General features: G+C 39.1%; 34 protein-coding genes, 1 pseudogene and 1 riboswitch. Of the genes and pseudogenes, 21 read left to right on the top strand and 14 right to left on the bottom strand.

Annotated features, from left to right (window positions below):
• Window positions 1-385: pseudogene (locus H4J57_RS17925) on the bottom strand (transposase); the annotation flags it as partial.
• A gap of 148 nt (window positions 386-533) precedes the next feature.
• Here H4J57_RS17925 and H4J57_RS17920 point away from each other — a divergent pair.
• The 14 genes from H4J57_RS17920 (at window position 534) to H4J57_RS17855 (ending at window position 15,901) form a co-directional block, all read left to right on the top strand.
• The gene (locus H4J57_RS17920) at window positions 534-767 is read left to right on the top strand and encodes a hypothetical protein (RefSeq protein ID WP_182243800.1); all 234 of its coding nucleotides are present in this window, start codon (window positions 534-536) and stop codon (window positions 765-767) included.
• Between the two features lie 313 nt (window positions 768-1,080).
• On the top strand, window positions 1,081-2,313 hold the full coding sequence (locus tag H4J57_RS17915) for a serine hydrolase (protein ID WP_182243799.1): 1,233 nt from the start codon (window positions 1,081-1,083) through the stop codon (window positions 2,311-2,313).
• A gap of 493 nt (window positions 2,314-2,806) precedes the next feature.
• Window positions 2,807-3,460, top strand: coding sequence for a helix-turn-helix domain-containing protein (locus H4J57_RS17910; protein WP_182217420.1), 654 nt, complete (start codon window positions 2,807-2,809; stop codon window positions 3,458-3,460).
• Between the two features lie 475 nt (window positions 3,461-3,935).
• The gene (locus tag H4J57_RS17905) at window positions 3,936-4,727 is read left to right on the top strand and encodes a DUF3450 domain-containing protein (RefSeq protein ID WP_182243798.1); all 792 of its coding nucleotides are present in this window, start codon (window positions 3,936-3,938) and stop codon (window positions 4,725-4,727) included.
• A 10-nt stretch (window positions 4,728-4,737) separates the two neighbouring features.
• Window positions 4,738-6,132, top strand: a complete 1,395-nt coding sequence (locus tag H4J57_RS17900; RefSeq protein WP_182243797.1) for a MotA/TolQ/ExbB proton channel family protein — start codon at window positions 4,738-4,740, stop codon at window positions 6,130-6,132.
• Between the two features lie 3 nt (window positions 6,133-6,135).
• The gene (locus H4J57_RS17895; RefSeq protein WP_182222807.1) at window positions 6,136-6,666 is read left to right on the top strand and encodes a MotA/TolQ/ExbB proton channel family protein; all 531 of its coding nucleotides are present in this window, start codon (window positions 6,136-6,138) and stop codon (window positions 6,664-6,666) included.
• 27 nt (window positions 6,667-6,693) lie between these two features.
• Window positions 6,694-7,107 (top strand): biopolymer transporter ExbD, encoded by a 414-nt coding sequence (locus tag H4J57_RS17890; protein WP_070376341.1) that lies wholly within the window; start codon window positions 6,694-6,696, stop codon window positions 7,105-7,107.
• 15 nt (window positions 7,108-7,122) lie between these two features.
• The gene (locus H4J57_RS17885) at window positions 7,123-7,740 is read left to right on the top strand and encodes an energy transducer TonB (RefSeq protein ID WP_182243796.1); all 618 of its coding nucleotides are present in this window, start codon (window positions 7,123-7,125) and stop codon (window positions 7,738-7,740) included.
• Between the two features lie 10 nt (window positions 7,741-7,750).
• Window positions 7,751-9,088 carry a lipopolysaccharide assembly protein LapB gene (locus tag H4J57_RS17880; protein WP_182243795.1) on the top strand — a complete coding sequence of 446 codons (1,338 nt, stop codon included), beginning with the start codon at window positions 7,751-7,753 and terminating at the stop codon, window positions 9,086-9,088.
• A 233-nt stretch (window positions 9,089-9,321) separates the two neighbouring features.
• Window positions 9,322-10,857, top strand: coding sequence for a Re/Si-specific NAD(P)(+) transhydrogenase subunit alpha (locus H4J57_RS17875; RefSeq protein ID WP_182222805.1), 1,536 nt, complete (start codon window positions 9,322-9,324; stop codon window positions 10,855-10,857).
• 11 nt (window positions 10,858-10,868) lie between these two features.
• Window positions 10,869-12,272: a Re/Si-specific NAD(P)(+) transhydrogenase subunit beta gene (pntB, locus tag H4J57_RS17870; protein WP_182243794.1), complete on the top strand. Its 1,404-nt coding sequence runs from the start codon at window positions 10,869-10,871 to the stop codon at window positions 12,270-12,272.
• Window positions 12,273-12,425: 153 nt separating this feature from the next.
• Window positions 12,426-13,829 (top strand): sodium:alanine symporter family protein, encoded by a 1,404-nt coding sequence (locus H4J57_RS17865; protein ID WP_220465352.1) that lies wholly within the window; start codon window positions 12,426-12,428, stop codon window positions 13,827-13,829.
• Between the two features lie 78 nt (window positions 13,830-13,907).
• Window positions 13,908-15,227: a DEAD/DEAH box helicase gene (locus H4J57_RS17860; RefSeq protein WP_182217431.1), complete on the top strand. Its 1,320-nt coding sequence runs from the start codon at window positions 13,908-13,910 to the stop codon at window positions 15,225-15,227.
• Between the two features lie 20 nt (window positions 15,228-15,247).
• Window positions 15,248-15,901, top strand: coding sequence for a hypothetical protein (locus H4J57_RS17855; RefSeq protein WP_070376346.1), 654 nt, complete (start codon window positions 15,248-15,250; stop codon window positions 15,899-15,901).
• 15 nt (window positions 15,902-15,916) lie between these two features.
• Here the strand turns inward: H4J57_RS17855 and H4J57_RS17850 are convergent, their stop codons facing one another.
• Window positions 15,917-16,807: a GGDEF domain-containing protein gene (locus tag H4J57_RS17850; protein WP_182243793.1), complete on the bottom strand. Its 891-nt coding sequence runs from the start codon at window positions 16,805-16,807 to the stop codon at window positions 15,917-15,919.
• A 250-nt stretch (window positions 16,808-17,057) separates the two neighbouring features.
• On the opposite strand from H4J57_RS17850, the gene H4J57_RS17845 reads away from it, so the two are divergent.
• Window positions 17,058-19,025: a monovalent cation:proton antiporter family protein gene (locus H4J57_RS17845; protein ID WP_182243792.1), complete on the top strand. Its 1,968-nt coding sequence runs from the start codon at window positions 17,058-17,060 to the stop codon at window positions 19,023-19,025.
• Between the two features lie 244 nt (window positions 19,026-19,269).
• Here H4J57_RS17845 and H4J57_RS17840 read toward each other — a convergent pair whose 3' ends face one another.
• The 10 genes from H4J57_RS17840 to H4J57_RS17795 form a co-directional block, all read right to left on the bottom strand.
• Entirely contained in the window at window positions 19,270-20,424 is a 1,155-nt protein-coding gene (locus H4J57_RS17840) for a patatin-like phospholipase family protein (RefSeq protein ID WP_182243791.1), read from the bottom strand.
• Window positions 20,425-20,622: 198 nt separating this feature from the next.
• Complete coding sequence (locus H4J57_RS17835; protein WP_070376350.1) at window positions 20,623-20,982, bottom strand: DUF3718 domain-containing protein; 360 nt, start codon at window positions 20,980-20,982, stop codon at window positions 20,623-20,625.
• A gap of 63 nt (window positions 20,983-21,045) precedes the next feature.
• A riboswitch (cyclic di-GMP riboswitch) is annotated at window positions 21,046-21,145 on the bottom strand.
• 249 nt (window positions 21,146-21,394) lie between these two features.
• On the bottom strand, window positions 21,395-22,051 hold the full coding sequence (locus H4J57_RS17830; protein WP_182217441.1) for a 3-oxoacid CoA-transferase subunit B: 657 nt from the start codon (window positions 22,049-22,051) through the stop codon (window positions 21,395-21,397).
• Between the two features lie 20 nt (window positions 22,052-22,071).
• On the bottom strand, window positions 22,072-22,779 hold the full coding sequence (locus H4J57_RS17825) for a CoA transferase subunit A (protein ID WP_182217443.1): 708 nt from the start codon (window positions 22,777-22,779) through the stop codon (window positions 22,072-22,074).
• Between the two features lie 68 nt (window positions 22,780-22,847).
• Window positions 22,848-23,765, bottom strand: a complete 918-nt coding sequence (locus H4J57_RS17820) for a hydroxymethylglutaryl-CoA lyase (RefSeq protein WP_182243790.1) — start codon at window positions 23,763-23,765, stop codon at window positions 22,848-22,850.
• Complete coding sequence (locus tag H4J57_RS17815; RefSeq protein WP_182243801.1) at window positions 23,765-25,789, bottom strand: acetyl/propionyl/methylcrotonyl-CoA carboxylase subunit alpha; 2,025 nt, start codon at window positions 25,787-25,789, stop codon at window positions 23,765-23,767. The genes H4J57_RS17820 and H4J57_RS17815 overlap by 1 nt, the downstream gene beginning before the upstream one ends.
• A 34-nt stretch (window positions 25,790-25,823) precedes the next feature.
• The gene (locus H4J57_RS17810; RefSeq protein WP_182171562.1) at window positions 25,824-26,648 is read right to left on the bottom strand and encodes an enoyl-CoA hydratase/isomerase family protein; all 825 of its coding nucleotides are present in this window, start codon (window positions 26,646-26,648) and stop codon (window positions 25,824-25,826) included.
• An 11-nt stretch (window positions 26,649-26,659) separates the two neighbouring features.
• Window positions 26,660-28,267: a carboxyl transferase domain-containing protein gene (locus H4J57_RS17805; RefSeq protein WP_182171559.1), complete on the bottom strand. Its 1,608-nt coding sequence runs from the start codon at window positions 28,265-28,267 to the stop codon at window positions 26,660-26,662.
• A 123-nt stretch (window positions 28,268-28,390) separates the two neighbouring features.
• Window positions 28,391-29,560 carry an isovaleryl-CoA dehydrogenase gene (locus H4J57_RS17800; RefSeq protein WP_182204007.1) on the bottom strand — a complete coding sequence of 390 codons (1,170 nt, stop codon included), beginning with the start codon at window positions 29,558-29,560 and terminating at the stop codon, window positions 28,391-28,393.
• 39 nt (window positions 29,561-29,599) lie between these two features.
• Window positions 29,600-30,001 carry a MerR family DNA-binding transcriptional regulator gene (locus tag H4J57_RS17795; RefSeq protein WP_070376356.1) on the bottom strand — a complete coding sequence of 134 codons (402 nt, stop codon included), beginning with the start codon at window positions 29,999-30,001 and terminating at the stop codon, window positions 29,600-29,602.
• A gap of 251 nt (window positions 30,002-30,252) precedes the next feature.
• On the opposite strand from H4J57_RS17795, the gene H4J57_RS17790 reads away from it, so the two are divergent.
• Window positions 30,253-31,437, top strand: a complete 1,185-nt coding sequence (locus H4J57_RS17790; RefSeq protein ID WP_182217453.1) for an acetyl-CoA C-acyltransferase — start codon at window positions 30,253-30,255, stop codon at window positions 31,435-31,437.
• Between the two features lie 139 nt (window positions 31,438-31,576).
• On the opposite strand, the gene recQ is transcribed toward H4J57_RS17790, so the two are convergent.
• Together recQ and H4J57_RS17780 are read right to left on the bottom strand one after the other, a co-directional pair.
• Window positions 31,577-33,373, bottom strand: coding sequence for a DNA helicase RecQ (recQ, locus tag H4J57_RS17785; RefSeq protein ID WP_182243789.1), 1,797 nt, complete (start codon window positions 33,371-33,373; stop codon window positions 31,577-31,579).
• A 305-nt stretch (window positions 33,374-33,678) separates the two neighbouring features.
• Window positions 33,679-34,602, bottom strand: a complete 924-nt coding sequence (locus H4J57_RS17780) for an AraC family transcriptional regulator (protein WP_182217457.1) — start codon at window positions 34,600-34,602, stop codon at window positions 33,679-33,681.
• A gap of 191 nt (window positions 34,603-34,793) precedes the next feature.
• Here H4J57_RS17780 and H4J57_RS17775 point away from each other — a divergent pair, with 191 nt between their 5' ends.
• The 5 genes from H4J57_RS17775 (at window position 34,794) to gmhB (ending at window position 41,974) form a co-directional block, all read left to right on the top strand.
• A complete protein-coding gene (locus H4J57_RS17775) occupies window positions 34,794-38,174 on the top strand; it encodes a methylmalonyl-CoA mutase family protein (RefSeq protein WP_182217459.1) in 3,381 nt (1,126 codons plus the stop codon).
• A 113-nt stretch (window positions 38,175-38,287) separates the two neighbouring features.
• On the top strand, window positions 38,288-39,331 hold the full coding sequence (locus H4J57_RS17770; RefSeq protein WP_182217460.1) for an oxidoreductase: 1,044 nt from the start codon (window positions 38,288-38,290) through the stop codon (window positions 39,329-39,331).
• Window positions 39,332-39,380: 49 nt separating this feature from the next.
• The gene (locus H4J57_RS17765) at window positions 39,381-40,487 is read left to right on the top strand and encodes an enoyl-CoA hydratase/isomerase family protein (RefSeq protein WP_182243788.1); all 1,107 of its coding nucleotides are present in this window, start codon (window positions 39,381-39,383) and stop codon (window positions 40,485-40,487) included.
• Between the two features lie 19 nt (window positions 40,488-40,506).
• Window positions 40,507-41,268, top strand: a complete 762-nt coding sequence (locus tag H4J57_RS17760) for an SDR family oxidoreductase (protein WP_182217464.1) — start codon at window positions 40,507-40,509, stop codon at window positions 41,266-41,268.
• A gap of 169 nt (window positions 41,269-41,437) precedes the next feature.
• Complete coding sequence (gene gmhB / locus H4J57_RS17755) at window positions 41,438-41,974, top strand: D-glycero-beta-D-manno-heptose 1,7-bisphosphate 7-phosphatase (protein ID WP_182217466.1); 537 nt, start codon at window positions 41,438-41,440, stop codon at window positions 41,972-41,974.
• The last annotated feature ends 195 nt before the right edge of the window (window positions 41,975-42,169 follow it).

The raw sequence follows: 42,169 nt of genomic DNA, 5'->3' as shown, positions 1-42,169 counted from the left end.
CTGTTTCTTCAACCATTTCCATTTCGAATGGAGTTAATGTAGCTAATGATTGCTCCTGTTGATATTGACGGGTCAACAGGGTGCCTTTAAACAACTTATGCCAACAGGACAGTACCTCTAGCGTCGTCCAGTTGTTAGCTTTTTCACTATCAACATGAAGGACTAAATGTAAGTGATTATTCATGACAGCGTGAGCACAAATATCAATAGCAAACACCTGAGATAATTTAAACATACGTTGTTCAATCCAATGGCGCCTGTGCTCATAACTGACACCGGTTTCTTTATCAACACCACATAAAAAGGCTTTGCGAACGGTTTGACTGCAAATATGATAATACGGCGTATCAGATAAACTAATTTGTTGTGAACGAGGCTTGGGCATGACAATCACCACACTTATAAGAGGGTAAATTAAGTGTAGTTTATTGTTGAAAAAATAAACAAGTTATTATGGGTGGCTTGATTGCAGTATTAAAACATATTTTAGATTACATGGTCATAAACGTGTAATTACTATTAATGTTAAATCTATGATTTTTAATGAGTTGGGTGATTCTTTAAAAGTCATCGAGCTTAAATTTTCAGAGATTACCGAAGTGTACTTTGCCGAAGGTAGGCAAGGGATACCTAACAATTTGATTATCAAGTATGGTTACGATGGTCACGCCTACATTGCTAAAGATTATTTAAAACATCAATATTTTGAAGCTATTTTTTCAGCTTTTAAAAAAGTCCTAAAAATAAATGAGATAAGTGTAAAATAAAATATAGCCAGCTGCTTAAACGGAAACAAGCAGGTGGCTATGCTCGTACTTCGGTATTATAGACAGCCATTTTTAGCCGCTTAGCAAAATGTTATATGCAGGTTTAAGCCTAAGTAATATGACGAAGTCTATGTTTATTACCTGATGATTATCGTATTGATAATTAATTTTTTATTGTTTTACTTGGTTGTTCTCGGCTTGAGGCTCGCGGGGAAACTAGTCGGATGAATGAGTTGAAAAAAACCTTCATTCAGAGTAGCTAAAATGGAATTGTTTTTCCAATACATAATATTATTTAATAAAGGAACTATCATTGAAATATAAAACTAAAACCACCGACTTTCTCTTTTCTTCGCTTGTTTCACTCACTGTATTAATATTTACAAGTGCAGTTTATGCGAGCAGCGAAGCCATTGAGGTCATTGAGAATAATTTAAAAAGTAATATAAAGACTAATAGCGAAACCGAATCGAGTGATTCAATCGTAAATCTTATGAAGCAGTTAAATGTACCTGGTCTTAGTATTGCGGTAATTCATAAAGGAAAAATTGATTGGTCAAAAGGTTACGGTATTGCTACTGGTACAAGAAAAGTAGACTCTACTACGTTATTTCAAGCGGGGTCAATTAGTAAACCAGTTGCAGCCATTGCTGCGCTAAAATTGGTTGAAAAAGGAGAGTTAGATCTTGATGTTGATGTTAATCAATATCTAAAAGGTTGGCAAGTTAAGGGGGACTTATTAACTAAAGAGAATCCCGTTACCTTACGTCACCTCCTTACCCACACTGGCGGTATTAGTGTTCACGGCTTTCCCGGATATGCAACAGGTAGTGAAATACCAAGTACAACTGATGTGCTAAGTGGTAAAGGAAATTCCGATAAAGTTGAAGTTAATGAAGCGCCGGGAAGTAAATGGCGGTATTCAGGTGGTGGCTATACTATAATGCAAAAAATAGTAGAAGATGTCACAGGAATGCCATTTTCCGAATATGCTGACAATCAAATTCTTAAACCTATGGGCATGTTCAATAGTACCTTTCAACATGTGTTACCCAAAAAATTAAAACAACATACCAGTGCAGCTTATGACTCTAATGGTGAAATGTATCCAGCAATATACAATGACTACCCAGAGAAGGCCGCAGCGGGATTATGGACTACCCCGTCAGATCTAGCGATTTATGCTATTCATATGCAAGCAATAATGGCAGGAAAGAATGACGGAATAGTAAATAAATCGACAGTAACAGCTATGTTCAGTAAGCATCAAGGAAATTGGGGGCTAGGGCCGGCGATGAGTGAAGTTAACAATCAACTTGTTTTTTCTCATTCTGGAAAAAACCTTGGTTTTACTAATGAATTTAAAGCCTTCGTGAATAGAGGCGAAGGGATGGTAGTAATGAGTAATGGTGATAATGCGCGGCAAATTAATCAAAAAATTATGAGCGCTATCTCCAAATATTATAAAATGGGCTTTCACTCACGAAAGAGCATAGAACCGTTAACTTTATTTATGAACAATCTCAAGGGCTTTATAGGAGAGTAAAACTGATAACTGATGGCTTCATTGTGGAGGTCAAGATTATTGATGGGCTGCTTAAAGTTAAAGCAAAACATGAAGCGCTGTTTTCACACTTAATACCTTCCAATAAGATTACATTTATTAATGTTGAATCTGAAATGAACTCGTTTGTATTCCATCGGGATCAAGCTGATAATGTCAGTAGTTTATTGGTAGCAGGAAGGTTTAGACTTCATAAAATTAAATAACGAGCTTTCCTCTATCGTGTTTAATACCGAGATGGCTGCATATAATGTTGCTTAAAAGAAAATAACAGTTGGCCATCGCTTGGCAATTATAGCCAAGCCTTTTTATCGGCTAAACAGAGCGTTATGTCAGATGCACCCCGTAATATTTCGATTATTACTAATTATCAGTTAGATAGTGAAGTAGGCGGGGTATTGGCGGTGAAGTGGCGTAACAGAAATTGATAATATTAGGGTAGTTTCATTCCTCTATTTAACTGAGGTTATGAATTATGGATATGAAAGTAAAATCATCACTTATTAGAAAATACAGAACGGAAAGACTCTGGTCGCAAGAGCATTTATCAAAAGTAAGTGGGCTTGGCTTAAGGACTATTCAAAGGTTGGAGTCTCGCGGAAGTTGTTCATCCGAAACAATCATGTCACTAGCATCTGTTTTTGAAGTAGATGCCGCTACTCTTGTCTGGCGTGATGGGTGTTACCAAGCATATAAGCACAAGCAATGGGGAATTGTTACATTCACCGCTATATTTATTTTAGCGGCTGCAATACTAGGAATAAATGATGGGTATAAATTTTTACCATCGGAAGCTCTAGGGATTATTTTCGGTGTGCTAACTATAGTTGCTATTATATTTAGCTCTATGACAATTGAAGTTAATGAAAGTGAAGTCAGTTGGTATTTTGGTCCGGGAGTATTTAAAAAACAAATAGCACTGGAAGAGATTGCGAACTGCAATAATGTGAAAAATCCAATATGGATGGGATTCGGTATACACTCATTTGGAACTGGTTGGATTTATAATGTTTCGGGGCTTTTAGGTATAGAAATTGAACTAAAAGGAGGTTCATTTATTAGGTTAGGAACGAATCAGCCAAACTATCTTATTCAAGCTATTGTCGATGCTAAAGATAATGTAGAGTAATTTTTAAAGTAACAATTACTTAGTATCAAGGTTGAAGTACGACAAAATTGCGATGCAAAACCTGAATCGAATCAACATTAAAACTACAAGAGTTAATGGCCCCAGTTGAGGTAATAATAACCGTACGCTTGCCTACTTAACCGTCTTTTGCTTACGCAAGGTTGTCGTTTAAATGACAAGTACCAACGCCAGCTATTATCTTGAAGTAGTCATTAAATTAAGCATCGTGTGCAATGATAAAATTCTGATTTATTGACACGATTTTAATTTTAATGAATCCTCCACAATCCCCCAGATAAATTATTAATATCAATCTTAATTTCCACAGTAAGAAAAATGTCACAACCTTGTCATTTAATAAATCGGCAATATTCCTGAAACTTAATTGTCATATTTAGCCATTAATATTATCGACATTAATTTTAGGGGTAATCAAATAAGATCTGATTAGCTCAAACAAAGGCAAAAGGTTTTTATGACTCTTTCGAAAATTGCACAAGCTTGTTTATTAATGAGCTTAAGCACAACTAGCTTAATTAGCGATGCAACACCCACACTAGCGGATAATGATAAGCAGCTCAGCCAAGTCGTTGATGCTGGTAAAGAAATCAACCAATCGGCCAGTCAGTCTCAACAGCGCGTTAATACTATTAACGAGCAAATACAAACGAAGTCACAACAGTTTAAAACCATTAACAAGGAGATTGATGGCTTAACTGTTTATAACCAGCAAATGAAAACCCAAGTGGCGAACCAATTGAAAGAGCTTGACCAAATAGCCGTGTCAATGGAACAAGTGAGTATTATAGAACGACAAGTTTCACCGTTAATGGCGCGTATGATTGAAACCTTAGCAAACTTTATTACCTTGGATGTGCAATTTTTAACAACCGAGCGTAATAAACGTATTGCTGATTTACACAGTATGATGGAACGCGCTGATGTTGCTATTTCTGAAAAGTTTCGCCGAGTACTCGCCGCTTATCAAATTGAAGTTGATTATGGGCGAACAATAGAGGCGTATTCTGGCTTAATTGATATTGACGGTAGTGAGCAAAATGTTGATTTCCTCAGAATTGGCCGCGTAAGTCTAGTGTATCAAACACGTGATGGTCAAAAGTTAGGTTTGTGGGATAACGCTTCTAAATCATGGCAGCCTCTTTCAGCGCAATATCGTTTAGATATTAATAAAGGTTTACGCATTGCTCGTAAACAACTTGCCCCCGATTTAATTATTGTCCCCGTAACGCAAAACTCGGCCGAATAAGGAATAACCCATGAAAAAATTACTTCTATTAATATCGGCAATAACTTTGTCAGCTGTTTCAGTATTCAGTGGCAATGCCATCGCGCAACAAGCAACGAGTTTAGATGACTTACTGTCACAATTAGCGCAAGGAAAAATTGCACAAAGTAAGCAAAATCAAGATAGAGAAGCAGAGTTCAATGCGAAAAAAAGCCAACAAACCCAATTATTAAACCAAGCAAGACAGCAGCGAGATCAAGCGATTAACTTAAGTACACAACTTGAAAAAAACTTTCAAGATAACGATGTAACCTTAGGTAATAATACCGATGCGCTCAATAAGCGTATGGGTGAATTAAAAGAATTGTTTGGTGTATTACAACAAGTCGCTGGTGATACGCGCAGTAAATTTCAAACTTCTGTTATTTCGGCACAAATTCCTGGTCGAGGTCAGTTTCTTGATGAGTTTGCGCAAAGTATGGGCTCCTCATCAAAATTAGCCTCGATTGAAGAAATTGAACGTTTGTGGTTTGAATTACAACGTGAAATGACACAAAGTGGAAAAGTACATAAATTTAGCCGAGAAATTGTGTTAGCAAACGGTGAGAAAAGCCAAGCAGATGTGGTGCGTGTTGGTGGTTTTAATCTAGTTTCACAAGGAAAGTATCTTGAATATATTGATGAAACAGCTTCTGTTGCACAATTAATGAGACAACCATCGAGTCGTTATTTATCAAGTGCTAATGCACTCACTTCAAGCACTAATCAAGTCGTTCCTTTTGCTTTAGACCCAACAGGTGGTTCAATCCTAGGATTATTAGTACAAGCACCTGACTTACAAGAACGCGTTGAACAAGGTGGTGCGGTTGGTTATGTAATTTTAGCGATTGGTCTCATTGGTTTACTGATTGCGATTGAACGTTTTATCACACTCTTTTTCATTGGCAGTAAAGTCAATCGTCAATTAAAGAGCGATCAAGCATCAAATGACAATCCACTGGGTCGGGTTATGTTAGTCCAAGATAAAAATCCCCTTGATAACGTTGAAACCTTAGAGTTAAAGCTCTCTGAAAGTATTTTAAAAGAAGTCCCTGTATTAACAACTCGGCTCACTTTCATCAAAATCATTTCAGTAGTTGCGCCTTTAATTGGTTTGTTAGGCACAGTTACAGGGATGATCAATACCTTTCAAGCGATTACCTTATTTGGCACAGGTGACCCTAAACTAATGGCAGGTGGTATTTCTCAAGCATTAGTAACAACGGTACTGGGCTTAGTTGTTGCTATTCCCATGGTCTTTATTTCTACACTGCTCAACACCCGAAGTCGCGGTATTATTAATATTTTACAACAACAAAGTGCAGGGATTTTAGCCGAACGCTCAGAAAACTCTGAAAAACCGCTGACATCAAAGCAAGGAGCATAAACTATGATCCTCTTCATCGAAATGATGAATCGTATCCAAGAATTTTTGGATACGGGGGGGCTAGTGTTAAGCGTTATCGCCGCGGTTATTTGTTTAATGTGGTTACTTATTTTTGAACGATTGTTTTTTTACTTGCACAGTTATAAAACGGTGAAAGAAAACATTATTAAAAGTTGGTTTAAACGCCCAGAACGCAATTCGTGGAATGCCCAGCATATAAGAATTGCTCATATATCAAGAGCCACTGAAATGCTTAAAACTAACGTTACCTTAATTCAATGTTTAGTTGTCTTGTGTCCACTGCTTGGTTTGATGGGCACGGTAACCGGTATGATTGAAGTGTTTGACGTTATGGCAATTTCGGGCAGTGGTAATGCACGGTCAATGGCTTCAGGCGTTTCGCGCGCGACTATTCCAACAATGGCTGGCATGGTCGGCTCTTTGTCTGGTGTATTTATGGTGACATGGTTACAGCGTAAAACGAAACGTAGAACTGAGCAAATGGAAGACAGTCTTCCGATGGCTCACCAATAATTAGCAGTTTAATTAAGGAGTAACGCTATGCGTTCTCAACTATCAAATATTTTACAAGAACAAGAAGAAGCCGAAGAAATTAACATGACGCCTATGTTAGACGTGGTCTTCATTTTATTGATATTTTTTATTGTTACCGCCTCGTTTGTTAAAGAAGCGGGTATTGAAGTGAATCGACCAGAAGCGGCTACTGCCGTTAAAAAGGAACGAGCCAATATCTTAGTTGCAATTAGTGATAAAGGCGATATTTGGATCAATAAGCGTCGTATTGATATTCGAGCTGTACAAGCCAATATTGAGCGCTTAAAGGCAGAAAACCCTCAGGGTACTGTTGTTATTCAAGCCGATAAAGCATCGACAACTGATACGTTAATTAAAGTGATGGATGCTGCTCGTTCAGCGGGTGTTTTTGATGTTTCAATTGCTGCTCAAGAGGGCTAAGTCATGGCAACAGTGATGAACACTCCTGCCCGTTACAGCATAGGTTTATTACTTGCTGTGATGATGACTTTCTTTCTTTTATGGGGGATGCAAGCGCTTATTTCTGGTGGTAATAATGCCTTAACTGAAGCGCCTCGCGGTAATGTTCTCGATTTTATTAGATTGAAAAAAGAGCAGCAACTTACAAAAAAAGAACGTAAACCGCAAAAACCACCAGCACCTAAAGCACCTCCACCGCAAATGCAGCAACCACAAATGCAGCAAGCTAATCCCAATGCATTAAGCACTGCTAGCGGGTTTGGTGCTGATATTCAAACCGATTTAAGTTTAGCTGGGGGATTAAGTTTAAGTGGCGGTGATGGCGATTATTTGCCGATAGTGAAAGTCTCACCTATTTACCCACGTCGTGCTCAATCTCGGGGCATTGAAGGGTATGTTATTGTTGAATTTATTGTCACTAAAAATGGTTCAGTGCGAGACGCTATAGTTGTTGAAGCTAAACCTGAAGGGATTTTTGATCAAGCGGCAATGGCGGCAGCATTAAAATTTAAGTACAAACCACGGGTAGTTGATGGTGTCGCTATGGAAGTTGCTGGCGTGCAGAATAAAATTTCTTTCCAAATAGAAGGTTAAGGAGTCGGGGATGACTAAAATGACAACATTAAAAAGAAAAGCGCTATCTTGCCTTTCAATCGCGTTTCTCTTTAGCGCTCCGGTAATACTTAACCAAAATATTGGTGGCAGTATTGCAAATGCGCAATCATCAGCACAGTTGGGTAAAGAAACAACCTCAGTGAAAGTACCCGCGATGCGTAACCGTGTTTATACGCAATTGGCAAGAGCACAAAAACTTGCTGATGAGGGTAACGGTTTAGAGGGCTTTGATGTACTTGATGAAGTGCAAGACCGCATTGATAGTTTAAACAGTTACGAACGTGCGATGTTATGGAATTTTTATGGCTTTATGTATTACGGTAATGACGATGTCGCTTCAGCCATTGATAGCTTTGAAAAAGTTATCGATGAAAAGGCGATCCCTGAAACATTAAGGCTGTCGACACTTTACTCTTTAGCGCAATTATCAATGCAAATGCAAAACTTTCCACAATCTTTAAAGTTTTTAGTTTTGTGGCAAGCAACTAACGACAAAGCCATTACCGATACTCAACAAGTCTTATTTGCCCAAGTTCATTATCAAAATAAACAATATCAGCAGTCTCTGCACTATGTTTCACAGGCTATTAAACAAAGCATCGCGGCCAATGAAATTCCTAAAGAAAATTGGTTGATTTTACAACGTGCAAATTACTTTGAATTAAAGCAGCCAATTGAAGTAACCGCTGTGATAGAAAATCTGGTTCGCTATTACAATAAACCTAAATATTGGTTACAGCTTTCAGCAATGTATGGTGAAATTGGCCAAGAAGATAAGCAGCTTGCGGTGATGGAAAGCGCTTGGCAAGCGGGCTATGTGACTCAGTCAACTGACATTATCACCTTAGTACAGCTGTATCGCTTTCATAACGTGCCAATTAAAGCGGCAAACTTACTCGCTGAAGCAATAGACAGTGGCCAAGTTATCGCCCAGGAAAAATATTTAGAGATGCTGGCTAATGCATACATAGCGGCAAAAGATGATGAAAAATCAATTCCGGTATTAATTAAAGCAGCAGAAATTTCTGAAACAGGTAAGTTTGATGCTGCTTTAGCACAAGCTTATTTAAACTTAGAAAAATGGCAACTTGCTATTAATTCAGCTAATGAAGCACTAAGTCGTGGTTACTTAGCTTCAGAAGTTAGCCTAGGTAATATGTATTTAGCCAAAGGTATGGCGGAATTTAATCTGCAAAAATTTGGCGACTCTTTATCTGCCTTTGAACAAGCCAAAAAAATTAAAAGTTCGGCTAAAACAGCGAAACAATGGTTTCAGTATGTTGAAAAAGAGCAAGTTGCTAAGCAAAATTTGGCGATGTTAAATTAATTATTCCGTAGTTTTACCTTATTCTCCTTTGCGAACATCCCCTTGACGGATAAAAAGTTAGTTCAGGGGGAGCTGGCTATATTTATTATGAAAATAGCCGTTATTATTTTTAGGTGTATGAAATTCATTCAATTGATGGTAAAACATTAATTATAAAACCCATAAGAAAAGTAATATGTTGCAGCTTTATCTTAATTTACGTTGAAGTTGCGACCTTTTAAAAAAGGTGGCTTATGAATATTGGAATACCTAAAGAAACACTAACAGGGGAAAACCGAGTAGCAGCATCGCCAAGCTCGGTAGTTGCTCTACTTAAGCTTGGCTTTAGTGTCCAAGTACAAAAAGGAGCTGGCACAAAAGCCAGTTTTACTGATGAAGAGTTTGCCGACGCAGAAGCTTCATTAGTCACTAAAAAAATATGCTGGCAGTCAGATATTATTTTTAAAGTAAATGCGCCTTCACTTGATGAAGTTGCACAAATGAAAGATGGCGCACATTTAGTCAGTTTTATTGCACCAGCGCAAAGTCCAGAGTTACTCGAAGCCTTACGCGAAAAATCAATTACGACCTTTGCCATGGAAATGGTGCCACGTATGACTCGCTCTCAGTCAATGGATGCACTAAGTTCAATGGCAAATATTGCCGGCTATCGCGCTGTTATTGAAGCAACCCATCTTTTTGGACGCTTCTTAACAGGACAAATTACAGCTGCGGGTAAAATGCCTCCTGCAAAAGTAATGATCATTGGTGCGGGGGTTGCAGGTCTTGCTGCTATTGGTACCGCTGGAAGTTTAGGCGCTGTGGTTCGCGCTTTTGATACGCGCCCCGAAGTAAAGGAACAAATTGAAAGTATGGGCGCAGAGTTTCTTGAGCTTGACTACGAAGAACCCGAAGATACGGGATCAGGCGATGGTTATGCAAAAGAAATGAGTAAAGCATTCATTGATGCTGAAATGGCACTCTTTGCAGAACAAGCCAAAGATGTTGATATTATTATTACCACAGCGATGATCCCAGGCAAACCAGCGCCTAAGTTAATTACAGAAGCCATGGTTCATTCAATGAAACCCGGTTCAATTATTGTTGATTTAGCGGCCGCGGGTGGTGGTAATTGTGCATTAACCGTTCCGGGTAAAGTTTCTAATGTTGGTGGTGTTAAAATTATTGGTTACACAGATTTAGTTTCTCGTTTACCCAATCAAGCATCACAGCTCTATTCAAATAATTTGGTTAATTTAACTAAATTAGTGTGTCCAAATAAAGACGGTACCATTACGGTTGATTTTGAAGATCAAGTGGTTCGAAATATGACCGTCGTTAATCATGATGAAATTACCTTTCCGCCACCACCAATTCAAGTCAGTGCGGCACCCACTAAACCTGCTCCAGTAAAAATTAAAGCAGTCGATGTGAAAGAAGAACCCGCATCACAAACTAAAAAGCATCTGTTTATGGCAATAGGCGCGTTATTGTTTGCTTGGGTGGCCAGTGTTGCTCCCGCGGATTTTCTCTCTCATTTCACTGTTTTTGTGCTTTCTTGTGTTATTGGTTACAACGTGGTGTGGAATGTCAGTCATTCGCTGCATACGCCTTTAATGAGTGTTACTAATGCCATTTCGGGCATTATTATTGTTGGCGCTTTGTTACAAATAGGGCAAGACAATATATTGATACAAATACTTGCGGGGATTGCGGTGCTCATTGCCACAATAAATATTGTTGGTGGCTTTGTAGTGACCAAACGTATGTTAAAAATGTTTAGAAGATAAGGGGCGCATTGATGGAATTTTCTCAAGGGTTAATTAGCGCAGCTTATATTGTTGCTGCATTATTATTTATTTTTAGTCTTTCAGGGTTAAGTAAGCAAGAAACGGCTGAAACAGGTAATTGGTATGGCATCACGGGTATGGCCGTTGCTTTAATCGCAACCATTGCCGACCCACGTGTCGATAATGTTTTAGTGATATTTATTACCATGTCAGTTGGCGCTTTTATTGGTTTACATTTAGCCAAAAAAGTTGAAATGACGCAGATGCCAGAGCTGGTCGCTATTTTACATAGTTTTGTTGGCCTAGCGGCGGTACTTGTTGGCTTTAACAGTTATTTTGAAATGGACCACTCTTTAGCGTTTAACCTAACCGACACCCAACAAATGGAGACCAACATTCATTTAGTTGAAGTATTCTTAGGTGTTTTTATTGGCGCGGTAACCTTTACCGGTTCAATTGTCGCTTTTGCTAAATTACGCGGTGTTATTAGCTCTTCAGCATTGATGTTGCCACATCGCCATAAGTTAAATTTAGTAGCAGGTATTGTTACTTTAGTTTTACTTATTAGCTTTGTTCAAAGTGATGGCGCTATTAATCCACTATACATGATGACCTTTATTGCACTTGTCTTTGGTTGGCATTTAGTTGCTTCAATTGGCGGTGCTGATATGCCTGTTGTTGTCTCTATGCTCAATTCATATTCTGGATGGGCAGCCGCAGCCGCAGGTTTTATGCTTAACAACGATTTGTTAATTGTAACCGGCGCTTTGGTGGGGTCATCAGGGGCAATACTGTCATACATTATGTGCAAGGCGATGAATCGTTCTTTTATTAGTGTTATTGCTGGAGGTTTTGGTACGGATGTTGTTATTGATAACGATACTGATTATGGCGATCACATTGAAATAAATGCCGAGGCTGTTGCTGATCTGTTGCGCGGAGCTAAATCCGTTATTATTACGCCAGGTTATGGTATGGCTGTAGCGCAAGCTCAATATCCTGTTTATGAAATGACTCAAGCGTTAAAGGTGAAAGGGATCGATGTGCGTTTTGCTATTCATCCGGTTGCAGGGCGCTTGCCTGGACATATGAATGTTTTATTAGCAGAAGCAAAAGTTCCATATGATATTGTTTTTAGTATGGATGAAATTAACGATGACTTCCCTACAACCGATGTTGTTTTGGTGATTGGGGCAAATGACACGGTAAATCCTGCAGCTGCAGAAGATCCAACCAGCCCTATTGCCGGTATGCCAGTGCTAGAAGTATGGAATGCCAAACAAGTCATTGTCTTTAAACGTTCAATGAGTACCGGTTATGCTGGGGTTCAAAACCCATTATTCTTTAAAGAAAATACTCAGATGTTATTTGGTGATGCTAAAGACTCTGTTGAAAAAATATTTAAAGCGCTGTAATTAACTTTACATTGAGTAATAAAAACCAGTGATCGTTCACTGGTTTTTTTTGTTTAGTACTATTTTTTTTCTTAACACTAATAGGGTCTAACGCTGATAGTACTTTGTTTGTTATGATAATTAGTAATAATCTAAAAAGGTGAGAAAGATATTTTGATAGAACAATGGATAGGTACGATCAATGGTTATTTATGGGGCAGTGTCCTTATCTATTTACTGACCGGTTGTGGTATTTGGTTTACTTGGCGATTAAAGTGCCTGCAAATAACCCACTTTACTCACATGTTTACGTTACTTAAATTAAGTCGAAAAACAGACAGTCAGGGCATTTCTTCTTTTCAAGCACTATGTACTTCGCTTGCCGCCCGTGTCGGCACCGGAAATTTAATGGGGGTAGCTGTCGCTATTACCTTAGGTGGCGCTGGTGCTGTTTTTTGGATGTGGCTTATTGCTCTTGTTGGTATGGCAACTGCCTTTGCTGAAAGTGCATTAGGCCAACTCTATAAAGAAAAAGACGCCAACGGAAACTTTCGTGGTGGTCCTGCTTACTACATGAGCAAAGGCTTAAAAAGTAGAAAACTTGCGGTGACTTTTTCGCTGTGTTTATTTTTCGGATATGGTTTTGTTTTTAGCTCAGTGCAAGCCCATTCAATTACTAGTGCTTTTGATGGCTCTTTTGGTATTAACCCGTTATTTACCGGCATTGTCATTACTATAGCAACTGCCTTTATTGTTTTTGGTGGTTTGAAAAACATCGCTCGTTTTGCAGAAATAACGGTACCTTTTATGGGGCTTGCCTATTTATTAGTCTGTCTAGCGGTTATCTTTTTAAATATTGAAAAAATCCCTGCCATTATTAGCGATATATTTGCTTCTGCTTTTGGTTTAAAAGAAGCGGGCAGCGGCTTAGTTGGTGCTGCAATTGTCCAAGGCATAAAACGTGGACTCTATTCTAATGAAGCGGGGATGGGGAGCTCACCCAATGCCGCTGCCGCCGCAGTACCTTATCCTCCTCATCCTGTTTCACAAGGTTATATACAAATGCTTGCTGTGTTTTTTGACACTATTGTTATTTGTTCTTGTACCGCTTTTCTTATTTTATTATTCAAAGAAACAGGTAGCGATGCACAAGGGATACAATTAACTCAGCAAGCGTTAGCTTATCAAGTGGGCGCATGGGGGAGCGATTTTATTACTATCGCTATATTACTGTTTGGTTTCACCTCAATTGTTGCCAACTTTGCTTATGCTGAAAATAATTTGAAGTATTTAAATATGGATAATCCACTTGGACATTGGTTTTTACGTTGTGGATTTTTGGCGATGTTGATTTTTGGTTCAGTAGCGAGTTTACCTCAAGTTATTGCTTTAGCTGATTTATCTACAGGGCTTATGACGGTTGTTAATGTCACGGCTTTATTACTCTTGTCTAAAGTTGTGGTGAGTATTACTCAAGACTATCATCAGCAACATAACCAAGGAAAATTGCCGAGCTATAAGCCAAGTGAAAGCGAGCATAATCGTTTTAATTTGACGAAAGGGATCTGGCAAAAATAGTCTGATGAATAATGTTTAAACTATGCTAGAATGCGCGCCTTAATTTTGGGTTTCGTTTTTTTTGATAAGTGGTGATATATGAGTGTTGATGCAATAGGGTTGTCGGCTGAACTATTAAAGGCAGTTAAAGCCTGTGGTTATAAAACGTTGACGCCTGTTCAGCAGCAAGCTATACCGCTTATTCGGTCTGGGGTTGATCTACTGGCAAGTGCGCAAACAGGTACTGGTAAAACAGCCGCTTTTAGTTTACCTATACTAGAAGCTTTAGCTAAAATTCCGAGTGATAATAATTCATCGAAAACCATTCGCGCACTTATTTTAACGCCAACACGTGAGCTTACTCAACAAGTTGCCCGTAATATCGAAAGCTATAGTGAATTTTTACCATTAAGCTGCGGTGCTGTTTATGGTGGTGTAAATATGCCACCACAAACTAGAATGTTAAAGCAAGGTGTTGATGTACTTGTTGCTACACCTGGGCGTCTACTTGAGCATGTAGTGGCGAGAAATGTAGATTTATCACAAGTTAAATTTCTTGTTTTAGATGAAGCTGACCGTATGCTAGATATGGGCTTTTTAAATGACATTCAGCAATTAATCAGTGTTATTAAGCAAAAACATCAAACATTGATGTTTTCAGCAACATTTTCAAATAAAGTGAAAACGTTAGCTAAACAAGTCTTGCATACGCCAAAAACCTTAGAAGTTTCACGCCAAAATTCAACATCAGGCAAGGTTAAACAATCAGTTTATTGGGTATCAGAAACACGTAAATGTGAATTATTATCAGAATTGATTGGTATTAATAATTGGCAGCAAGTACTTGTTTTTGCAGGTACCAAAGAAAGTGCAAATATACTCGCTAAAGAACTTAAGCTTGACGGAATTAAGTCGGCGTTGTGTCATGGTGATAAAACACAAGGCGCAAGAAACAAAGCCCTTGAACAATTTACGGAAGGAAAAGTTCGCGTGCTTGTTGCTACCGATGTTGCAGCTCGAGGATTAGATATTCCTGATTTACCTTACGTTGTTAACTTTCACTTGCCTTATCTTGCTGAAGATTATGTGCACCGTATTGGCCGTACAGGCCGAGCAGGAAAGTCTGGTACGGCAATTTCACTAGTTAGCCCTAAAGATGAACAGTTTTTAGAAAATATCGAAGCATTAATTGGTCGAACTTTTGAACGAACAATTGTCCCTGGATATGAGCTAGAACGTGCTTTACCAGCACAATATGCTGAAAAAGAAGATAAACCTCTAAAGAAAAGCCGTTACAAAGCGACACAAGAGAAAAACCAATTAATAGCCCGTAAAAAGGCAGACAGTACGCCTGCGGCTAAACGACGTGCAAAAGTGGCCAAAAAAGCCAAACCAGCGCCTACAGGCAAACGTAGATAATTTATTGTTGAACAGTACTTATGGCACACACCTTAGTTGATATACCCTTTGAACAACGCCATCAGTGCTGGTTTTGTGGCGAGCCATCTGAATTAACATTTGGCTTTCCGCATCAATATTTTCTAGTTTTTGATTGCTCACATCCACCATTATCTGTACCTAGTTGTCGTGAATGTACTTCTTTAGCGAGAAAGGCAAAGCAGCATTCTATTTGGGCTGTTGCAAATAATGTTAAGCACTTTTTAGCACAAACCTATCAAAAAGATTTAGCGATAGGTATCAATTGGACCAAAGAAGAGCTTGCCGATAGTGAGTTTGAAAGCGGAAATTTTGTTGGCTTTCAAAAAAGTGCTTGGATGATGTATGAGATAGCCAAACAACGCTTAAATTATCAAGGCTGGTTATTGTCGCTTGAGGGCGTCGAACTCGATGTTGATTATATTGGCACCGAGTTTACTTTTGATGGGGTAACTTACCCAAGTGTTGATCTTGCTATTGAGCACTTTATAGAAACCTATGACTTGTCGGCTGAAAACTTTAAGAAAGCACTATCAATTGTTGGCATTGACAAATTTGGCAAAGCGGTAAGGTTTTGCCGCCTGCTTATTGGCAGAACGCCAGAGCAACAAAAATTAGCGCTTCGCTATTTTGCAGAAGACGAAAAGTTAAGCTAAGTTAACCTCACTAGACTAAACTAAACTTAGCTTACGGTCTTTAAATATTTTTCTTTGATATAGCGCTTTGTCGGCGCGTTTAAAAAAACTTGATTGCGTATCCATTCTGTCCATAAAAGTATGTCCTAAACTACAACTGACTTGATATTTTGATAATAAAGGATCACGAGTCATTGCGCTGTATATCCGCTGTTCAATAACGAGTAGAGAATCTAGCGTGGCATTTTCAACAATGATTGAAAACTCATCACCACCAAATCGAAATAAACTATCAGAATCTCGGACACTTTCTTTAAGCGCCAAAGAAAACTGAATCAAGACATCATCACCTAAATTGTGGCCATGACTATCGTTAATTAATTTAAACTTATCAAGGTCACAGACGATTAAACCGACTTTACTATTTTGGCGGTTTGCATGGTGCATAGCACGCTTTAACTGCTCATCAAAACATCGACGGTTATTTAAAGAGGTTAATCCATCTTGCATCGCTAACAGCAAAGCTTCCTGATACTTTAAAGCATTATTTAATGGGTGAATTAAATACTGATGTAACTCGTTAAGTATCTTATAATTAGTAATGCTTATCGGTGAATTAATGGCGTAGGTCAAAATACCAACAAACTTTTGGTTTAGTTTTAACTCAAAACTACGTTCGTTTTTACCTTGTCTACTCCCTCTAATCGAAGCGGTAATATCACCTTTTTTAAAATATAGACCTGAAAAATCGACATACTTAGCTGCTTCCATTGCAAAAATATTGAGTAAACGATCAAGCTCTAGCGATGTTTGGAGTTGTTCCATTAACGCTAATTTTCTATTAGATTTTTCATGATCAGGGCTATCAAACACTTTAAAAGCGTTATATTGAAAAGTCTGATTATCTATTAAATTTAATGTCTGCATATCATCACCTGATTATTTTATCAGATATGATTAAGCAATTTTTATACCTAAATTTATTTTAAAGTGGTTATTTTTATAGTATTGATATTAAATGAATTTATATTAATAAAATCTTTGACGAATTTTTGACAATTCATTAATGGCAAGGAGTTGCCGCTGTCAAACTACCGATAATTGCTTTAGACTCAGTAGTGCTAACTCTATTTTTATAAATTTAATACCGATGCGAATGATATAATAAGGATTTTTTGTGACAGGTCATTTTGAACTCTTAGCTATTCTATCAAGTGCTGTACTTATTGTTTGGTTATTTCGCCGTTTACACTTACCGGCAATTTTAGCCTACTTAGTGGCAGGTATGCTGGTTGGTGATCATGGTTTATCTTTGGTTCAAGACCAAGTGGATTACGATCACTTTGCTGAGTTAGGTATTGTCTTTTTACTTTTTACCCTAGGCTTAGAATTTTCATTACCTAAATTAATTGCCATGCGCCATCTGGTCTTAGCGGTTGGTAGTCTTCAAGTAGGTATTTCGCTAGCTTTTTTTATGGGCATTGCTTTGTTGTTTGGTCAGACATTTGCTAGTGCTTTGATTATTGGTGGTATTATAGCGCTTTCTTCAACAGCCATCGTTATTCGGCAATTGAGTGAAACGGGCGCAATGAAAAGAAAGTCTGGGCAGCTCTCTGTTGCTATCTTACTTTTTCAGGATGTAGCCGTTGTTCCCTTATTAATTATCATCCCGATGTTTGCCCAAGAGTCTGATAGTTCAATGGTTGTTGAGCTACTGATTGCTCTAGTTAAAGGCGTCTTTGTCGTTACCTTGTTAATGTTTGCCGGAAAATGGTTGCTACCACGTTTATTTAATTTAGTGGCGCAAGTTAGAACCGATGAATTATTTGTTTTAACAACATTATTAGTTACTTTAGTCGCATCATCATTGACGCAATGGTTTGGCTTATCTATGGCTTTAGGGGCTTTTCTCGCAGGTATGATGTTAGGTGAAAGCCAGTACAAGTATCAGCTTGAAGCCGATATTCGGCCTTATCGTGATATCTTGCTAGGTTTATTTTTTGTAACGGTCGGTATGAAACTCGACATCGGCATCGTTTATTCCTCACCATTGGTTATTATCGGCGTTATGGTCAGCTTTATGGTGGTTAAGATACTCATTATCGCCTTCTTAGCAAAACGCGCAGGAGAAGCGGCTAAAGATGCTTGGGCTGCAGGTATTATGTTGGCACAGATGGGTGAATTTGGTTTTGTGCTTATCGCTTTAGCCAATCAGGTTAAATTGTTACCGGTTGAAACTGCTTCTATCTTGTTAGGCGCAGGTGTATTGAGTATGGCGATAACACCTTATATGATTAACAATGCTCGTCGTTGGTCGTTGATGTTGAGTAACGAAAAGCCCATAGATACCGATCATTTAGCTGAACTTCCCGAGCAAACAGAGTTAAGTGACCATGTCATTATTTGTGGTTTTGGTCGAATTGGCCAAACGGTGAGTCGCTTTTTAAAGCAAGAGTCGATTAAGTTTGTTGCTATCGATATTGACCCACTTAGGGCAACAAAAGCGCGTGAAGCAGGAGAAAATGTGCTTTTTGGCTCATCAAGACAAACTGAATTATTACAAGCAGCTCACTTGTCGAAAGCTAAGCTTGTTGTTATTGCTTTTGGTGAGGACAAACAATCACTTGAGGTTATTCAAAAAGTTAGATCATTATCACCCGATGTTCCTATCCTTGTCCGCACTCGAAATGACGATCAACTACAAGCATTGCAAGAAGCGGGTGCTAATCAAGTGGTACCAGAGAGTTTAGAGGGCAGCTTAATGCTGGTCTCTCAAGTGTTATCTTTAACCGGAGTGCCTTTCTCTCGTATTATTCGCCGAGTACAAAAAGAACGTAAAGACCACTACAGCCATTTGCATGGGTTTTTTCAGGGTGAGCATACTGACATGAGCCCTGAAGCTATGGATCGCATTGAATTCGCTAATGGGATTATATTAACGGAAAACTCTTATGCTAATGGGCATTCTATAGCGTCACTGAATTTATCGGCAAAACGGGTCACGGTGGTTGCGCTTCGCCGTAACAATATTGAATCAGAGCAACCCGATGAAGCCACTATTCTTCAAGCTCAGGATACCCTGATTGTACGCGGCAAGCCTCGACGAGTAGAACGAGCAGAGCGCTTTGTTCAAAAGGGGGTTTAGCTTTTCCTTTGACTGTCCGCAGTATTGTTAGGTCTAGATGAGTATAACGAGCAGTACATTTCATCCAAGAGAGGGGGGATTTTTCTCTTGATTGCCGCAGTGTTGTTAGCTCTAGATGAGTATAACGAGCAGGACATTTTATCCAAGAGAGGGGGGAACTTTTTTCTTGGTTGTCCGCAGTGTACTAAGCCAATAAACGCCTTGTTCAACAAGGCGTTTACTTTATTACTTTAGCAATGGATCGCTATTCAAGAGATAAAAATTTTCTAATCGCAGTCTCTTGCTCCATAGCATCTTCAAATCCCAGTTTAATTAACTGCCGACAATAATTTTTTTCAAATAATAAATAACTGACAATACTTGATTCAGAGTCATTAGAGATGCCGACGCTGCGTAATAATAAACGTATCGATAGTGGTAGGTCTGAAAAATACTCTACCGCCATGGCATTAAAGTCATGGCTGGGATTAAGGAGAAATGATGATATCGGTTTTAAACCATCTTTTTCTTTTCTAAGTTCTGGTGGAATAAGTTTTATTGTTTCATTAATTCGTTCTAGACGTTCAATATCGCTGTTTAATGTATCTGAGAAAATAGTATCAAGTAAGTGACCGGCAACAGTAGAGGTTGTCGGTGGATGAGGATTATTCACTTTACTATGAAGTGGTGCTTTAGGTTGATCAACACCAACAATAAACAAATTTTCGCCACCTAAGTGTATCGCAGGGCTTAACGGTGAAAGTTGATGTATAGACCCATCACCATAATGCTCTTGGCGAATTTTGATGGAAGGAAACACTAGGGGAATAGCGGCAGAAGCCATTAAGTGCTCACTATTAATTTGGCAAGGCTCACCACGACGTTTAGCGCGAAACCAAGGAGAAATAGACTCATCAGATTGATAAAAACTAATCGAATCGCCATTACTGTAACTTGATGCAGTAATAGAAACTGCAGATAAATAGCCACGTAAAATATTGGTATCGATACGTTTAAAGTCGACCACCATATTCAGTAAGTCACGAAGTGGCGCGTTGTTTAGTAAACTACGCGCACTTTTATTGGCATAATCTGCTTGGAAACTTGCCAGTATACCTTTCGCCAAATGTGAAAAAACCCGAATACCATCACTATGGTATATTCGACTGGTATTAATATTCTTCCAAACCCATTCTAATTTTTTTACCCCCAAATGAAAGCATGAAGAATAACAGGCTAGCGCTGTGGTATTTATAGCACCAGCAGAGGTGCCACATATAATGGGAAAGGGGATGCCATGATTTCTAGGGACAAATTTTGATATCGCAGAAAGCACACCTACTTGATAAGCCGCTCGAGCGCCACCGCCAGTAAGTACTAAAGCATTCTTACTGTCTTTATAACTTCTTTTATTCAACATGTATATCGCAGTCTTCTTCGTATAACTTAAGTGTAATCAGTTTTTTAACCTGGTGCTAGCTTAACGAGTCAAAAAATAGATTGAAATGACTAAGGCAAAAAAAAGCCTGCAGAAGCAGGCTTTTTAAAATGACATAGAATTATTATCTAGTAAAACAGTACACTTGATTGAACAAATAACATCTACTAAAAAATAAGTTTAGCTGCTAACGCGTTCGTTAGCTGCGTCTATCAATGGTTGCGATCCGGTTTGCAAAATAGCTAAGTTTTCAGAAACAACTTTCTTTGGTAACTTTGAAATCATCAAAGAACCTGTTTTAACTGAACCATTAGACGATGCAAACGCCAACAGATTCTGTCCATTACACTCAATACCATGAAAGATAGTGCGAATTTTTAATCTATTCGTTTTTAAGAACGAACGCATGCGTTTCTTGTCGTCTGCAGCTACATACTGGCAAACGCTTTGAGCGATGTCAGCAGCTTGTGCTTTCGGCGCCGATACAACAGACGTTAATGTTAAAATAGTGATGGTAGAAGCTAGTAATAATTTTTTCATTTTAGTAACCTTGTAATTAATTTAGTTAGTAAAGGAAAAAACCACGGGATGTACCTTGTATAACGAGGTGACTCCGCTGTCATAGAATTTATATATAAAACATAAATCCCTTAGACCGGTGGTTTTGCGTAACACGATTTCACGTGTTTTGCCTTTTCTTTGTCTCTTTTAGTATTGCGAATTGAGCCTATAAATGCAAGAAAAATGTGTAATACGCTAGTGACATGCGTAAAGAAATTTAATAAAAAAAACACTTTTATCAATTTTTTTTCAAATAGAACATGTGCTTAATCGAATGGTTGACTATCAAAACCGTTAAGTGAACTTTAATGTAATGTTAAAATATAGGGTAAAAAAAAAGAGCTGAAGCTCTTTTTTTATTTAATCGTATGATTAATATGCCGCTAGGTTATTAAAATTTCATTTCAGGGACATGCTCAGGAACAATTAATTCACCTTCAGTGAGTTTTATTATTTCCTCAATACTGACCCCTGGCGCTCGCTCTAATAAATGAAACTTGCCATCTTTAATTTCGATAAAGGCTAAATCAGTTAATACTCTTTTAATACAACCCTTACCTGTTAACGGTAAAGTGCAGTTAGATAAAAGTTTTGAAACACCATGTTTAGAAGCGTGAGTCATAGTAACAATAATATTGTCAGCACCCGCAACTAAATCCATAGCACCGCCCATACCTTTAATCAGCTTGCCTGGGATCATATATGAAGCAATGTTACCGTTTACATCGACCTCAAAGGCACCTAGTACGGTTAAGTCGACATGTCCGCCACGTATCATTGCGAATGACTCGGCACTATCAAAGATAGAGGCACCTTTTGCCATCGTGACCGTTTGTTTACCGGCATTAATTAAATCTGCATCAATTTCGTCTTCGGTGGGAAACTGTCCCATGCCAAGTAAACCATTTTCAGATTGAAGCATTACTTCTATTCCCGCAGGAATATAGTTAGCAACTAACGTTGGAATACCTATACCTAAGTTAACGTAATAACCGTCTTGTAATTCTTGTGCTACACGTTGTGCTAGCTGTTCTCTTGTTAAAGCCATTGTTTAGTCTCCGGAATTATTTATGACTGAGCAGTACGAACAGTTCGTTGTTCAATGCGTTTTTCAAATGTACCTAAAATCAATCGATTAACATAGATACCTGGTGTATGGATTTGGTCTGGGTCTAGCTCGCCAGGTTCAACTATCTCTTCAACTTCAACGACGGTAATTTTGCCTGCCGTTGCTGCCATAGGATTAAAGTTACGTGCTGTTTTTCTAAAAACTAAATTACCGTAACGGTCGGCTTTCCAGGCTTTAACAATGGCAAAGTCACCTTTAATTGCGGGCTCAAGGATATACATTCTACCGTCTATTTCACGCTCTTCTTTACCTTCTGCTACCGGTGTTCCATAACCTGTTGCCGTAAAAAAAGCGGGTATACCAGCACCACCAGCTCGCATTTTTTCAGCTAAAGTGCCTTGTGGTGTGAGTTCTACTTCTAATTCACCATTCATCATTTGACGTTCAAATTCAGCGTTTTCACCAACATATGATGCAACAATTTTTTTGATTTGACGGTCTTGCAGTAACACACCTAAACCGAAATCATCGACACCACAGTTATTTGAAACCATCGTTAATGCTTTAGTGCCTTTGCGCTTTATTTCACTAATTAGGTTTTCTGGGATACCACATAAACCAAAGCCACCCGAGATAACGGTCATGCCGTCTTCAAGTCCTGCCATCGCTTCTTCATAGCTTGCTACTACTTTGTCAAATCCGGCCATTATTTAATCCTCATTACATTTATTTCTATAGAGTATTTATCATACATCGTCATTTATTATTATATTTATTACTGTGCACGGTAGGCATTAGAAACTTTAGATGTCGGGGTTTTACCTAATTTATCACTGATAAACCAACCGGCATGGACTAACTTATCTAAATTAATACCGCTATTAATACCTAAACCATTGAGTAAATAAACCACATCTTCAGTGGCAACATTACCTGAAGCGCCCTTAGCATAAGGGCAACCACCCGATCCAGCAATGGCACTATCAATAACGGCAATACCATTTTGTAAAGCGGTGTAAATGTTAGTTAACGCCTGACCATAGGTATCATGAAAATGAACCGCTAGTTTAGCCTTAGGTACACGGGCACTAACCGCTTGTAACATCTTCTGTACATTAACAGGTGTGCCTACACCAACCGTATCGCCAAGCGATATTTCATAACAGCCCATTTGGTAAAGTTTTTCAGCCACTTCAGCCACTTTTTCTGGTGATACTTCACCCTCGTAAGGACAACCGACAACACAAGAAACATAGCCTCGTACCGGAATGTTTAATTTTTTGGCTGCAGCCATTATCGGTTCAAATCGCTCAAGGCTTTCAGCAATTGAACAGTTAATGTTTTTTTGACTAAACGCTTCAGAGGCCGCGCCAAAAATGGCAACTTCGCTGGCATTAACCGCTACAGCCGCTTCAAAACCTTTCATATTTGGCGTGAGGGCAGCGTAAGTGACCCCTTTTTTACGTGCTATTCCATTGAAAACATCAGTCGATGTTGCCATTTGAGGCACCCATTTCGGAGAAACAAAGCTGCCACTCTCAATGTAAGTGACTCCGGCATCACTGAGCAGATTAATTAAGGCAATTTTATCTTCGGCACTGATTTGTTGTTTTTCATTTTGTAGGCCATCACGCGGGCCAACCTCAACGATTTTTACTTTTTTAGGTAAGGTATTATTAGCAAGGGAGCTCATTATGACTCCTGTGGCGTAAAAGCAAGTAATTCACTGCCGCCATCAACCATGTCACCTTCTGCGTAGAATAAGGTATCAATGGTACCGTCTTCAGGCGCTCGAATGGTGTGCTCCATTTTCATCGCTTCCATGATCATTAAGGGTTGGTCCTTAGTCACACTATCGCCGGCTTTGACTAACACGCTGACCATAGTACCGTTCATCGGTGCTAATAGGCCGCCATGATTATCATCAGCATTGTTGTCACCACAATCAGGTTTAATATGAATAAAGTTAAAAACGCCATTTTGACGATATAAGCTAATTTGATCACCTGAACTGTCAATGTTGTGGGCGATAGTAGCTTGACTGCGATAGCCATCAATACTGACATGGAGTGTGTCACCGGCAATTCGACCTTGGCAATCAACGGTTCGTCCTGCAACTGAAATTAAATAGTAACTACGATTACCTTGACGTTTCTGTTCAACAGTCACTGGATATTCAATATCATTATGAGCAAGAACTACTCGGTGATTATGCGCTTCGTTAGAGCGCCACGCCGAGGTATTATTCCAAGGAGAAAAAGGATCTTTGGTCGTTGCTGCTTTTTGTTTCGCTTGTTCAGCCAGTGAAAGCACTAAATACAAAGCTGCCATCGGTAATTCGTCGGCTAACGCTTGTTTGTTATCATGAAATATTTCACTGTCGTATTTCTCGATAAAGCTGGTATCTATTTCTTCATTAATAAACGGTTTTGATGTCGCTAAGTTATAAAGAAAATCAATATTGGTGGTAACACCTTTAATACGATATTCCGACAAGGCTTTTGTTAAGCGTTGCAGTGCTTTTTCACGATTTTCATCCCAGACAATTAGCTTGGCTATCATAGGATCGTAAAATACACTCACCTCATCACCTTGACGAACACCGGTATCAACACGAACATGTGCGCTTTCTGCTGGCGGTTGTAAAAAATCTAGCGTGCCTGTTGCGGGTAAAAAATCATTATTTGGGTCTTCAGCGTAAATTCGCGCTTCAAAAGAGTGGCCATTAATGACTAACTGTTCTTGTGTTTTTGGTAAAACTTCACCAGCAGCAACTCTTAATTGCCATTCGACTAGATCTTGGCCACTGATCATTTCAGTCACCGGGTGCTCTACTTGTAAGCGAGTGTTCATTTCCATAAAGTAGAATGAACCGTCAACATCCAGTAAAAACTCTACCGTACCTGCGCCTTGATAACCAATAGCCTGGGCAGATTTTACCGCGGATTCGCCCATCGCTTTACGTAGCTTTTCACTCATTTTAAAGGCAGGCGCTTCCTCAATAACTTTTTGATGACGGCGTTGCACTGAACAATCACGTTCAAATAAGTAAACGGCATGTTGATGATTATCACAAAACACTTGAATTTCAACATGGCGAGGTTGTGTTAGATACTTTTCAACCAGCATTCTATCATCACCAAAGGATGACATTGCTTCACGTTTAGCTGCAGCAAAACCTTCACTAAATTCAGCTTCGCTCCACACTTGTCGCATGCCTTTACCACCACCACCGGCAGTAGCTTTTAATAATACTGGATAGCCCATATCGTCAGCCGCTTTTTTAATGATGGCTTCGGATTGATCATCACCATGATAACCAGGGACTAAGGGGACATTGGCTTTTTCCATAATGTTTTTAGCGGCAGACTTTGACCCCATCGCTTCAATGGCCGCAACGGGTGGACCAATAAAAACGATGTTTTCATCGCTACATCGACGACAAAAGTCAGCATTTTCTGAGAGAAAACCATAACCTGGGTGAATGGCTTGAGCGCCAGTACGTTTTGCCGCTTCAATCACTTTCTCTGATAATAAATAGCTTTCGCGAGAGGGCGATGGACCAAGGAAAATGGCTTCATCAGCCATGTTGACATGAAGTGAGTCAGCATCAGCATCTGAATATACGGCAACGGTTAAAATACCCATTTTACGAGCGGTTTTAATTACGCGACAGGCGATTTCACCACGGTTGGCAATAAGAATTTTAGTAAACATTTTAGCTGTTTTAGTTGTTAGTTGAGACATGTTTTTATCCTTCACTCGTCGGTTCTTTTTGCCAGCTTGCTGGTCGTTTTTCAAAAAAAGCAGTTAAGCCTTCTTGGCCTTCTGCAGAAACGCGAATTGATGCGATGCGTTCACTGGTCATGCTAAGTAAATCAAGATTAATTTCTTGATAAGCGACATCTAAAGCAAGTTTTTTTGCTTGACGAACGGCTTGTGGGCCGTTGCTCAATATTGTACTCACCATATCAATAACGGTGCTTTCTAACGCTTCTAACGCAACAACCTCATCAACTAAGCCTAACTGTTGCGCTTTGTCTGCAAAGAAACGTTCTGCCGTTTGAAAGTATCGACGACTGGCTTTTTGGCCAATAGCATTGACGACATAAGGGCTGATGGTCGCAGGAATTAAACCTAATTTAACTTCACTGAGGCAAAAGCTGGCTTTATTACTGGCGATAACAATGTCACAGCAACTGGCTAAGCCCACTGCGCCGCCAAAAGCAGCGCCTTGTATTTGTGCAATAGTGGTTTGCGGTAGAAAATTAAGTGCATGTAACATCTGAGCAAGCGCGTTAGCATCACGTAAGTTTTCTTCATATGAGTAACTGGCCATGCGCTTCATCCAGGCTAAGTCAGCCCCAGCAGAAAAGCTTTTGCCCGTCGATGCGAGTATCATCAGGTGAATATCGTCGCGTTGGGCTATTTCAATAAATATCACCGTTAATTGGGCGATAATTTTGTCGTCAAAAGCATTGTGCTTGTCAGGATTATTTAAGGTAACTGTTGCTACCCCATAACGGTCTACGTTAAATAATACTTGACCGGTATTGATCTCTTTTAATAGTGTCATCTTGTTCAGCTCTACATTCTAAAGATACCAAATTTGGTATCCTCAATAGGTTTATTCAACGAAGCAGAAATGGCTAAACCTAATATTTGACGAGTATCGGCAGGGTCAATAATACCATCATCCCATAAGCGAGCTGAAGCATAGTAAGGGTGGCCTTGATGCTCATATGTATCAATAATCGGTTGTTTAAAGTCAGCTTCTTCTTGCTCGCTCCACGGTTCACCGAGTTTGTCTTTTTGGTCACGTTTAACTTGTGCTAAAACGCCAGCCGCTTGTTCGCCGCCCATCACTGAAATACGGGCATTTGGCCACATAAATAAGAAGCGTGGATCGTAAGCACGACCACACATACCATAGTTACCTGCGCCGAAACTACCACCAATTAGCACGGTAAACTTGGGTACTTGTGCCGTGGCAACGGCGGTGACCATTTTTGCGCCATGCTTAGCAATACCGCCTGCTTCATATTGCTTACCGACCATAAATCCGGTGATATTTTGTAAGAAGACTAAAGGAATTTTTCGTTGTGCACATAATTCAATAAAATGAGCACCTTTTTGAGCTGATTCGCCAAAGAGAATGCCGTTATTGGCGATAATACCTACGGGGTAGCCAAATATCCGTGCGAAACCACACACTAAAGTCGTGCCATAAAGAGCTTTAAATTCATCAAAATTACTACCATCAACGACACGGGCTATAATTTCACGAATATCAAAAGGTTGGCGAGCATCTTTGGGTACCACACCGTATATTTCTTGTGCGTCATAAACTGGCTCAACCATAGGTTGAATATTCATGGTTACCGGTTTAACACGATTTAAATTACCGACGATACTACGGGCAATTTCTAAAGCGTGATGATCATTTTGTGCGTAATGATCGGCAACACCTGAGGTACGACAATGTATGTCTGCGCCACCTAAGTCTTCAGCACTAACGACTTCGCCTGTCGCCGCTTTAACTAACGGCGGTCCAGCTAAAAATATAGTGCCTTGTTCTTTAACAATAATAGATTCATCGGCCATTGCGGGTACATAAGCGCCACCTGCAGTACAAGAGCCCATAACAACAGCAATTTGCGGTATCGCTTGTGCTGACATATTTGCTTGATTAAAGAATATGCGACCAAAGTGTTCTCTATCAGGAAAAACCTCGTCTTGGTTAGGCAAGTTAGCGCCACCAGAGTCGACTAAATAAATACAGGGTAAGTTGTTTTCTTGGGCAATCGTTTGTGCGCGAAGATGTTTTTTTACCGTTAGCGGAAAATAGGTACCGCCTTTTACGGTAGCGTCGTTAGCGACAATAACACACTCTTGTCCTCCAACTCGTCCAATGCCGGTGATAATACCAGCAGCGGGAACATCTGCTTCATAAACTTCATAAGCGGCTAGTTGAGATAATTCTAAAAATGGTGAGCCAGCATCAAGTAAGGCGTTAACGCGATCGCGTGGTAATAATTTACCGCGAGATAGATGACGATCACAGCTGCGCTGTCCGCCACCTAATTTTATTTGCTCAAGCTTTACTTTTAAATCGTCTACTTGAACTTGCATATGAGCAGCGTTTTCAATGAATTCTGGGCTGCGTACATTGATTTTTGAAATTATTTTAGCCACGATATTTGCCTTTATTATGGAATTTTATCAGTAAGAACATTAGCTTTAATGTTACGCGCTAAACAAGAGCAGTGTGGCTCTCATCAGCCTCTCTAAATCGAGAGGCTGTAGCAAGTTATAACCTTATATAGACTCGGTGAATAACTCTCGACCTATCAGCATACGACGAATTTCTGAAGTACCTGCGCCAATTTCATATAATTTAGCATCACGTAACAAACGACCTGCTGGAAATTCATTGATGTAACCATTACCGCCAAGTAATTGAATAGCATCTAAGGCCATTTTTGTTGCAAGTTCTGCAGCAACTAAGATAACACCAGCCGCATCTTTACGTGTGGTTTCACCTCTGTCGGCCGCCTGTGCACATAAATAAGCATAAGATTTAGCTGCGTTCATTTGGGTGTACATATCGGCAACTTTACCTTGGATCAATTGGAACTCACCAATGGATTGACCGAACTGTTTGCGGTCATGAATATAAGGAACAACTAAGTCCATACACGCATCCATAATACCTAAAGGTCCGCCGGTTAAAACGATACGCTCGTAATCAAGGCCAGACATTAAGACTCGAACGCCTTTACCTTCTTCACCTAAAATGTTTTCTGCTGGTACTTCACAGTCTTGGAAAACTAATTCACAGGTATTTGAACCGCGCATACCTAATTTGTCTAATTTTTGATGACGAGAAAAACCTGGGTAATCACGCTCAACGATAAAAGCAGTAATGCCTTTTGAACCCGCTGAAGTATCAGTCTTTGCATAAATAACATAAACGTTGGCATCAGGACCATTGGTGATCCACATTTTGTTGCCATTTAAAATATACTTGTCGCCTTTTTTGTCAGCGCGCAATTTCATGCTGACTACATCAGAGCCTGCATTAGGCTCACTCATCGCTAATGCGCCAATATGTTCACCGCTACAAAGTTTTGGTAAATATTTAGCTTTTTGTTCATGCGAACCGTTTTTGTTTAATTGGTTTAAACAAAGGTTAGACATAGCACCGTAACTTAGACCAACAGAAGCAGACGCACGTGAAATTTCTTGCATTGCCACCATATGTTCTAAATAGCCTAAACCTGAACCGCCATATTCTTCGTCAACGGTCATGCCTAATAAGCCTAAATCACCAAATTTGCGCCATAAATCATTTGGGAATTCGTTATCAATATCTATTTGTGCTGCACGTGGAGCAATTTCGTCACGAGAGAAAGCGTTAACTGACTCGCGGATCATCTCAACGGTTTCGCCTAGATTAAAGTTTAATGATGAAAAGGTAGAAATCATGTTATTTCCTTAGCTTAGTTAGCTACGTAAAGTTATGCGTTAGGTTTTTGTATTGTCGATAGCTGATAAAGTAGCTAAACAGCTTTCTTCTAAATTTGTTAATTCCATCAACACCACTTTTATATCGTCGAGTTGTTGATGTAAGTCTGATTTTTTTTGCTCAATAATATCCATCATCAGTTTTAATTGGCTGGCGCTGGTATTGTCTAAATCGTATAATTCAAAGATGCGACCGGTTTCGGCTAATGAAAACCCCAAGCGTTTACCGCGTAAAATTAACTTTAGTCGAACTTTATCTCTTTGGTTATAAATTCGAGTTTGTCCTTTGCGAGTCGGGGCAAGCAAGCCTTGATCTTCGTAAAAACGAATACTGCGAGTCGTAATATCGAACTCTTTAGAAAGATCGCTGATTGAAAAAGTCCGTGCTTTTAATTCTGCCATGAAAAACTCTACATTTATGTTATGCACTCACCTTACAGGAAGTTTACGTTAACGTAAAGCAAGAGCTTTTTTCATCAAGCTGCTAATAAATATCCCGTCAATAATTTACCCGCTCAGTTAAAATCGTTACTATATAAATTGGCTATAATTGTGTCCTTACTATTAAAGTTTACGTTGGCGTAAACGTCAAATATAAGTTATGGTGTTAATCATTAATTTATCCCTTTTTATTTTTATCTCGGAGAGCTTTCATGTCTACTACAGATCCTATTGTTATTGTTTCAGCGTCTAGAACCCCTATGGGTGGTTTTATGGGCGGATTATCTGCTGTAACTTCACCTGACTTAGGCGCAACGGCTATACGCGGCGCACTTGCTGCGGCAAATATTGCTAACGATCAAGTTGATGAAGTAATCATGGGGTGTGTATTGCCTGCAGGTTTAAAACAAGCACCTGCTCGTCAAGCAGCTTTGGCGGCTGATTTGGCATTATCAACAGTTTGTACCACCATTAATAAAGTCTGTGGCTCTGGAATGAAAGCAGCAATGCAAGCACATGACTCACTGATGGCTGGCTCTATTAATGTTGCTGTTGCCGGTGGTATGGAAAGCATGACTAATGCACCGCACCTTTTACCTAAAGGTCGCAGTGGTATAAAAATGGGACATGGTCAAATTCTTGATCATATGATGACTGATGGTTTAGAAAATGCCTATGATGGTATAGCTATGGGGTGTTTCGCACAAGAAACTGCCGATGATGCTGGGTTTACTCGTGAAGACATGGATGAATATGCTATTCGCTCATTAGCACGTGCCAATGCAGCGATTGCTGCTGGTGCTTTCGAAAATGAAATATCGCCAGTAACGATTAAATCTCGTCGTGGCGACTCTGTCTTTGCAATAGATGAACAGCCGGGTAATGCCCGCCCTGATAAAATACCTTCATTACGTGCCGCTTTTAAAAGAGACGGGACTATTACGGCTGCAAACTCTAGCTCTATTTCAGATGGTGCTGCGGCATTAGTGATGATGAAACAGTCAGAAGCAGAAAAACGTGGTCTACGCCCTTTATGTAAAATTGTTGCTCATGCAACGCATGCACAAAAACCTGAAGAGTTTACGGTAGCACCCGTTGGCGCAATGAATAAAGTTTTAGCAAAAGCAAACTGGACGGCTGCAGATGTTGATCTATGGGAAATTAATGAAGCATTTGCCATGGTTACCATGTTAGCGATTAAAGAATTAGCCTTAGATGTTGAAAAAGTCAATGTCAATGGTGGCGCTTGTGCACTGGGTCATCCTTTAGGTGCTAGTGGTGCTCGTATTATGGTAACGTTAATCCATGCATTGAAAAACAAAGGTTTATCAAAAGGTTTAGCCTCTCTTTGTATTGGTGGTGGTGAAGCTACAGCGATTGCGGTTGAAATGTTTTAGACCATTAAGTTCGCTGTTATTTTCAGGTAATGCTGATAAAAATTAAATTTTTAAAGCCGCTATGTTAAGTCATTGCGGCTTTTTTATTAATGTTGGATTGATTGCACAGAGGTATTTTGAACAAAGACAAGGGTTTTAGCTAGTGGAGTAGTGCGATAATTTTTTCACCATAAAGTTCAAGTTTTGTTTTACCTATACCATTAACGTTTAATAGTTGCGCTGAGTTTTTGGGATTAGCTCTGGCTATATCCATTAAGGTAGCGTCATGAAAAATAACGAATGATGGTACATTTCTCTCTTTTGCCCATAATGCTCTTTGTTGCTTGAGCTTTTCAAATACGGTTTCTTCTTGTGCTGATAAATTGCTGGCATTAGGTTGTTTTGATTTTCGCGCAAGCTTTGCCTTACCGTATTCTTTTACCTTGAGTTGTATGGTCAGTTCGCCTTTTAATAAAGGTCGAGATTTTTCAGTGAGTTTTAAAGCGCCATATTCCATTTCTACGGCTAAATATCCCATTGAGATGAGTTGCCTAAACACCGTTTGCCATTCCTCTGCTTTGTGCTCTTTACCAATACCATAGGTAGAAAGTTGTTGGTGATTGACCTGGGTAATTTTAGGGGTTTGCTTACCTAGCAAGACATCAATTTGGTGGCCTACGCCAAATCTTTGGCCCGTTCGATAAACCGTTGAAAGCGCTTTTCTAGCGGCAGCAGTGCCATCCCATGTTATGGGGGGATTCAAACAGTTATCACAATTCCCACAAGGCTCAGCTAACGTTTCACCAAAATAATTGAGTAATACTTGCCGGCGGCAAGAGCACACTTCGCAATAACCAAGCAGGGCATCAATTTTACGTTGAGTTATAAACTTGAACTGTTCATTACCAGTACTTTGACTTGTCATTTGTTTTAGCTTAATAACATCTTGCATGCCATACGCTAACCAAGTATTGGCGGGCATACCATCACGGCCTGCTCGGCCAGTTTCTTGGTAGTAGGCCTCAATACTTTTAGGCAAATTTAAATGGGCAACAAACCTAACATCGGGCTTATCAATACCCATACCAAAGGCAATGGTGGCAACGATTATGATGCCGTCTTCTCTGAGAAAACGTTGTTGATTGCTATCTTTAATATTATTGGCCAAACCTGCATGATAAGGCAAAGCAACTTTTCCTTGTTCACTCAGCCATTGAGCTGTGGCCTCAACAGATTTTCTTGAAAGACAATAAACGATACCGGCATCATTGTTATGTTCGGTATTGATAAATTTAAGGAGCTGTTCTTTGTTATTTTTTTGTTCACTGATCCGATACTGAATATTGGGTCTGTCAAAACTATGAACAAAGATTTTAGCAGCCGTTAAATTTAATACTTGAACAATTTCATCTCGCGTTTTCATATCCGCTGTCGCTGTTAAGGCAATTTTAGGCGTGTGGGGATATCGCTGGCTGATAATGGACAGTTGTTGGTATTCAGGTCTGAAATCATGACCCCATTGTGAAACACAATGTGCTTCATCAAAGGCAAAGAGTGCAATGGTAATATTATCAATAAGGTTTAGAAAATAATCACTCAATAGTCGCTCTGGCGCAACGTACAATAAGTCGACATTGCCTGATCTTATTAGCTGCTCGACACGATTTTGTTCTTCATGGTCCTGCGACGAATTTAAAAACTCTGCTTTTACGCCTTGTAGTTTTAGCGCATCAACTTGATCTTTCATTAACGCTATTAGTGGCGACACCACTATGCCTACGCCATCACGAACTATCGCCGGTATTTGATAGCATAATGACTTTCCACCACCGGTTGGCATAAGCGTAAAAACATCTGCGCCACTGATTAATTCACTAATTATTTTCGCTTGTTGATGTCGAAAGTCAGCGTAACCAAAGGTATTTTGTAAAACCGATTTTGCCGTATTGATATCCATATTGATTTCCTTTTTAACGCTAGACAAGTCAGTGAAATTAAATAGCATAGATTAAGTGATATTAAGTGGTGAGTATTAAATAGCGGGTTAAAAGTTAAGTATAGATGATGTTATCGCGTAACCTTGAGTATAGCAGGCAATGATTATTTACTTTTAACGAGCAATTATATGATAAAGGTATCATTAACGCCGTTATAAATGAAGGTGAGTAAAATTAGATTACTATAGTGAACCCTTTGCTATTGTGGTCAACAGTTAGCTATTGGCTAAATAAATTGATAATACTCGTACTGCTAGTTATTTTTTTAAGCACTGTGACGAGAGTCACGATATTGCTTTGGTGACATTCCTAGCGACTTTTTAAATAGGCGTGAAAAATAGTAAGGGTCGCTATATCCCAAGCCCTCACTAATATCTTTAATAGTCTGTGAGCTATTATCAAGCTCAGAGCAGGCGCGTTGAATTTTCATATTAATAAAGTGCTGTATTGGTGATGTATCGGTGAGTTCTTTAAACTTCTTTGAAAAATGAAATTTAGATAGCTGGCTGTAATGCGCTAATGTATCCAAACTCAATTCTTGATGAAGATTATTGCGCATTAAACGTTCGACCGCATCAATATCAAAAGTAGAACTTTTATTAAAGTCAGTTAAACGCAACTGTAATGCTAAAAAGCTTAAGGTTTGCTGTAAAATATGTACCGCGTGAATAACATTAGTAGCGGTATAGCCGCGGCGACCTAGCGCTAATAAATTGTCAAAATCTCGGATCACTTCATCTACATTCCCGACGTGTGCGAGGCCATCATCCATTTTCATTAATAAACGTTCGGCAAAATTACTGGCGAGATCGCCTTTAAAATTTAACCAATAGACTTTTCCTGACTTGTTTTTAATTTCACTGTTATTTTCTCTGTTAATGGCGGTAAATTTAAAACTCGCATTGGCTGGTATAATAACAAGATCGCCCGATTTAACTTCTCTAACTTTGTTTTTATAGTCTAGAGTTGCGCTAGTTGATTGACAATAAAGTAAGCTGTGATGGTCACTGTTTTTTTTATTTATTTGATAAGAAATATCTGAATGCTTCCCAAGCGATAACGGATAAAGACTGGAGGTTAGCGGATGAACTTGCAATTTTTTCAATAAAAAAACGGGAATAAGTAAACGAATATCATCAATGATAGTTGCTGTTTTTATCGGCTTTGCTGACTTTGATTGTTGAAGCATAATTAATAAGCTACGCGTTTTTATTCCATAACAAGATAGTCCATTAAATTAGCAATAAAATCAATGTTAATACCATTTTCTTTATGATTTAATATTATTAATAAAAATTTAAATAGCAATTCAGCACCAAAAATTACACCTACAAATATTACACCTATAATGGTGAGTAAGTTAATAAAAGAGAATTCAAAATGACAACTGAAAGATACCAACTCAAGAATAAAATTAGAATTGTCACTGCCGCATCACTTTTTGATGGGCACGATGCTGCGATTAATATTATGCGCCGAATTTTACAATCAAGTGGTGCTGAAGTTATTCATTTGGGCCATGACCGCAGTGTTGAAGAAGTGGTTAATACCGCGATTCAAGAAGATGCTAATGCTATTGCGATGACTTCTTATCAAGGTGGGCATAACGAATATTTTAAATATATGTACGACTTACTTAAAGAACGAGGTTGTGAACATATTCGTATCGTTGGCGGCGGCGGTGGCGTGATACTACCTGACGAAATTAAAATGCTACAAGATTATGGTATTACCCGTATTTATTCTCCTGATGACGGCCGTGCACTGGGTTTATTAGGCATGATTGATGACATGTTAGAGCGCTGTGATTTTAAAACTGGCGTCAATGTTAAAAAAGACGATGTTGCTAATTTAAAGAAAAATGACAAACAAGCGATTGCGCGTTTAATTTCAGCGGCTGAAAATGCGCCAAAAGAAAATAAAGCCGATTTAGAGAAAATTCGTAAAATTGCTTCAGCAAGTAAAACACCGGTATTAGGTATTACCGGTACCGGTGGTGCAGGTAAATCTTCGCTGGTTGATGAATTAATTCGCCGCTTTTTAATGGCAACAGCAGACAGCAAAATTGCCATTGTTTCGGTTGACCCGTCTAAGCGTAAAACCGGTGGTGCATTACTCGGTGACCGAATTCGTATGAATGCGGTAAACAATGATCGCGTTTACATGCGTTCGTTAGCCACACGTCAGTCAAATTTGGCATTGTCTGTTTATGTTAATGACACTTTAGAAATTTTAAAAGCGACCGATTTCGACTTAATTATTCTAGAAACTTCGGGTATTGGTCAATCAGATACCGAAATTGAAGAACATTCCGATGTTTCTTTATATGTGATGACGCCAGAGTACGGCGCGGCAACACAATTAGAAAAAATCGATATGCTCGATTTTGCTGATATTATTGCGCTCAATAAATTTGATAAACGGGGCGCTTTAGATGCCTTGCGTGACGTGAAAAAACAATATAAACGTAACCGTGGCATGTTTGAAGCCGGTGATGATGAAGTACCAGTTTACGGCACGATAGCTTCACAATTTAACGACCGTGGTATGACCGAATTATATAATGCGGTGATCACAGCATTAAACACTAAAGCGGGCTTAATTGTTGGCGATATTCTCTCTACCGAAGGCACATTAGCCAATAAAAGTAGCGTGATCCCAGGTAATCGTATTCGTTATTTATCTGAAATATCAGAAAGTAATCGCGGTTATGATGCTTGGGTTGAAAAACAAACAACGGTTGCACAAAAACTTTATGGTATTCATCAGGCGATTGAAACGGCAAAAGACACTGAAACGGTGGTTTCTGCTGATTTAGTGACGCAACTTGAAGCGCTTTATACTCAAGTCGAATTAGACTTAGACCCTAAAAACAAATTATTACTTGAGCAATGGGCGACTAAAGTTCAGCGTTATAAAGACCCTGAATTTAAATTTAAAGTACGAGACAAAGAACTGTCGATAGCCACTCATTCAAAATCACTTTCTGGTAGCGATATCCCTAAAATTAGTATGCCTAAATATCAGGGGTGGGGCGATATCTTAAAGTGGAACTTACAAGAAAATGTACCGGGTGAATTTCCGTATACCGCTGGTTTATTCCCCTTTAAGCGTGAAGGCGAAGACCCAACACGTATGTTCGCGGGTGAAGGCGGCCCAGAAAGAACCAACCGTCGTTTTCATTATGTTTCAAAAGGTATGCCGGCTAAACGCTTATCAACAGCATTTGATTCAGTGACCCTATACGGTAACGATCCAGCTATTCGTCCTGATATTTATGGAAAAATAGGTAATGCCGGCGTTTCTATTTGTTGTTTAGATGATGCCAAGAAACTGTATTCTGGTTTTGACTTAGCCCATGCGATGACGTCGGTTTCCATGACCATTAATGGCCCTGCGCCGATGTTGTTAGGTTTTTTCTTGAATACCGCTATCGATCAACAATGTGAGCGTTTTATTACCGAAAATGGTTTGGAAAAAGAAGTAGCCGCAACCATAGCTAAAATTTATAAAGACAAAGGCTGTGAACGTCCAAGCTATCAAGGTGAATTACCCGATGGCAACGACGGTTTAGGTTTGATGTTAATTGGTGTTACTGGCGATCAAGTTTTACCTCCAGCGGTATATCAAGCGATAAAAGCTAAAACCTTAACGCTAGTGCGTGGCACGGTACAAGCCGATATTTTAAAAGAAGATCAAGCGCAAAATACCTGTATTTTCTCCACTGAATTTGCCCTACGTTTAATGGGTGATGTGCAAGAGTACTTTATTGAAAAAGGTGTGCGTAATTTCTATTCAGTGTCTATTTCTGGCTATCATATAGCAGAAGCTGGTGCTAATCCGATCACTCAATTGGCGTTAACGTTGGCAAACGGTTTTACTTTTGTTGAATATTACTTAAGCCGCGGTATGGACATTAATGAATTTGGTCCTAACTTATCGTTTTTCTTCTCAAACGGTATCGACCCAGAATACGCTGTCATTGGCCGAGTGGCTCGTCGTATTTGGTCAAAAGCGATGAAGAATAAATATGGTGCCAATGCTCGTGCACAAATGTTGAAATATCATATTCAAACATCAGGTCGTTCATTGCATGCTCAAGAAATTGATTTCAATGATATTCGTACCACATTACAAGCACTTTATGCGATAAACGATAACTGTAACTCTTTGCATACTAATGCTTATGATGAAGCTATTACCACGCCTACCGAAGACAGTGTTCGTCGCGCGATGGCGATTCAATTAATCATCAACCGTGAATTAGGACTTTCTAAAAATGAAAACCCTATTCAAGGTGCGTTTATTATAGAAGAGTTAACTGACTTAGTTGAAGATGCGGTATTAACTGAATTTGATCGTATTAACGAACGTGGTGGTGTACTTGGTGCCATGGAAACTATGTATCAGCGTGGAAAAATTCAAGAAGAAAGTATGTATTACGAGCATTTAAAGCACTCAGGTGAATATCCTATTATAGGCGTAAATACTTTCCTTAGTTCAACGGGTTCGCCAACGATTGTGCCTGAAGAAGTTATTCGCGCTACAGAAGAAGAAAAAACTTATCAAATTGATATGTTAGCGAGTTTAAACAAAGCTAATGCAGCAGAAGTAGAAGTCTTACTTAAGCGTTTACAAACAGCCGCCATTAATCATGAAAATATTTTTGAATTAATGATGGATGCTTGTAAGGTTTGTTCTTTAGGGCAAATTGTTAGTTCGTTATTTGAAGCAGGCGGTCAATATCGTCGCAATATGTAACACAAGTAGATAGTCAGTTTATTAGATTAGAGTAAAGTAGTGCCTGTGCACTACTTATGCTTTGATGTTAATTCTTCATACACCTTTATTTAGATAATTGAATAGGAATAATTATGTCAACGTTGATCACGGAGTTAAGGCAAGTACCAGAAAAATTTACGGCTTTTCGTATTCATCAAATACAAGAGGGTGATAAGAAAAAAATCACCAGTGGGTTTGAGCAAGTTGGTATTGATGATTTAACCGCAGGTGAAGTGGTTATTAAAGTCGCCTATTCAGACATTAATTATAAAGATGCTCTAGCTGCCACAGGGAAAGGAAGAATCTTACGTACTTATCCCTTAGTAGGCGGTATTGATTTGTCGGGTGTTGTGGTTAGCTCTGTTGATGACAGGTTTGAAGCCGGCGATAAAGTGCTGGTTTGCGGCGCACAATTATCTGAACTCTATGATGGTGGTTACAGTGAGTATGCGCGGGTAAAAGCAGATTCAGTCGTGGCATTGCCAACAGGCATGAGTTTACGTGATGCGATGGCACTCGGTACCGCAGGATATACTGCCGCTCTTGCTATTCAGCGTATGGAAGATAATGGTCAAATTCCAGAGCGAGGTCCTATTGTCGTCACTGGCGCTACCGGTGGTGTTGGTAGTTTTGCTATTAATATGCTGTCAAATATTGGTTATGAAGTGATTGCTTTTACGGGTAAAACAGAACAAGAAGATTATTTAAAAGCGCTCGGTGCGGCTAAACTTATTAGTCGTCATGATATTGAAATGGGCAGCAAACCGCTAGAAAATGCACAGTGGGGTGGGGCGGTCGATAGTGTTGGCGGTGAAACGTTAGCTTGGTTAACACGCACCACTCATGTTTGGGGAAATATTGCTTCAATTGGTTTAGCCGGTGGCTTCAAATTAGAGACCACTGTTATGCCCTTTATATTAAGAGGCGTGAGCCTACTTGGTATTAACTCAGTCGAAATGCCACTTTCAGTGCGCACGCAAGGATGGAAAAGATTAGCAACAGATTTAAAACCAACAAAACTTGATCTGATTTCTCCTACGACCATTGAATTTCGAGACTTAGGGAATGCATTTGACGCTTACGTCGATGGCACGGTTACCGGACGAACTGTCGTAGCGATTGATGCTAGTCTTTAAATAGCTATCAAAGAGAACATTAACCCGTAAAAAATCGGAGCTAAATTAAATGACAGATGTGATATTTAAAGAGTTAAGCAGCAATAATAATAAACTGATAGCTATAGCAGAACTTAATGCGCCTAAATCGCTTAATGCATTAAATCTTTCGATGATTAAGCTGTTAACCAAAAAACTGTCGTCTTGGCAGCAAGATGACAATATCGCGATGGTTATTTTACAGGGCGCGGGTGAAAAAGCGTTTTGTGCTGGTGGAGATGTTGTTAGCCTGTATCACTATTTACACGAACTAGACACACCAATAGATGATGATGTCATTACATCAGGCTTCGCTAATGAATTTTTTAGTGAAGAATATGTACTTGACCAATTAATTCATAATTTTAATAAACCCATTATGATCTGGGGAGATGGTTATATCATGGGCGGCGGCATAGGTTTATTTGCTGGTGCCAGTCATCGTGTAACCACAGAGCGCACTTTGATGGCAATGCCAGAAGTATCAATAGGGCTATTTCCTGATGTAGGGTCGAGTTGGTTTTTAAATAAAACACCAGAAGATCTTGGTTTGTTTTTAGGGATCACCGGTGCTGTGTTTAATGCCGTAGATGCTAATTATCTTGGCTTGTCGGATTATATTATTGATAGTTCATCTAAAAATGGTGTTTTTGATCACTTACTAACAGTTGACTGGCAAGACAATGATCGAAATCACTCTCTGCTAAAGCAAGCATTGACCGAGTTTTCGAACCGTTTTGAACACCATTTACCCAATGAGGTAAAAAACAATGAAGTGGCTATAGCAAAATTATTAGCTTTCGATAATATTGCTGATATACACACAGCGATTTTAAATGTACAAACAGACAATAATTGGCTGAATAAGGCAAAAAACAAATTACTGGCGGGTAGCCCATTGAGTGCTTGTATTATATATAGGCAGTTACAAACGACTAAAACGCTAAGTTTGAGTGAATGTTTTACTTCAGAGTTAAATTTAATCCTTCGTTGTTGTCAGTATACTGAAGCTCGCGAAGGTATTAGGGCATTATTAGTCGATAAAGACAAAAATCCAAATTGGGCTTTTTCAAATATTAGTGATGTTGACCATAAATTAGTTGATTGGTTTTTTAGCGCTATCAACGAAAAAATATAATAGAGATAAAGGAAAAACAATGGATTTGAATGATAAAGTTATCGTCATCACCGGCGGTGGACAAGGCCTAGGACGTTCTATGGCTATTAGCTTAGCAACGAATGGTGCTAAATTAGCGTTAATCGATTTAAATGAAACGTTACTACAAGAAACAGTAAAACTTATTGAAGCAGCAGGTTCATCGGCAAAGTATTATTTAGCCAACGTCACCAATGAAAGTGAAGTAGAAGCTATTTTTAGCCAGATTAATGATGATTTTTCGGGTATCGACGGCTTAATTAACAATGCCGGCATTTTACGTGACGGTATGTTCGTTAAAGCTAAAGATGGAGTCGTTGCTAAGAAAATGTCATTGGATCAGTTTCAATCAGTCATCGATGTTAATTTAACGGGTGTTTTCTTATGTGGTCGCGAAGCTGCTGTTCACATGATTGAAGGTAAACGTAAAGGTGTCATTATTAATATGTCGTCCATCGCAAGAGCCGGTAATATGGGACAAACCAATTATGCTGCATCTAAAGCGGGTGTTGTCGCGATGACCGTTACTTGGGCGCGCGAGTTAGGGCGTCATGGTATTCGCGTTGGTGCTATTGCCCCTGGTGTTATTCGCACCGCAATGACTGATGCGATGAAACCAGAAATGCGTGACCGTTTAGAAAAAATGAAACCTGTTGGCCGCTTAGGTGAAGCAGATGAAATTGCTCACACCGTAAAGTATATTTTTGAAAATGAGTTTTTTACCGGCCGTGTCGTAGAAATTGATGGCGGTCTTTGCATGTAACAATTATCTGCTGTTTATTAACAGCAGATATTGAGCAAAATGTCGTTCTTAGATATCTATGCTGCAAATCATTTGTTAATTCGTGCAGCAAAATATTTAAGAGCGATGGCTTAATTAATTAATCTATCAAAAAACCTATCATTAGCCGCTGAGTCAAAAGAAATTAACTATGAAAAAAGCACTGTTTTTAGACAGGGACGGCATTATCAATGTTGACCATGGTTACGTTTATAAAAAAGAAGCATTTGAATTTGTCGAAGATATCTTTACTGTTTGTTTGGATGCGCACAATAAAGGTTATGAAATATTTGTCATTACTAACCAATCGGGTATTGCTAGAGGCAAATATACTGTTGAGCAATTTAATCAACTGACTCTGTGGATGGTAAAGCAATTTAAATCGAAAGGGATCGTAATTGCAGATGTCTATCATTGCCCTCATCATCCAGATAAAGGCGTTGGTGAATACAAGGTGGCCTGTGATTGTAGAAAACCAGAACCTGGTATGATTTTATCAGCTGCTAAAAAGCATGACATTGATTTGGCAAAGAGTATTTTTATTGGTGATAAAGTATCAGATATGCAGGCTGCTGAGCGTGCTGGTATAAAAAGTAGGATATTGCTTGTTGATCAATATAGCGATAATGAGGCGATTAAAGCAGACCGTATCAATAAAATTAGCGAAGCTAGCGCGTATATTAGCTAAATTGTTCGATAAATAAGCGAACAAACGTTTATTTCAAAGTTATTACAAAAAAGGGTTGACGCCCAGCGAGAAATGTCTAGAATGCGCTCCAGTTCCAAGGGGTTCAGTCAAAACGAACCACGAAAGAGCTGTTTTGATAAGTTATCTACATCACTTTAGAGTAAAGTAGTTAACTTAACGTTTTATAGATAAGGT

The sequence above is a fragment of the Colwellia sp. BRX8-7 genome (genome assembly GCF_014077275.1).
Lineage (GTDB): Bacteria > Pseudomonadota > Gammaproteobacteria > Enterobacterales > Alteromonadaceae > Colwellia_A.
Note: the sequence above shows the minus strand (reverse complement) of the source record. Positions and strands in the feature narration are given on the sequence as shown.

Excerpts from the sequence above, each read along its gene's own strand:
- H4J57_RS17875 (WP_182222805.1), top strand. The coding sequence starts at position 9,322 with ATGAATATTGGAATACCTAAAGAAACACTAACAGGGGAAAACCGAGTA.
- H4J57_RS17765 (WP_182243788.1), top strand. The coding sequence starts at position 39,381 with ATGACAGATGTGATATTTAAAGAGTTAAGCAGCAATAATAATAAACTG.
- H4J57_RS17850 (WP_182243793.1), bottom strand. The coding sequence starts at position 16,807 with ATGCAGACATTAAATTTAATAGATAATCAGACTTTTCAATATAACGCT.
- recQ (WP_182243789.1), bottom strand. The coding sequence starts at position 33,373 with ATGGATATCAATACGGCAAAATCGGTTTTACAAAATACCTTTGGTTAC.
- H4J57_RS17770 (WP_182217460.1), top strand. The coding sequence starts at position 38,288 with ATGTCAACGTTGATCACGGAGTTAAGGCAAGTACCAGAAAAATTTACG.
- H4J57_RS17860 (WP_182217431.1), top strand. The coding sequence starts at position 13,908 with ATGAGTGTTGATGCAATAGGGTTGTCGGCTGAACTATTAAAGGCAGTT.
- H4J57_RS17840 (WP_182243791.1), bottom strand. The coding sequence starts at position 20,424 with ATGTTGAATAAAAGAAGTTATAAAGACAGTAAGAATGCTTTAGTACTT.
- H4J57_RS17835 (WP_070376350.1), bottom strand. The coding sequence starts at position 20,982 with ATGAAAAAATTATTACTAGCTTCTACCATCACTATTTTAACATTAACG.
- H4J57_RS17910 (WP_182217420.1), top strand. The coding sequence starts at position 2,807 with ATGGATATGAAAGTAAAATCATCACTTATTAGAAAATACAGAACGGAA.
- H4J57_RS17880 (WP_182243795.1), top strand. The coding sequence starts at position 7,751 with ATGACTAAAATGACAACATTAAAAAGAAAAGCGCTATCTTGCCTTTCA.
- H4J57_RS17820 (WP_182243790.1), bottom strand. The coding sequence starts at position 23,765 with ATGAGCTCCCTTGCTAATAATACCTTACCTAAAAAAGTAAAAATCGTT.
- H4J57_RS17815 (WP_182243801.1), bottom strand. The coding sequence starts at position 25,789 with ATGTTTACTAAAATTCTTATTGCCAACCGTGGTGAAATCGCCTGTCGC.
- H4J57_RS17905 (WP_182243798.1), top strand. The coding sequence starts at position 3,936 with ATGACTCTTTCGAAAATTGCACAAGCTTGTTTATTAATGAGCTTAAGC.
- H4J57_RS17830 (WP_182217441.1), bottom strand. The coding sequence starts at position 22,051 with ATGGCTTTAACAAGAGAACAGCTAGCACAACGTGTAGCACAAGAATTA.
- H4J57_RS17895 (WP_182222807.1), top strand. The coding sequence starts at position 6,136 with ATGATCCTCTTCATCGAAATGATGAATCGTATCCAAGAATTTTTGGAT.
- H4J57_RS17885 (WP_182243796.1), top strand. The coding sequence starts at position 7,123 with ATGAACACTCCTGCCCGTTACAGCATAGGTTTATTACTTGCTGTGATG.
- H4J57_RS17800 (WP_182204007.1), bottom strand. The coding sequence starts at position 29,560 with ATGATTTCTACCTTTTCATCATTAAACTTTAATCTAGGCGAAACCGTT.
- H4J57_RS17790 (WP_182217453.1), top strand. The coding sequence starts at position 30,253 with ATGTCTACTACAGATCCTATTGTTATTGTTTCAGCGTCTAGAACCCCT.
- H4J57_RS17775 (WP_182217459.1), top strand. The coding sequence starts at position 34,794 with ATGACAACTGAAAGATACCAACTCAAGAATAAAATTAGAATTGTCACT.
- H4J57_RS17890 (WP_070376341.1), top strand. The coding sequence starts at position 6,694 with ATGCGTTCTCAACTATCAAATATTTTACAAGAACAAGAAGAAGCCGAA.
- H4J57_RS17810 (WP_182171562.1), bottom strand. The coding sequence starts at position 26,648 with ATGACACTATTAAAAGAGATCAATACCGGTCAAGTATTATTTAACGTA.
- H4J57_RS17855 (WP_070376346.1), top strand. The coding sequence starts at position 15,248 with ATGGCACACACCTTAGTTGATATACCCTTTGAACAACGCCATCAGTGC.
- H4J57_RS17900 (WP_182243797.1), top strand. The coding sequence starts at position 4,738 with ATGAAAAAATTACTTCTATTAATATCGGCAATAACTTTGTCAGCTGTT.
- H4J57_RS17920 (WP_182243800.1), top strand. The coding sequence starts at position 534 with ATGATTTTTAATGAGTTGGGTGATTCTTTAAAAGTCATCGAGCTTAAA.
- H4J57_RS17795 (WP_070376356.1), bottom strand. The coding sequence starts at position 30,001 with ATGGCAGAATTAAAAGCACGGACTTTTTCAATCAGCGATCTTTCTAAA.
- H4J57_RS17760 (WP_182217464.1), top strand. The coding sequence starts at position 40,507 with ATGGATTTGAATGATAAAGTTATCGTCATCACCGGCGGTGGACAAGGC.
- gmhB (WP_182217466.1), top strand. The coding sequence starts at position 41,438 with ATGAAAAAAGCACTGTTTTTAGACAGGGACGGCATTATCAATGTTGAC.
- H4J57_RS17780 (WP_182217457.1), bottom strand. The coding sequence starts at position 34,602 with ATGCTTCAACAATCAAAGTCAGCAAAGCCGATAAAAACAGCAACTATC.
- pntB (WP_182243794.1), top strand. The coding sequence starts at position 10,869 with ATGGAATTTTCTCAAGGGTTAATTAGCGCAGCTTATATTGTTGCTGCA.
- H4J57_RS17825 (WP_182217443.1), bottom strand. The coding sequence starts at position 22,779 with ATGGCCGGATTTGACAAAGTAGTAGCAAGCTATGAAGAAGCGATGGCA.